Raw genomic sequence first — 43501 nt, forward strand, 5'->3', positions numbered from 1 at the left:
TTCCGCTCGCTTGGCGAATTGCGCGGCCGGCGTATCGAAGAGGCGTTCAATGCGTCTCTCGAAGACATGATCGCGCGCAGCATGCGCGGCTCCTTCCATCCGATCACCGTGTATAGCGCGAATGCGAGCAACCGCTTTTTCCTCGTCGCGCAAACGCCCCAGAACAGTGCGGGATTGAGCACGCGCATCGCGGTATCCGCGCCCGCCGCGCGCAGCCGCACGCAGGAAAAGCAACCTGCGCCGCCGCGGCTCGACGAAATCGCGCACCTCGAATTCGGCGACCCGCTCATGGCCTCGCAAATCCAGCTGGCCGCGCGCGTGGTCCAGCGCAAGATCCCCATCGTGCTGCGTGGCCAGACCGGCACCGGCAAGGAGGTCTTCGCGCAGGCGCTGCACAGCATCAGCCCGCATGCTTCCGGACCGTTCGTGCCGGTGAATTGCGCCTCGCTGCCGGAGAACCTGATCGAGAGCGAACTGTTCGGCTATCGCGCGGGCGCGTTCACGGGCGCGCAGCGCGAAGGGCGGCGCGGCAAGATCGTGCAGGCCAATGGCGGCACGCTCTTTCTCGACGAGATCGGCGATATGCCGCTCGCGTTGCAGGCGCGCCTGCTGCGCGTGATCGAGGAGCACGAGGTCACGCCGCTCGGCGCGGAAACGACCGTCAAGGTCGACTTCCAGCTCGTAAGCGCGAGCCATCGCAATCTGCTCGAACTCGTGCATGGCGGGCAATTCCGCGAGGATCTGTATTACCGGCTCAAGGGCGTCGAGCTGACCCTGCCGCCGCTGCGCGAGCGCGTGGACAAACTCGCGCTGATTCACCATCTGCTCGCGAGCGAAACCGACAACGACGCGCCGGAACTGACACCCGAAGCGCAGCACGCGTTGCTCACGTACCCGTGGCCCGGCAATATCCGCCAGTTGCGCCATGTCTTGCAGATGGCGATCGCGCTATGCGACGGGCAACTGATTCGCAGCGAAGACCTGCCCGCCGAAATCGTGCAACGTGGGCCCGAAACCGATGTGCCGGCCGCCTCGCGCGCCGCGGCGCCTGCGCCGCTGCAACCCGCCGACGCCACCGGCCTCCCGGCGCTCAACGCGCTCCAGATCAAGGAGCGCGAGACGGTGCTCGCGCTGCTCGACGAGCACCGCTGGAACGTGAGCAATGTCGCCAAGGCGCTGGCCATGAGCCGCAACACGCTGTATCGCAAGATGCGCCGGCTGCATATCCGGCTCTCGCACGAGGGTGCGGCGCTCGACGAAAGCGCGTGAATCGAGCCATGACCCGCGCATGACCCAGGCGCCCGCCCGCCGTCTCGAGCACTTCAAGGACGACGCACGCTTTGCGTGGTGCGTGACCGGCTCCGGCCATCTGCTCGAAGAATCGCTCGCGCTTGCGCTCACGCTGCCGGGCGTCGATCTCTTTCTATCCGCGGCCGCCGAGGAAGTGCTGCCGCTCTACGGCTGGACGCTGCCCGGACTGCGCAATCACTTTCGCGTGCTGCGCGACAACAGCGCGAGCGGCGTGCCGGTGGGCATGCTCTATCACGGCACGTATCACACCGTGGTAATCGCGCCGGCCACGAGCAACACCGTGGCCAAATGCGCGTTCGGCATCTCCGACACGCTCCCTACCAACATGTATGCGCAGGCCGGCAAGCAATGCATTCCCGGCATTGTTTTTGCGTGCGATACGGAGCCGACCGTGCTCACGCACAGCCCCGACGAGTGGGTCGAGCTGCGCCCGCGGCGGATCGAACTCGACAACGTCGAGCGCCTGTCGCGCTTCGAATACACCACCCTCGTCCGCTCGCTCGATGAACTGAAGGCGGCGCTCGAAGCACGCATGTCGACACTCGGTCTCGCATGGATCACATCGTCTTCCTGACCGGCCGGCTCGCCGAAAAGAGCCTCCTGCGCGTGCTGGAAGGCATGGCGCCCACGCCGTTCACGTGGGAGATTCGCGAAATCGGCCTGCAGGTGGCCGCGCTGATGACCGCCGACATGATCCGCCGTCGCGTGAGCGCGCCGCTCGCCGCGCAGCGCGTGATCGTGCCGGGGCGCTGCCGGGGCGAGCTCGCCGCGCTGAGCGCGCACTACGGCGTGCCGTTCGAGCGCGGCCCCGAGGAAGTGAAAGACCTGCCGCAGTATTTCGGCCATGCGGCGAAACCCTTCGATCTGACCCGCTACGAGACCGGGATATTCGCGGAGATCGTCGACGCGCCGCATCTCGATCTCGACGCCATTGCCGCGCGCGCCCGCGCTTACGCGGCACAAGGCGCCGACGTGATCGACCTGGGCTGCCTGCCCGATACGCCGTTCGCGCACCTCGAAGACGCGGTGCGCCGGCTCAAGGCCGAAGGCCATCGCGTGAGCGTCGACTCGATGCGCACCGACGAGTTGCTGCGCGGTGGCCGCGCGGGCGCGGACTACCTCATGAGCCTGAACCTCGACACGCTGTGGATTGCCGACGAGGTGAGCGCCACGCCGATACTCGTGGCGCGTCATCCAGGCGACCCCGCCTCGCTCGACGCAGCCATCGAACACTGCGCCGCGCGCGGACGCCCTTTTCTCGCCGATCCGATTCTCGATCCGATCCCGTTCGGCCTCGCCGCTTCGATTGCGCGCTACGTGCAGTTGCGTGCGCGCTACCCGGAAGTGGCGATCATGATGGGCATCGGCAACGTGACCGAACTGACCGAAGCGGACACCAGTGGCATCAACGCCGTGCTGCTCGGCATGGCGGCGGAGTTGCGCGTAAGCGCGGTGCTCACCACTTCGGTCAGCCAGCATGCGCGGCGCGCGGTGCGCGAAGCCGACGTGGCGCGCCGAGTGATGCATGCCGCGCGCGAGGCGCAGGTGCTGCCCAAGGGCATCGACGGCGACCTCGCGACCGTGCACGCCAGGCGTCCGTTTCCCTATAGCGCCGCCGAGATCGACGAAGTGGCGCGCGAGGTGCGCGACCCGAATTTCCGCGTGCAGGTCAGCGCCGAAGGCCTTCATGTCTACAACCGCGACGGCCATCGTCGCGGCAGTGATCCGTTCGCGCTCTACCCGCAACTGCACCTCGAAGCCGACGGCGGCCACGCCTTCTATATGGGCGTGCAGCTCGCGCGCGCGGAGATTGCGTGGCGGCTCGGCAAACGGTTCGATCAGGACCAGCCGCTCGACTGGGGCTGCGCGATCGAGCGCGACGAACAGGATCTCTCGGCATGGTGCGCTCCCGGCGAGACGATGAAAAAACGTTGAGCGTGCAACGGTATCCGGCTGGACATGCTCAACGCGCCATGACCGCGCCCTCGCGCTCCTGCTGCCCCAGCGCGCCGCGCAACGCGCCAATGGCTTGCGCGTAGTCGCTCGCGCCGAACACGGCGGAACCGGCCACGAACACGTCCGCCCCGGCCTCGGCGATCTGCGCGATATTCGACGCCTTCACGCCGCCGTCCACCTCGACCAGCAAGCGTCGGCCCGTGCGCTGCATCGCGGCGTCCACGCGCTCGCGCACCAACCGCAACTTCGCGAGCGTGGCGGGAATGAACGCCTGGCCGCCGAAGCCGGGATTCACCGACATCACGAGCACCACGTCGAGCTGATCGATCACATGATCGAGCACCGTGAGCGGCGTGGCCGGGTTGAGCGCAAGCCCCGCGCGCGCCCCGCTTGCCTGGATGAGTTCGAGCGTGCGGTGCACATGCAGCGACGCCTCAGGATGAAAGCTGATGAGGCTCGCACCCGCCTGCGCGAAGGGCACCACGAGCGCATCCACAGGCGTGGTCATGAGATGCACGTCGAGCGGCACGTTCGCGTGCGGCCGGATCGCCGCGCACACGCATGGGCCGACCGTGAGGTTGGGCACGTAGTGGTTGTCCATCGCGTCGAGATGAAGCCAGTCCGCGCCGGCCGCCGTGACGTCGCGCACCTCGTCGGCGAGATGCGCAAAGTCCGCCGAGAGCAGCGACGGGGCAATCAGGAAATCGCGCATGGCCGTCTCCTTCACGCGGTGTTCAGTGGTAGCGGTGCGCCATCGCCTGGAGCGGCTGCGGCTTGATGCGCGGCGCCTGGCCCGCGCAGCCGAACGCCTCGAAGCGCTCCGCGCACAGGGCGCTCGCCGCCGCCGTGGCCGCCTTCAACGCGGCGCGCGGATCGAATTCGGCGCGCGCGTGTGCCATCGAGCGACGCATCGCGCCGCTCATTGCGAGCCGGATATCGGTGTCGATATTGACCTTGCGCACGCCGTGGGCGATGCCACGCCGGATTTCCTCGACCGGCACGCCATAGGTGGTGGGAATCTCGCCGCCGTATTCGCGAATGATCGCCAGCCACTCCTGCGGCACCGAAGACGCCCCATGCATCACGAGATGCGTATCCGGAATGCGCGCGTGAATATCGGCGATACGGTCGATCGCCAGAATGTCGCCCGTCGGCTCGCGCGTGAATTTGTAGGCGCCGTGCGAGGTGCCGATCGCGATCGCCAGCGCGTCGACGCCGGTGGCGTCCACGAAACGCTGCGCCTCGTGCGGGTCGGTGAGCAGGTCCTCGCGCGCGAGCCGGCCCTCTGCCCCCACGCCGTCTTCCTCGCCCGCCGCGCCGGTTTCGAGCGAGCCGAGGCAACCCAGTTCGCCCTCCACCGAAACGCCCACCGCGTGCGCGGCCTCCACGACGCGGCGGCTCACCTCGACGTTGTATTCATACGTGGCGGGCGTTTTCTGGTCCGGCATGAGCGAACCGTCCATCATGACCGACGTGAAGCCCGAGCGGATGGCCTGCTGGCACACGGCCGGGCTCGCGCCATGGTCCTGATGCAGCACGAGCGGAATGTCCGGATGCGCTTCCAGCGCGGCCAGCACGAGATGCCGCAGATACGGCTCGCCCGCGTATTTGCGCGCGCCCGCCGACGCCTGCAGGATCACGGGGCTCGCGGTGGCTTGCGCGGCCTGCATGATCGCGTGGATTTGCTCCATGTTGTTGACATTGAACGCGGGCACGCCGTAGCCGTGCTCGGCGGCGTGGTCGAGTAACTGCCTCAGTGCGATAAATGGCATTGCGGGCTCCTTGCAGTTGATGCAAACAATCTCGTCATACTGATGATTGAATTCGTGGTTCAAAGCGCGCCTTGCCTCACGCGCCGCGCCTCGTTGGCCACCGCGCTCGCGCTCAGATCGAAATGGGCGAACAGCGCAGCGGCGGGCGCCGATTCGCCAAACGTGTCGATGCCCACCACCCCTCCGTCGAGGCCCACGTATTGCCGCCAGAACGCGCGCACGCCCGCTTCGACCGCCACGCGCGGCACGCCCGGCGGCAGCACCGCGTCGCGCCACGCGCGCGGCTGGCGATCGAACGCGCTGGTGCACGGCATCGACACGACCCGCGCGCCTATGCCCTCCTGCGCGAGCTGCGCGGCGGCGTCGAGCGCCAGCGCGACTTCCGAACCCGTGGCGATCAGCACCACGCGCGCGAATGCCGGAGCGTCGTGCTTGCGCGGCCAGTCGCGCAGCACGTAACCCCCTCGCTCGATGGCGTCGATCTGCGCGTCGTCGCGCGCGACGAACGGCAGCGTCTGCCGGCTCAGCAGCAGGCAGGTCGGCCCTTCGCGTTCCACGGCGCTCGCCCAGGCGCGCGCGGTCTCGACTGTGTCGCAGGGGCGCCAGACGTCGAGGCCCGGAATCAGCCGCAGACTCGCCGCGTGCTCCACCGGCTGGTGCGTCGGGCCGTCCTCGCCCAGGCCGATCGAATCGTGCGTGAACACGAACACCGTTCGGGTTCGCATCAGCGCGGCCATGCGCAGGGCGTTGCGCGCATAGTCGGAAAACGTGAGAAAGGTCCCGCCGAACGGCAGATACCCGCGATGCAGCGCGACCCCGTTCATCACCGCGCTCATGCCGAATTCGCGCACGCCGTAGTGCAGATAATTGCCGCCCTGCAGGCCGCCTTCGTCGGCATGAACGGCGCGCGCGGCCGGCCAGTCGGTCAGGTTCGAGCCCGTGAGGTCGGCCGAGCCGCCCAGCAGCTCCGGCAACGCGCGCGCCAGCACGGCGATGGCCTGCTGCGACGCCTTGCGCGTGGCGAGCGACTGCGCGGCGCCGTTGGTGTCGCGCACCATGGCGCGCACCGCGTCGTGCCATTGCGCGGGAAGGGCGCCCGCCATCCTGCGCGCAAACTCGGCGGCTTCGTGGGGATACTGCTCGCGATACGCGCCGAAACGCCGCGTCCAGTCGGCCTCGGCGGCCTCGCCACGCGCCCGGGCGTCCCAGCTCGCGCGAATGTCCGCGGGAATGCCGAAGGGCGCATGCGGCCAGTCGAGCGCCTGCCGCGTGGCGGCCACTTCCTGCGCGCCCAGCGGCGCGCCGTGCACGTCGTGCGTGCCCGCTTTCGAGGGCGCACCCTTGCCGATGACCGTGCGGCAGCAGATCAGCGTCGGCCGCCCCACGCCGCGCGCGCCGCGCAAGGCGCGGTCGATCGCCTCGACGTCGTGCCCGTCCACGTCGCGCACCACATGCCAGCCGTAGGCCGCGAAGCGCGCGGGCGTGTCGTCCGCGAACCACTGCGCCACATGGCCGTCGATCGAAATGCCGTTGTCGTCGTACAGCACCGTGAGCTTGTCGAGCCTGAGCGTGCCCGCGAGTGAGGCCGCCTCGTGCGAAATGCCTTCCATGAGGCATCCGTCGCCGGCAAAGACATAGGTGCGATGATCGACGATCGTGTGCGCGGGCCGGTTGAACTCGCGTGCGAGCAGCGCTTCGGCCAGCGCCATGCCCACGGCGTTCGCGAGGCCCTGGCCGAGCGGCCCCGTCGTGGTTTCCACGCCGGGCGTCACGCCCGCCTCGGGATGCCCCGGCGTCTTGCTGTGCAACTGGCGAAAGCGCTCGAGTTCGTTGATCGGCAGGTCGTAGCCCGTGAGATACAGCAGCGCATAGAGCAGCATCGAGCCGTGCCCGTTCGAGAGCACGAAGCGGTCGCGGTCGGGCCAGGCCGGATTGCGCGGGTTGTGTTTCAGGTGCCGGTCCCACAGCGCCACGGCAATCTCGGCCATGCCGAGCGGCATGCCCGGATGACCCGACTTCGCGGCCTCCACCGCATCGACGGCGAGCATGCGCAGGGCGTTGGCCATCGGACGGGTTTCGCGCGTGGCGGCGGACGGTGCGGCGGCAGTTTCAGCGACGGTGCTCATGGTTGATCTCCTGTAAAACGATAAGCGGTGTTTCGCTGAGCGGGGCATACCTCAGGCGCGCGCGCGCCGGTCGATCAGTTGCAGGATCATGGGCGTGAAGATCAACTGCATGGCGAGCCCCATCTTTCCGCCCGGCACGACGATCACGTTGGGTCGCGACATGAACGAGTCGTGCAGCATGGTCAGCAAATACGGGAAGTCGATGCCCTTGGGCCGCGCGAAGCGGATCACGACGAAGCTTTCGTCGGGCTGCGGAATCTCGCGGGCCGTGAACGGATTGGACGTGTCCACGGTCGGCACACGCTGGAAATTCACATGGGTGCGCGAGAACTGCGGGCAGATGTAGTTCACGTAGTCGGGCATGCGGCGCAGGATGGTGTCGACCACGGCTTCATGCGAATAGCCGCGCATGGTCTGGTCGCGATGCAGCTTCTGGATCCACTCGAGGTTGATGATCGGCACGACGCCGATCAGCAGATCGGCATGGCGCGCGATGTCAACGCCCTCGCTCACCGCGGCGCCATGCAGCCCTTCGTAGAACAGCAGGTCGGTGTCCGGGCGCACGTCCTGCCATGGCGTGAACGTGCCCGCGTCCTGCTTGTAGAGCCGCGTTTCCGACGCGTCGTGAACGTAGTGGCGCAAGCGCCCCGAGCCGCTCTCGCCGTAATGCGCGAACAGCGCTTCGAGTTCTTCGAGCAGGTTCGCCTCCGGGCCGAAATGGCTGAAATTCGGCATGCCGTCGCGCTCGTGCTGCTGCATCGCCTCGCGCATGCCGAGACGGTCGTAGCGATGGAACGCGTCGCCCTCCACGATCTGCGCGTCGATCTTTTCGCGGCGGAAAATATGGGTGAAGCTCTTCATCACGGTCGTGGTGCCGGCGCCGCTCGAACCGGTCACCGCGATGATCGGGTGCTTGATGGACATGCGCTTGTCTCCTGGGATAGGTGTTCTCTTTTTCCGCGCGGCGCGCGATCAGGCCGTGAAGCCCGGCAGGAACAGCGAGCGCCGGCCGAAAAGCGGCGACGTGAACGGCTGATCCGTGCCGCGGTCGTATTCTTCGTGGTAGCGGCCGATGCGCTCCACCTCGCTGCGCGAGCCGAGTATCACGGGCACGCGGCCATGCAGCGTGCGCGGCACCACATCGAGAATGCGCTCGCGTCCCGTGATCGCGAGTCCGCCCGCCTGCTCGACCAGAAAGCTCATCGGGTTGGCCTCGTAGAGCAGGCGCAGGCGCCCCTCCATGGCCGGCGTTTTCGAATCTCGCGGGTACATGAACACGCCGCCGCGCATGAGGATGCGATGCACCTCCGCCACCATCGAAGCGATCCAGCGCATGTTGAAGTCGCTCGTGCGGCAGCCGCTGCGCCCGTCCTTGCACTCCTGCACGTAGCGGCGCACGGGCGGCTCCCAGAAGCGCTCGTTGGACGCGTTGATCGCGAATTCGCAGGTTTCGTCAGGAATACGAATGTTCGAATGCGTGAGCACGAAATTGCCGATGTCGCGCTCCAGCGTGAAACCGTGCGTGCCGTTGCCGACCGAGAGCACGAGCATCGTCGACGGCCCGTAGACGGCGTAACCCGCCGCGACCTGCTCGCTGCCCGGTCTGAAAAACGCGGCTTCGTCCACGGCCGCGCCGTCATGGCGCAGCACCGAGAAGATCGAGCCCACCACGCCGTTGATGTCGATGTTGGATGAGCCGTCGAGCGGGTCGAAGGCGAGCAGATAGTCGCCGCGCGGATAACCCGGCGGTATGGGGTAGATGCGCTCCATTTCCTCGGACGCCATGGCGGCGAGCAGCCCGTCCCACTCGCATTGCTGCACGAAGGTCTCGTTGGTGGTGAGATCGAGCTTTTTCTGCTCTTCCCCGTGCGTATTGAGGCTCAGCGCGGAGCCGTAGTTGCCGCCCAGCGCGCCCTTGGTAAGCATGGACGAGATCGACTTGATCGCGGCGGCAACGTCGATCAGGAGCGCGGCGAGCCCGGCATTGCGCGCCTCGCCCGTGCCGCCCGGCTGACGATCGAGCGTGTCGATCAGGAACTTGGAAAGGGTCGTGCGGCCGTCTTGCATGGCGATCTCCAGAGTCAGGTGTTCGGTCAGCCCGGCGGCGCGCTGCGTGGCCCAGCCTGTGTCTGAGCCTCGGTATGCGCCGCGGAAAAAACGCGGCTCGCGCGCACGTCGGCGGCGCCGATCAGCGTGAGCGCCGCGGCGTCGAGCGGCGCGTCGTTTTGCATCGTCGTGGCGAAAAGGCGATTGGCCTGGCGCAGGCGCGCGCGGTCGAGCGCGTTGCGCACGGAACGCGCGTTGGCGAAATTCGGCTGCCGAATGCGCAGCGCGAGATAGTCGGCGAAGGCGCGGCGCGAGTCGGCGTCGAAACGGTAATGCATCGTCGCGAGCATGCGCTCCGCGATGTCGAGCAACTCCGTTTCGCCGTAGTCGGGAAACGTGAGGTGATGCGCAATGCGCGAACGAAAGCCCGGATTGCTCTCGAAGAACACCGCCATGCGCTCGGCGTAGCCGGCCAGAATCACCACCAGGTCGTCGCGCCGGTTCTCCATGGTCTGCAGCAGGATCTCGATCGCCTCCTGGCCGTAGTCGCGTTCGTTCTCGGGGCGATAGAGGTAATACGCTTCGTCGATGAAGAGCACGCCGCCCATCGCGCGCTTGAGCACGTCGCGCGTTTTCGGCGCGGTATGGCCGATGTACTGGCCCACCAGATCGTCACGCGTGACGGAAACCAGATGATTGCGGCGAATGTAGCCGAGCCGGTGCAGCACTTCGGCCATGCGAAGCGCCACCGTGGTTTTGCCGGTGCCGGGATTGCCGCTGAAGCACATGTGCAGCGTAGGCGCGCCCGCCGCGAGGCCGAGCGCGCTACGTGCGCGCTCCACCAGCAGGTGCGCGGCGACTTCGCGGATGCGCGTCTTCACCGGCGCGAGCCCGACCAGATCGCGGTCGAGTTCGGCAAGCACGTCGCCGATGCCGGAGTCGCGATACAACGCGGCGAGATCGATCTGCTGCGGCTGCGGTTGCGACTCCACGGCCTGCTCGCCGTCCTGGGCGAGCGTGTGCGCATCGGCTTCCATGGTGGTGACTTCGTTCATGGCCCCTCCCTGGGCGAATGGCGCGGTTCACGCGCGCCGGGCGGCACGGCGCGCGTTCAACCCGCGCTTGCGTAACGCTCGCCGGCAGGCCGCTCGCTCGCATAGCCCGAAATGCCGTAGCGCTGCACGCGCCCTTGTGCGTCCGTGCGGTCGAGACGAAAACCCGGTTCTTCGTCGGGGCGGTTGACGATGAACGACAGGCGCATCGTCTCGAAGCCCCGCACCGAATCGAAGGCATTGACCTTGATGTAGTGCTCAGGACGCGCGGCGCGGCAGGCCCGCACTTCCTGGAGCACGCCCGCCGCGTCGTGCCGATCGAACATGGGCAGGCCCCACATTTCCCAGTAGGTGTTGCGCGGATGCGGGTCGTCGGTGAACTCGACCGAACAGGCCCAGCCCTGGCGCAACGCATAGTCGATCTGCAAGCGGATTTCCTCGTCGGTCAGATCGGGCAGGAAGGAAAACGTACCTTGGGTAAGACGCATGACGCACCTCGTCGATGAATGCGGCGTTCGTAATGGCGAAACCGGTAAGCAACAAAGGGACCCGCGGCGTCCCTCGCCATTTTGCGAGAGCGTGCCTGACGCTGCGGCTCGTCCTGCGCTGGCGCCTCAGGCCGGAGTGGGCGTGACGGCGAAATCGGGCGTGTCGGTCGACGCGTAGTTGAACGTCACGTCGCGCCACGTATCGAGCGCCTGCTTGAGCGGCGTGCAGCTGCGCGCCGCGGCTTCGAGAATGTCGGGGCCTTCGTGCACGATGTCGCGGCCTTCGTTGCGCGCCTTCACCATCGCTTCGAGCGCCACGCGGTTGGCCTGCGCCCCCGCCTGAATGCCGCCCGGGTGACCGATCGTGCCGCCGCCGAACTGCAGGATCGCGTCGTCGCCGAACAGGTTGAGCAACTGGTGCATCTGCCCCGCGTGAATGCCGCCCGAGGCCACCGGCATCACCTTGCGCAAGCCGGCCCACGGCTGGTCGAAGAAGATGCCGCGCGCGAGATCGACTTCGTTGTGCGCCTCGCGGCACACGTTGTAGTAGCCCTGGACGGCGAGCGGGTCGCCTTCGAGCTTGCCGACCGCCGTGCCCGCGTGCGCATGATCGACGCCGGCCATGCGCAGCCACTTGGCGATCACGCGAAACGAAATGCCGTGATTGCGCTGACGCGTGTACGTGCTGTGCCCCGCGCGATGCAGGTGCAGGATCATGTCGTTCCTGCGCGCCCAGCGTGCCATGGACTGGATCGCGGTCCAGCCGATCACGAGGTCGATCATGACGATGCACGAGCCCAGTTCCTTCGCGAATTCGGCGCGCTCGTACATGTCTTCCATCGTGCCTGCCGTCACGTTCAGATAGTGACCCTTGACCTCGCCCGTTTCGGCCTGCGCGCGGTTCACCGCTTCCATCGAGAACAGATAGCGGTCGCGCCAGTGCATGAACGCCTGCGAGTTGATGTTCTCGTCGTCCTTCAGAAAGTCGAGGCCGCCGCGCAGTCCTTCGTACACCACGCGCCCATAGTTCTTGCCCGACAAGCCGAGCTTGGGCTTGACCGTCGCGCCGAGCAGCGGCCGGCCGTATTTGTCGAGGCGTTCGCGCTCCACGACGATGCCGGTCGGCGGCCCCTGAAAGGTCTTGAGGTAGGCCACCGGAATGCGCATGTCTTCCAGACGCAGCGCCTTGAGCGGCTTGAAGCCGAACACGTTGCCGATGATCGACGCCGTGAGGTTCGCCACCGACCCCTCTTCGAACAGGTCCAGCTCGTAGGCGATATACGCGAAATACTGCGGCTCGCCCGCGCTCGAGGCCGGCACCGGGTCGACGCGGTACGCCTTCGCGCGGTACATGTCGCACGCGGTGAGGCGGTCGGTCCACACCACGGTCCACGTGGCCGTGGACGATTCGCCCGCCACCGCCGCGGCCGCTTCCTCCGGCTCCACGCCGGGTTGCGGCGTGATGCGAAAAAGCGCGATGACGTCGGTGTCCTTGGGCGTGTAGTCGGGTTGCCAGTAGCCCATCTCGCGGTATTTCATGACGCCCGCGGCATAACGCTCGCGCGGGTTGGCCGCATTGCGCTGCGGAGCAAGGGAGTCGATCACCGGCTGGCTGAAGTCGTTCATGACGTTTCCTCGAAGGTGGACTGGCGCGCTACCGGAAGAACGAAGCGCCTGAGTGCACTCTAGGCAAGGACGTCACCCTTGAAAATTCACGATTTTATTCGGGAGACTTAACTGATCCGTTATCGATTGCGCCGGCGTGACACGTCAGCCCGCCGCACGCGGGGCGCATGGAACACTTTGCTGCGTTCCAGGTACAGTGCGCAGCGGCGCGCCTGGATCACGGCGGACAGGCGCGCGATCGAAGCGCAGCGGCCACGGCCTTCGCCTCGTGCGGCGCCTCGCCCGGCATGGAGCTTGCGTGGCAACCCGGGCCCTGTCGCCTGGCGAAGCGCCGGACCGGGGCACCAGGCCGTATCACCTCACGACGTCTTACCATGGAGGATGCATCTATGCAGTGGACAACGCCGAGCTACACCGATATGCGTTTTGGTTTTGAAATCACGATGTATATCGCTACGCGGTAGGCACCGCGTGGGCCGCGCATGCGGCCCTTACCTGGATGCTGGATGGTGCGTCACCCGCGGAACCCGCGCACTCACTCATGATTCACGAAACGATCGTCACCACGGCAGCGCCCGGCGGCCATCCGCATATCGCGCCAATGGGCGCCCGCTACGAGGGCGATTTCGTCATTCTGTCGCCGTTTCGTCCCTCGGTCACGCTCGATAACATCGTGGCGTCGCGCGCGGCCGTGCTCAATTTCACCACGGACGTGCGCGTGTTCGCGGGCTGCGTCACGCATTGCGCGGCCGACTGGCCCACGCGCGTGGCGAGCCGCGTGGCGAGCGTGAGGCTCGCCGAATCGCTCGCGCACGCCGAACTCGAACTGGAGGAGCTGCGCGACGATCCACAACGTCCCGTGCTGCGCATGAAGTGCGTGCACCGTGAAACCCACGCGCCGTTCACCGGCTTCAACCGCGCCCAGGCCGCCGTGGTGGAAGGCGCGATTCTCGTGAGCAGGCTTTTCATGCTGCCGCCCGACAAGGTCGATCGCGAAATGGCGTATCTGCAGATCGCCATCGACAAGACCGCGGGCGAAGCCGAGCGCACCGCCTGGGGCTGGCTCACCGCCGCCATCGTGCGTTATCGCGCGGACGCCGGATCGCCGCCATCGTCCGGTGCGTCCGGCTCGCCCTGATCGCGGGGCCGGTCCGCCAGCCGCTCCCGCCAGATGCCTTTCCCCGTGCATCCACGTGCATGCACCTGCATTCTTCGGAGAACATCGATGACCGCATTGCTCGCGAGCGTCCGCTCGCACGACGAAGCGCTCGACGCCGTCGCGGCCGGCGCCGAACTCATAGACCTGAAGGAGCCCGAAGCGGGCGCGCTGGGTGGTCTCGCGACCGGCGACGTCGCGCGGATCGTAGAGACGCTGCGCGCCCGGTATCCGGTCAAGCCGATCAGCGCGACGATCGGCGACGTGCCGTCGCACGCGCTCGACGAGATCGCGGCGCGCGTGATCGAGGTCGGCGCAACGGGGGTCGATTATGTGAAGGTCGGTGTCGCGCCCGGCCCCGCGGCCCTGCGCTGTCTCGACTTGCTGGCCAGCCTGCCGGCCGCGGTGATACCGGTTTGGTTGTGCGACGCCGAGCCCGGCGGTGAAACAGGCGCGGCGGCGACCGCAGACCTGGTCGCCCATGCGCTCGAACTCGGCTTCGTGGGCATGATGTTCGACACGGCGGGCAAAGATGGCCGCACCCTGTTCGATCACGTGGATGCGGACTCGCTCGCGCACTGGCTACGGACCGCGCGCGAACACGGCACGCTGTGCGGCATCGCCGGGTCGCTCGGCTGGGACCAGCTGGAGCAGATCCGCGCGCTCGCGCCCGACGTGGCGGGTTTTCGCACGGCGCTGTGCGTGGATGGCCGCCGCTCGCGGCTCGATCCGCAACGCGTCGCGCAGTGGGCCGGCGCGCTGCACCGCAGCAGCGGCGACTACGTGCCAGGCCGGTCCGCGCAGGCGCCGGAGGCCGCGCGCGTGCCGCGGTTCTGAGCAACGTGTCGCGGGGTTCCGGCGCATCGCGCGCCATTGCGCGTCACGTCACCGGCGTGTTCAGCAAACGGTCGCGCATCAACTCCACGTGGTCCTTGTTGAACAGCTCGACCACGTAATTAGCCTCGCTCACATAGTCGACGAAACGCCGGTCGACCACGCCCGCGGCGGCGAGCGTCTCCAGCGGCGTGTCGCCGTCGAGCGGGCACGACTTCACCACGATCAGGCGCTCGGCGTTGAGCATCGTCGAGAGCCAGGCGGCCAGGCTGTCCGAGGTGGTGTCCCAGTTGCTCATCGCGTCCGGCGTGTCGCGCATGAGCGCGGTCGGCACCCACACGGCGACATGGCCGTCGCGCAGCGCGCGGCGGATCTTCGCCTCGCTCGTGGCGAGCACGAGTTCGGGCAGCACGCCTTGCATGAGCAGCGCGTATTGCGCCATGGCGAGCAGACACATGTTGTGCGCGGCCAGGTCGTCGAAGCACCACTCGCTCTGGTATTGCCGGACCTTGTCCGCGAAATCGCCCCCGCCCGGCACGACGACGACGCGCCCGCCCCCCACTTCGCACAGTTCGGTGAGCCACAGGCGTAGCATCGGCTCGTGACTCAGGCTGCCCCCGATCTTGACCACCCACATGATCGTTGTCCTCGTTTCCGGTTGACCGCGGAAGGCCCGCGTTTGCCTGCCTGTGCTGCACTGCCTGTCCTGATCCCTCAGGCGTCCTCCGGCGCCGCTCGTGCGGCCCGCGAAGGCGCGCCGCCGCTATCGAGAAGGCCTTGCGCCGAGCGCGCTGCGGCGAGCAGCGCCACCGCCACGCTCGGCGCGCACGTCGCTGCCCAATCCTCGCGTTCCGCAAATTCCGCACCATGGGCCCACCGCGCCGCCCCTGCGGCGAGCGCGCCAAAGTCGACATACCCGCGCGCCGTCTCGCGCGCCAGTTCGGCCACGAGAAAGCGTCCGCATCCGGCGCCCACCAGCGGCGCGCCAGCCAGCGCGGGATGCGCCGCCACCACGCGCGCGAGGTTCGCGCCGATCTCGCGCCGCTGCGCTTCGCGCCAGCGCTGCGCGAACGCGCGCCAGTCGGCGTCGCTCGCCTCGCCGGCGTCCCGGCCGATCATGCGCGCGATGCGCGCGCGGCTCGCGGCCGGCGTCTTCGGCCCGTTGTCGGCGCCCGGATGCTGGTCGTAGTGCGGCGCCAGCTCGCCCGTGAGCCGGTAGACGTCGGCCGTGGTCGCGAACCATTCGTTCATCACGTTCACCTGCACGCCGCCGAACGCCACGCGCTGCGCGAGCGCGCACAACGGCGTACGCACGACGCCCTGGTACACCAGTTCGCCCGTGGCGAGCCGCTCCGCGTCGGTCGCGGCGCGGGTGGCGACACGGCCGCCTGCGATGGGAATGATGTCGGTGGTGGTGCTGCCGATGTCGACCAGCAGCGCGTGGGATACGCGCGCGGCGACCCAGTGCGCCGTCGCGAGCCAGTTCGCCGATGCGACGCTGCGCCAGCCCGCTTCACACGCGGCCGGGCTGAACCAGCCGGCGTCGCCCGCGTAAAAGCCCAGGCCCGGCCCGAGCCGCGCTGCAAGCTCGGCCACGATCGCACGCACGCCTTGCGCGCGATTCTCGAAGCAATCCGCCATTTCGCCCGTCATTGTCACGGCGTGCTGCGCGGCGCTCGCCTGCGCGGCGGGCCAGCGCGCGAACACGCGGTCGATGGTGCGCGTGAGGTGATCGAGCCCCTGCCACAGTGGACACGCCCATTGCGCGATGTCGAGCAGACCGCCATCGGCGTCGGTCATGGCCACTTTCACGTGCGCGCCGCCCACGTCCCAGCCGAACGTCGCCGCCGCGCGCACGGCGCTTCGGCTCGCGGCATCGAGGCGTGCGCCATTCATGGCCGCACCCCGCACGCCGGCCCCGCGGCGCCGCACGCTTGCGGCTCATCACGGCGCTCGGGGCGCACGCCGTGCGCCGCCAGCAGGCCGGACGCGAGATTCGCCCCGAGCGCCGCCGAAAGACCCGCATAAGCGACCGTCAAGCGCGGATTGACTTCGATCACCACCGGTCCGCGCTGCGGATGCCACACCACGTCGATCCCGGCGAAACCGCGCAGGCCCGGCAGCGCCTGCGCCACGCGTTGCGCGAGCGCCGCGAGTTCGCGCCCCTTTTCGCTCGAAAGCGCGATCTGATTCACGCTCACGCCGTCGAATTCAAGGACGGAGGCCGCGTGCGCTTGCGCTTCGCCAGCGCCATCTGAGCGGTCCATCGCGCTCACGCCAATATGCTGCCGGTTGATGCTGACGAGTTCGGCGCGCCCGTCCTCGCAGATCAGCGAGAGGCTGAGCGGTTCGCCTTCCACCCACGCCTGCAGCACGGGATTGCGCGCGGCCGCAGCGCGCGCTTCGTATTCCGCGCAAGCCTGGGCGAAGCGATCGAAGACGAAAGTGTCGAGGCCGCCCGCGCCGTCGTCGGGCTTCACGACCCAGCGGCCGCCCTCGCTGCCCCCATGCGCCGCGTCCGCCAGGCACTGGCCGGGCTCGACGGCGGGCGTCGTCGCGATGCCGTGCGCCGCAAGGCATGCGCTCGTCGCGCTCTTGCTCGACGCCACGCGGATCGCTTCCTTCGCGCAGCCCAGCCAGCGCGCCGCGCCCACGGCGTCGTAGAGATGCAGCAGCAGGCCGTCGCATTCCGGCGCGATGATCCAGGCATAATCGTGCTGGCGCGCCACCCGGGCCACGAAGGCGGTCATCTGCTCGCCGGGCGCCGCCGTGCAATGCGCGAGCGGCGACGTCACGGTCTCGAAGCGCGAACTGGCGAAGCTCACGCTCACGCCGTCGAGCACGCGCAGGTCGTTCACCAGCGCGTCGCGCATCACCCGGCCCTCGACGATCAGCGCGCTCAGGTCGGCGAGGTTGCCCGCGCCCGCGTGCGCCGGGTCGATGCCGCCGCCGGTGAGATACTCGAACACAAAGATCTTGATCAAAGGATGCGCCCTCATGCAGGTGATACCGGTTCTCGATCTGCTCGACGGTCACGTCGTGCGCGCGGTGCGCGGCGAACGCACCCACTACCTGCCCATCCGCTCTGCGCTCGCGGCCACCAGCGAGCCGCTTCCCGTGGCCCGCGCGCTCCTTGCCGCAAGCGGCGCGCGCACGCTCTATATCGCCGACCTCGGCGCGATTCTCCAGCGCGGCGCCCATGTCGAAACGCTCGCCGCACTGCGCGCCGCGCTGCCCGGCACCGACATCTGGCTCGACGCGGGTTACGCCGATTACACGTCGATGCAGGCGCTGTTCGAGCGTATCGACCAGCACGGCAAGCACGGCCGGCACGGCCACACGCGAGCACGCGATCTCGCCGCGCTCGTGCCGGTGTTCGGCACCGAGTCGCTGCGCGACCCGCAGGCGCTGCGCCACGCCGAAGCCGCCCGTCTCGCCCCGGTCCTCTCGCTCGATCATCGCGCCGGCCAGCGCCTCGCCGCGGGCAGCGTCGAACTCGCGCCCGCGGCGTGGCCTGGCCGCGTCATCGCCATGACGCTCGACCAGGTCGGCAGCTACGACGGCCCCGACCTCGCCACGTTCGAACGCCTGCGTGCCGAAGCCCCCGCACAGACCACCGTGATCGGCGCCGGCGGCATTCGCCATGGCGACGACCTGGCGGCGGCAGCCCGCGCGGGCGCGGCGGCGTGGCTCGTGGCGTCGGCGTTGCATGACGGCCGCATCGATGCGCCGCTCGCCGGTTGTGCGTAGCAAAACTATACAAATTCCATGCCAATCGCCGGGCTCCATGCCGGTGTAAGCCTTTAGCAAGACGCTGTGACACTCTGCTCCAGAACGGCACACATGCTGTGTGGCGTGCAACACCCGGCGCCACGCACGGCCACGTAAAAGGCCGCGCTTGCCGATCCCGGGTAAGCGCGGCGATGGCCCACTGAGCATTCTCCAGGCGGCGCCGCTGGGCCCCAGGCGTGCCGCGAGTTCGCGCCGCACGAATCGCCGTTTGGCGTGCGATCGACATGAGCTGCGCCGCCAACCGCATACCACGCACGGCACGCCGGGGGCGTTGCGCTGACACCCAGTTTCGGCATGGAGCTTGCTTGAATGGGCCCATGCATTGCTCGCCCACCGCTCCCTCGCTCACCGGCTCATCTGATGCGGCCAGCCGCGCCTTCGCGCCCATTACGCGGGACTGGACCTGCCCGTTCTGTGCGCTGCTGTGCGACGACCTGATGGTCGAGTCGCTTGACGGCGCCACGCTTGCCGCGCCCGGCACCGACTGCCCGCGTCTCGCGCAAGCGCTCGCGGGCTACAGCGCCAGTGACGCGCACTGCCGCAGCAGCGTGGACGCGAGCGACGCCGATCTCGACGCCGCGCTCGCGCACGCGGCGCAGATTCTCGCCACGGCCCGGCGCCCGCTGTTCGGCGGGCTCGCTACCGACGTGGCGGGGGCACGCGCGCTCTACGCGCTCGCCGCGCAGTGCGGCGCGATCCTCGATCACCTGCACGGCGATGCGCTCGGCGCCGCCACGCTCGCGCTGCAGGATCGCGGGGCGTTCTTCACGACGCTCTCGGAAGTGCGCACCCGCGCGGACCTGGCGGTGTTTTTCGGTTGCCAGCCGTCACAGCGTTACCCGCGTTTCTACGCGCGCACGCTGGCCGGCGGGGAAATGGCGCGCGAGCTGGTGTTCGTCGGCTGCCCACCCGACCCGGCGGCGCAAGGGCTCGCGAATACGCGCGTCGAAGCGATCCTGCCCGGCGCCGATCCGTTCGATACGCTCGCGCTCTGGTCCGCGCTCAGCGAAGGGCGCGCGCCCGGCGCGTTGGGCGGCGCGGCCGGCAGTTCCGACAACCACGCCGCCTTGATGCTCGCCGCCTTGCAGGCGCGCATCGCCGCAGCCCGATACAGCGTGGTCGTGTACGAGCCGGCTGCGCTGCCCGCCCCTCATGCCGCGCTGCTCATCGAAGCCTTGCACCGTATCGTGAAAGCAGCCAATCGCACGGTCCGTGCGGGCTGTCTCGCGCTGGGCGGCGACGACGGCGCGCTCGCCGTGAGCCAGGCCGTGACGTGGCTCTCGGGCCTGCCGCTGCGCACGCACGTGGTCGCGCCCGGACGCATGGAAGGCACGCCGCCTCTGGATCACAACCCCTGGCGGTATCGCACCGAGCGTCTCCTTGCCGGCGGCGAGGTCGACGCGTTGCTGTGGATTGCGAGCTTCGCGCCGAAAGCGGCGCTGCCCGATGCGCCCCCGTCTATTCCCACGATCGTGCTGGGCCATCCGGCGCTCGCGCAAGCCGTCAGGTCGCACGGCGGCCCTGCCGTGTTCATTCCGGTCGCCACGCCCGGCATCGACAGCGGCGGGCATCTCTTTCGCACTGACGGTCCGGTCGTCACACCGCTCGTGGCCGCGCGCCGCGCGCCGCTGCCCACGGTTGCGGCCATCGCGGCGCAACTCGGCGAAAGGCTGCATGCGAAGCTACCCCCCCAGGAGCGGCCATGAGTCTCGTGCGGCTCAAGGGCGGCACGCTCTACGACCCCGCCAATGGCGTGAACGGCGAGCGCCGCGACCTCGCGTTTCGCGACGGCCGCATCGTCGACGTCCCCGCCACCATGCCCGCCGAGCGCGAATACGACGCCACCGGCATGATCGTGATGGCGGGCGGCATCGACATGCATTCGCATATCGGCGGCGGCAAGACCAATCTCTCGCGGCTGTTGCTGCCCGAGGATCATCGCGACGACCGCGTGCGCGAGCGAGCCGGCGACCCGGTACGCGACGCCAGCGGGCACTATCTGCGGCTGCCCTCGTGCGGCGTGTGCGCGCCGGGCACGCTCGCCACCGGCTACCGCTACGCGGAGATGGGCTACACGGCGGCGTTCGAGCCCGCCATGATGCCTTCCAACGCGCGCCACACGCACCTGGAAATGGGCGACACGCCGATCATCGATCACGGCGCCTACGTGATGCTCGGCAACGACGAACTGTTCCTGCGCCTGCTCGCCGCGCGCGACGACTACGCGCGCCTGCGCGACTACGTGGGCTGGACGATCCACGCGAGCAAGGCGCTCGGCGTGAAGGTGGTCAACCCAGGCGGCATTTCGGCTTTCAAGTTCAACCAGCGCTCGCTCGATGTGGACGAGCCGCATGTGCAATACGGCGTCACGCCGCGCGACGTGCTGTTCACGCTCTCCCGCGCGCTGACCGACCTGCGCGTGCCGCATCCGCTGCACGTGCATGCGAGCAATCTCGGCGTGCCGGGCAATATCGATTCGACGATCGCCACCATGGACGCCGCCGACGGTCTGCCGATCCACCTCACGCACATCCAGTTCCATAGCTACGGCACCGAGGGCCCGCAGCGGTTTTCCTCGGGCGCGCAGCGCATTGCCGAAGCCGTGAATGCGCGGCCGAACGTGTCGATCGACGTGGGGCAGATCATTTTCGGGCAAACCGTCACGGCCTCGGGTGACACCATGATGCAGTTCCGCAACACCCCGCTCGCCCGGCCGCACAAGTGGGTCGTGGGCGACATCGAGTGCGACGCGGGCTGCGGCGTGGTGCCGTTTCGCTATCGTGAGCAGAGCTACGTGAATGCGCTGCAATGGATCATCGGGCTGGAAATCTTCCTGCTGGTGGACGACCCGTGGCGCGTGGCCATGACGACCGATCATCCCAATGGCGGCCCGTTCACGAGCTATCCGCATCTCATCCGTCTGCTGATGGACAAGACCTTCCGCGACGAGCAGCTCGCGCGACTGAACCCCGACGCCCAGGTGGCGAGCGCGCTGCCGCAACTGCAACGCGAGTTCTCGCTCTACGAGATCGCGATCATCACGCGCGCGGGGCCGGCGCGCCTGCTCGGCCTGCATGATCGCGGGCATCTCGGCGCGGGCGCGGCGGCCGACATCGCCGTCTATCGCGACGAAGCGGACCGCGAGCGCATGTTCACCTCGCCCGCCTATGTGTTCAAGGACGGCGAGCTGGTCGTGCGCGACGGCGCGCTCGTTGCCACACCCACGGGCGGCATTCACTACGTCGCGCCCGAGTTCGACCGCGGCATCGAAAAGACGCTGCGTGCCTATAGCGAAGCCAACCTCGCGAGCAACTTCGCCCACGCCGCCATCAGCGACGACGAGGTGTGCAGTTGCTGCCGCGGCGGCCGGCTGCTGCCCGTCGCATGCCTGTCGCGCTCCCCACAGAGCTGAACCGACCACGATGAGCGACCCGGCCACCTTGCTGATCAACGGCACCCTGATCGACGCCACCTTCGCGGAAGCGTTTCCGATGAAGGCGACGCGGCTCGTCATCACCGCGCACACGCCGGCGTGGGTCATGCATGCGGCGCACTCGCTCACGGGCTTCGCGACCTCGGTGATCGGCTGCGGCTGCGAGGCCGGGGTGGAGTGCGCGCTCGCACCGGACCAGACACCGGACGGGCGGCCGGGGGTCTCGGTGCTGCTGTTCGCGGTGTCGTCGAAGGAACTGGCCAAACAGATCGGCCGGCGCGTCGGGCAATGCGTGCTCACCTGCCCCACGAGCGCCGTGTATGGCGGCATCGATCCCGAAACGAGCCAGGCGCCGCTCTCCGATCGCGCGCCGCTAGGTAGCGGCCTGCGCTTTTTCGGCGACGGCTGGCAGATCTCGAAGCTGCTCGGCGGCACGCGCTACTGGCGCGTGCCCGTGATGGACGGCGAGTTCGTGTGCGAAGAGGCGACGCAGACCGTGAAGGCCGTGGGCGGCGGCAACCTCATCCTGCTCGCGCGCGACGTCGACGCGGCGCTTGCCGCCGCCGAAGCCGCGGTGGCCGCCATGCGCATGCTGCCCAACGTCATCATGCCGTTCCCGGGCGGCGTGGTGCGCTCCGGTTCGAAAGTCGGCTCGAAATACAAAGGGGCCAGCGCTTCCACCAACGACGCGTTCTGCCCGACGCTCGTGGGCCTCTCCGCACGCAGCGAACTGAGCGCGGACGTGGGCTGCGTACTCGAAGTCGTGATCGACGGGCTCACCGACGCCGACGTGAGCGCCGCCATGCGCGCCGGCATCGGCGCGGCTGCGGGGCTCGGCGAGCCTGCGGGCGTGCTGCGCATTTCGGCAGGCAATTACGGCGGCAAGCTCGGGCCTTACCACTTCCATCTGCACAGCCTCGCGCAAGGGCTCGAAGGAGGCCGCGCATGAGCCACGTCACCACTTTGCGCGTAAAGACGGCGCCCGGCGTGCGCGTCGACGCCGGCGCCTTGCTGCCCGTGCCGCTCGCGACGCTTTCGGTGGCCGAAATCGAGCGTCTGGCGCTGCCCGCTGGCAACGCACGCTGCGTGGTGGGCGACATGTTCGCGGTGTCGCGCGCGGCGAGCGCCGGCGCAAACGACGACGACGCCACGCTCGTGATCGACGGCGACGCGCCCTGGCTCGACCACGTCGGCGCGCACATGACGCACGGGCATCTGATCGTGCACGGCACGACCGGCGAAGCGAGCGGCTTCCGGATGGCGGGCGGCACCTTGCAGATCGACGGCGACGCAGGCCACTTCACGGCATGCGAGATGCGCGGCGGACGGCTGACCGTGCGCGGCCACAGCGGCGACTTCGCGGCCGGGGCGCGCGCGGGCGAGATGGAAGGCATGACGGGCGGCACGCTGACGATATACGGCAACACCGGCGCGCGGCTCGCCGATCGCATGCGCCGCGGCCTCGTGCTGGTGGGCGGCGACGCGGGCGAGTTCGCGGCCTCGCGGCTCGTGGCCGGCACCGTGGCCGTGGCCGGACGGCTGGGCGCGCACTACGCGTACGGTATGCGGCGCGGCACATTGTTGCTTGCGCAACGACCGGAACGCCTGCCGCCGACGTTCAAAGAAGGCGGACGCGGTTTCGACGTCTTTTGGACGCTGCTGGTGCGCAGCCTCGCCAGTGAGGCGAGCGAGACTGCGCCATTTTCACAGTGGCGCGCGACACGCCCGCCCGCGCTGCCGATGCGCTACACGGGCGACCTCGCGGTTGACGGACGCGGAGAAATACTGCTCGTCGGCCACTAGATCCGGCTTTGCCAGAAACGCAGTACAACGAAGGAGACACGCATGACCCTCGCGCATTCCCGCCCGGCGCAACGCTCCGAAGCGAGCGCGCCGCGCTACGCCGGATCGATGATCGCGCTGCACTGGCTGATTGCGTTCGGCATCATCGGGCTGCTCGCGCTCGGTCTCTACATGGTCGGCCTACCCAAAGGGCTGCCGCTCAAGGCAACGCTCATCAATCTGCACAAGTCGATCGGACTGACGGTTTTCCTGCTCGTGCTTCTACGCATCATGGCGCGCGCGGCGCACAAGCCGCCGCCCATGCCGCCGATGCGTGCGTGGCAACGCGCCGCCGCGCGCACTACGCAGGGCCTTTTATATGTGGCCATGGTCGCGATGCCGCTCACCGGTTATCTCGGCTCATCGTTCAACCGCTATGGCACGCGGTTCTGGGGCATCGCGCTGCCGAAATGGGGCTGGGACGACGCCGCCTTGCGCGAGCGTTTTTTCGGGCTGCACGAAGCGATCGCGTGGGTGCTGATCGCGTTGATCGCGCTGCACGTGGCCGGCGCGCTCAAGCATCAGTGGGTCGATCGCGACAATCTCCTTGCAAGGATGCTGCCATGAAGATCAAGGTGCTCGGCTCGGCCGCGGGCGGCGGCTTTCCACAATGGAACTGCAACTGCCGCAACTGCGACGGCGTGCGGCGCGGCACGCTCAAAGCCACCCGCCGCACGCAGTCGTCGATTGCCGTGAGCGCGAACGGCGAGGACTGGCTGCTCGTCAACGCGTCACCCGATCTGCTCGCGCAAATCGCGGCGCACCCGGAGCTGCAACCGGCGCGCCGCGCGCGAGACAGCGGCATTGCGGCCGTACTCGTGATCGACGCACAGATCGATCACGTCACCGGCCTCCTGATGCTGCGCGAGCGCGACACGCCCTTGCCGCTGTATGCCACCGACGCTGTCTGGCAAGACCTCACGAGCGGCTTTCCCGTCGCGACCATGCTCTCGCATTATTGCGGCGTGGAGCACCGCCGCATTGCGCTCGATGGCGCGCCGCTCGCCATGGCGGGACTCGAAGGCGTGCAGATCGAGGCGCTGCCGCTGTCGAGCAAGGCGCCGCCCTATTCGCCGCATCGCCACGCGCCCGAGCGCGGCGACAACATCGGGCTTGTCATCACGAACCCGAAAACGGGCAAGCGCGCGTTCTACGCGCCGGGGTTAGGCGAGGTCGAAAACCACGTGCTCGCGGCCATGCGGGAGGCGGATCTGCTGCTCGTGGACGGCACGATGTGGACCGGCGACGAAATGATCCGCCTCGGGCTTTCGAAGAAAACCGCGGCGGAGATGGGACACCTGCCGCAAAGCGGCGAAGGCGGCATGATCGACGTGCTCGCTTCGCTTGGCGCACGCGACGCCCGCAAGGTGCTCATTCATATCAACAACACCAATCCGATACTTGTCGAAGACAGCCCGGAGCGCCGGGTGCTGGGCGAGCATGGGATCGAAGTTGCCAGTGACGGCATGAGTTTCGAACTTTGAGGCGCGCGCAAGACGAAGCAATATCGTTCGCCATGCGAAGTGTTTGATGAGACAACAAAGCGGAGACGACATGAACGCAGCAGACATCCTGCGCGAGGCAACACCGCGCGCAGCGCAGGCCGGCAACGATAGCGAGGCCTGGACGCGCGAAACCTTCGAAGCCCGCCTGCGCGCGAAAGGCACCGCGTATCACATTCACCACCCGTTCAACGTGAAGATGAACAGCGGCGGCTGTTCGCGCGAGCAGATTCGCGGCTGGGTGGCCAACCGCTTCTACTACCAGATCAACATTCCGCTCAAGGACGCCGCCGTGCTGTCCAATTGCCCCGATCGCGAGACGCGCCGCCGCTGGGTGCTGCGCATTCTCGACCACGACGGCTACGGCGAGGAAGAAGGCGGCATCGAAACGTGGGCGCGGCTCGCCGACGCGGTTGGCCTCTCGCGCGACGACCTCTGGTCGCTCAAGCTCGTCACGCCCGGCGTGCGTTTCGCCGTGGACGCCTACGTGAATTTCGCGCGCCGCGCGCCGTGGCAGGAAGCGGTTTGCTCGTCGCTCACGGAAATGTTCGCGCCTCAGGTGCATCGCGACCGGCTCGCCAGCTGGCCCGAACACTATCCGTGGATCGATCCCGCCGGACTCGCGTATTTCCGTTCGCGCATCACCCTCGCCCAACGCGACGTGCAGCACGGGCTCGAAGTCACCCTCGCGCATTTCGTGCGCCGCGAGCAGCAGGAACGCGCGCTCGAGATCCTGCAGTTCAAGCTCGACATTCTGTGGACCATGCTGGACTCGATCGAGAAGGCCTTTCCGCTATGAACGCCCAGTCAAGCCCCGAAGACGCATTGCCGGCACTGACGCGGCCCACGCTCAGCAAGCGCTTTCGCCTGCAATGGGAACCCGCGCAGAATGCGCACGTGCTGCTCTATCCGGAAGGCATGGTGCAACTTAACCCGAGCGCGGCGCAAATCCTCCTGCGTTGCGACGGCACGCGCGAGATGCACGCGCTGATCGCCGACCTGGAGCGCGCGTTCGACACAGCCGGCATCGGCCCGGAAGTGCGCGCGTTCGTGAGCCACGCGCAAGAGCGCGGCTGGCTGGAGTGAAGCGATGACGGATCTCTCGCATCCCGCCGCCGCAGCGGCGCCCCGGGCAGCCGCGCCGGTCACCCCGCCTCCGCTCTGGCTGCTTGCGGAACTGACTTACCGGTGCCCGCTCCACTGCGCGTTCTGCTACAACCCGCTCGACTACACGGCGCACAACCAGGAGCTGGACACGGAGCAATGGCTCGGCGTGCTGCGCGAAGCCCGCGCGCTGGGGGCGGCGCAACTCGGTTTTTCGGGCGGGGAGCCGCTGGTGCGCGACGACCTCGAAGTGCTCGCGGAGGAAGCCCACAAGCTCGGCTTCTACACGAACCTCATCACCTCCGGCGTGGGTCTCACCGACCAGCGGCTCGGCGCGCTCAAGGACGCGGGCCTCGACCATATCCAGCTTTCGTTTCAGGACTCCACCCAGGCGCTCAACGACTTCCTCAGCAGCACGCGCACCTTCGAACTCAAGCAGCGCGTGGCCGCCGCGATCAAGCGCCACGGCTTTCCGATGGTGCTCAACTGCGTGCTGCATCGCTACAACCTGCCCCACGTCGACAAGATCATCGACATGGCGCTCGCCATGGGCGCGGAGTATCTGGAGCTGGCGAACACGCAGTACTACGGCTGGGCCCACCACAACCAGGCGCAGCTAATGCCCACGCGCGAGCAGCTCGACGAGGCCGAAGCCGTGGTGGAACGCTATCGTCGCACGCACGGCGCGCGCTGCCGCATCTTCTTCGTCGTGCCCGACTACTTCGAACGCCGCCCGAAGCGTTGCATGAACGGCTGGGGCGCGGTGTTTCTCGGCGTGGCGCCCGACGGCGCGGCGCTGCCCTGCCACGCGGCGCGCAGCTTGCCGGGACTCGTGCTGCCGAACGTGCGGGACATGTCGCTGCGCGAGATCTGGTACGACAGCGACGCGTTTTCTCGCTTTCGCGGTCTCGACTGGATGAAGGAGCCGTGCCGCAGTTGCAGCGAAAAGGAGCACGACCTGGGCGGCTGCCGCTGCCAGGCGTATCTGCTCACGGGCGACGCGGCCAACGCCGATCCGGTTTGCGACAAGTCGCCTTCGCACGAGGCGGTGGTGAAGGTGGTGAATGCCGCACAGTTGCAGCACGCGGCCTCGCCAGCCGAACCGCACGAGCAACCCATCCTGTTTCGCAACGACGCCAATTCGCGCCGGCTGGCCGCCGCCCCCTCGGGCAACGAGCCGCAAGGGCGCTGCCATTTGGAAGGTTGACCATGACAGCCGGAGACATCAACGTTCTGCTCGTCGACGATCATGCGGTGGTGCGTGAAGGGTATCGCCGCCTGCTCGAACTGGCTACGGATGTGCGCGTATGCGGAGAAGCGGCCGACGCCGCCCAGGCCTATCAGCGCTTTTGCGCGCTGCGCCCGGACGTCGTCGTGATGGACGTGTCGTTGCCGGGCGCGAGCGGCATCGAAGCGATGCGGCGCATGCTCGCACGGGAGCCCGACGCGCGCGTGCTGATTTTCAGCGTGCACGAGGAAGCGATCTTCGTGCGCCGCGCGCTCGACGCCGGCGCGCTCGGCTACGTGACCAAGGCCAGCGCCCCAGACGTGCTGATGGAAGCCGTGCGCACCATCGCGCGGCGCGTGAGCTACCTGAGCCCCGACATTTCGCAGGCGCTCGCGCTGCGCAACGCGTTCAGCGAAGGGCCGCCCGGGCGGCAATTGTCGGCGCGCGAGTTCGAGGTGCTGCGCCTGCTCGTGCAGGGCTACACGCTCGTGAGCATCGCCGAAAAGCTCGGGCTCAGCCAGAAGACCGTGGCCAATCACCAGTCGGTGATCCGGCAGAAGTTCGGTGCGGACAACGGCGTGCAGCTCGCGCAGATGGCGAGCCGCCTGGGCCTTCAGTTCACGGGCTCGGCCAGCCCCGCCTGAGCGGGCACGCGCGCGCAGATCAGAAAACCGCCGGCCGGCTTGCTGGCCACGTGGAATTCGCCGCCTAGCGCTTCCACGCGCTCGCGCATGCCGATGAGGCCGAGCCCGCGGCGCGGCTTTTCCAGGTCGACGCCGGGCCCATCGTCGGCCAGCGTGACGACGATTTCGTCGATGCGCTCGGCGCGCGTTCCGTTTTTCCGTCCTTGCGCGGCGTTCTCCCGCATTTCGCGCGGCGCACGTACCATGAACACCTCCACGCGCGAGGCCGGTGCGAACTTCGAGACATTCGTGAGCCCTTCCTGCACCAGCCGGTAGAGCGTGATTGTGAGCGCGTCGCTCAGACCCGTGAAATCGCCTTCGATCGTGAGCTGGAACGAGGCGTCCGGCAAGCGCTCGCGCCAGCCGTCGATGCAATGTTCGAGCGCGCTCGGCAAGCCGAATTCATCGAGACCGATGGGACGCAGCCGCCGGATCATGCCGCCGATCTGCCGGTACACATGGCTCGCGCTCTGCATGAGCGCCACCGCGATACGCTGAATCTCCGGCTCGCGCCGCTCGGCAAGATCGCGAATGCGCGCCGCGTCGAGCGAGATCGCGTTCAGGTACTGGCCCAGTTCGTCGTGCAACTCCCGCGCCAGATGGCGGCGCTCCCGCTCCTGCGCCTGTAACGCCTGGTTGGCGAGCCGCCGGTTGTCGGCGAGCAGGCGCTCGGCCTCATCTTCCAGCGCACGCCGATGGCCAAGCTCGCGGCGCGCTTCGCGATACCGCCGCCAGGCGAACCACGCGAGGCCCACGCAAAGCACGCATAGCGTGGCCGGCAATTCGTCGATCTGAAAGCGCTCGAGGCCGCGCGTCCAGCGATAAAGGCGCTCGCTGAAATCGAACGTTTCGCCGAGCACCCCGGCGAGCACCGTGAACGCGAGCACCCACGCAAGGTCACGCCATACCGTCGAATGCGGCGGCACGGGTCGCGCGGCGGAGTGCGCCGTGGTTCGCACGCTGGTGGGCGTGGAAGGAGGGGGTTGGAGTTCGCTTGCCATCGCTTTGCATTCTACTCACGCCACACATGCAACAAGGATGCCGCGACGCGCTCAGGAAGCTTTCCCTGTCATTTCGGGAAAAGGTCCCGGGCCACGCGCCGCGCCGTATGCGAAGCTTTACACACACTGCAAGGAAGCGCCACGTGTATCACAACGCGGCAGCGCTCACGCCGATAGTGTCGCTCGCACCGATAAGACCGATAAAGCCGGAGATACGACCATGAGCATGCGATTGCGCGCGCGGCGCGTAAAACGCTTGACCTCCGTGCCGGGCGAGGCAAGCTGGAAACGCTTGCCGAACTGGCCGCGCCGCGCGGGCATCACGCTCGGCTTCGGCAGCGCGCTGGCGAGCCTGTCGGTCGCCGCCTGGGCGCAGACGACGCCCGCCGTGGCAGCCTCCGGGACCTCCGCAGCGCCCGTTGCCGAAGCGGTGCCTGCCGTTGGCGCCACGCGGCCCGTAACCAACCTCTCGCCCATTGTCGTGGTCGGCACTACGCCGCTGCTCGGCATCGGCACGCCGCTCACGCTCGTGCCCGCCAACGTGCAGACCGTGCACGCGCAGGATCTCGAGCGGCAGCATCGCAGCACGCTCACCGAATATTTCGAGCGCAATCTGCCGAGCGTCGACATCAACGACGCCCAGGGCAACCCGTATCAGGTCAACGTGAACTATCGCGGCTTCACGGCGTCGCCGGTGCTCGGCACGCCGCAGGGCATCTCCGTGTTTCTCGACGGCGTGCGCGTGAACGAGCCCTTCGGCGACGTGGTGAACTGGGATCTGGTGCCTCAGCAGGCCATCGACACGATCCAGCTCATTCCCGGTTCGAATCCGACCTACGGGCTCAACACACTAGGCGGCGCGCTCGTGATCACCACGAAAAACGGCAAGACGAGCCCCGGCGGCGAGGCCGAGGTAGGGCTGGGCTCATGGGGCCGCAAGACCGCGCAGATCGAACAGGGCGGCACCATCGGCCAGAATCTGGACTACTACGTAACGGGCACCGCGACCAACGACAACGGCTGGGCGCAGGAGAATGCGAGCCGCGTGCGCCAGGGCTTCGGCAAGCTTCGCTACACCGACGCCGACACCACGCTCTCGCTCTCGGCAGGCGGCGCGGACAACAGCCTGTACGGCACGCAGACCATTCCACGGTCCTTTCTCGACAATCGCAAGCAGCCCTATACGTATCCCGACCTGAACGAAAACAGCGCGGCGTTCGTCACGCTATCGGGCGACCACTACATTAGCGACAACGTGGAATTGAGCGGCAATGCGTATTACCGCCATTTTCGCAACCGCAACGTGAGCAGCAACACCAACCCCAACTACGGCGAAACGGGTGACGACGGCACCATCGACACCACGCAGGCCACCAATGAGGAATCCATCGTTTCAACGGACAGCTATGGCGCGAGCCTGCAGCTCACGCTGCTCGGCAAGCTCGCGGGCATGGAGAACCAGTTCGTCGCGGGCGTGTCCGCGGACATCGCGAACTCCAGCTACGCGCAGTCGTCGCAGGCCGCGTACTTCACGCCTTCGCGGGCAACCGTCGGCATCGGCGACTTCGAGCAGGAGACCGCGGCCAACACCCACAACTCCAGTTACGGTATTTACTTTCAGGACACCTTGTCGCTCACGAAGCAATGGTCGATCATGCTGGCCGGCCGCTACAACTGGGCGAGCGCCACCATTGGCGACGCGAGCGGCACGCAGCCGCAACTCGACGGGCACCACACGTTCTCGCGCTTCAATCCAGCGGTCGGCATCAACTGGAACCCGAGCCCGGCGCTCACGACCTATGCGACCTACAACGAAGGCATGCGCTCGCCAACGGCCATCGAGCTCGCGTGCGCCGACCCTTCCGCGCCCTGCTCGCTGCCCAACGACTTCGTCTCGGACCCGGACCTGCAGCCGGTGATCTCGAAGACCTTCGAAGTGGGCGCGCGCGGACGCATCGGCGCTTCGACGACATGGAGCGCCGCCGTCTACAACACGACGCTCGACAACGACATCCAGTTCATCAGCAGCAATGGTGCCACGAGCAATCAGGGTTACTTCCAGAACGTGGGGCGCACGCGCCGCAAGGGCTTCGAATTATCGGGTCACTCGCAGTTCGGCCCGGTGGCCGTGACGGCGAGCTACAGCTATGTAAGCGCGACTTACCGGTCGAGCTGGACGGAAAACAGCCCGAGCAACTCCAGCGCGGACGCGCAGGGCAACATCACCGTCAAATCCGGCGACCGCATTCCCGGCATTCCCGCGAACACGGTCAAGCTGCGTCTCGACTACACGCCCATGCCGAACTGGAATATCGGCACCAACCTCACCTGGCGCGGCAGCATCTACGCGCAAGGCGACGAAAACAACCAGGACGTGAACGGCAAGATCTCCGGCTATTTCCTGATCGATCTCGACACCACCTGGCAGGTCACGAAGCAGCTTCAACTGTGGGCCAACATCACGAATCTGCTCGACAAGCGTTACGCCACGTTCGGTGCGCTCGGCGAAAACTTCTTCAATGGTCCTAACCATACGTTTGACGGCAGCAACCCGACCAACGAACAGTTCATCGGGCCGGGCGCGCCGCGCGGTTTCTGGGTGGGCCTGCGCTATGCGTGGAAATGAATGCGGCCGGCGGGGCCGGCGCGCATCGGTGCGATATGACGTGAGGCGCCGCAATCAGCGCGATTCGATCGAGCCGTCGCTATGCGGCCAGGTCACGATGCCCCACGCGAGCGGCAGGTCGCCGATCTGCTTGATCGGCTGGTAGCTCTGTGCGTCGAGCACGTAGACGGCGTCGGAGCGCCCGCAAGCCACCAGCAGCTTCGCGCCGTCGGGCGTGAAGCTGAAGTGCCAGCAGCGCTGGCCGACCGGCACGTCGGCGACATGCTCGTAGCTGCGGCCGTCGAAGACCTGGACCGTTTTGTCACGCGCCGCGGCGATGAAAAGACGTCGGCCTTCGGGGCCGAACGCCACGCCGTAGGGGCCGAGTTTGGTATCGACGGTCTTAAGGACCTCGAAGGTATGCGCGTCGAGCACGACGAACTTGCTGAGCGATTCGAGCGTGACCACGTAGGCCTTGCCGTCCGGCGAGAGGCGAATGCCGCGCGGGCGCCCGCCCGCCACGAGCTTCACCGTCCGGATCGGCGCACCCGTCTGCGCGTGATAGACCGACACCGTGTCATCGCCTTCGTTGGTGACGAGCATCGTCTTGCCGTCGCGCGAGAACTCGATGCCTTCGGTTTCGTGGCCGCTCGTGACCGAGCGCACCACGCGCCACGTTTTCATGTCCACGATGGCGATTTCCGCGGGCGGCTGGCTGGCGTCGTCATCGGCGCCGGGCTTGCCGCCCGGCTTCTTGTCCGCCTGCGGCGCGGCCCCGGCGGCCGGCGGCGGGCCGCCTTCCTCGCTGGGCTCGTAGGTCACATAGGCGAAGCCGTTGTGCACGCGCACATATTCGGGGTTCTTGCCGATCTTCACGCGCTGCACGACGTCCCCCGTGGCCGTATCGATCACCGAGAGATCGCCGGTGTTCTTGTTGGCCACGAGCAGGCGCGTGCCGTCCGCATTCAGGCTCAGGCCGCGCGGGCCCGCCGCGCCCACGGGGAATGTTTTGGTGAGCGTCATCTGCGTGAGGTCGATCACGCCGACGCCGGCCTTTTCGCTCGTCACGTACGCCGTCGGTGCGGAGGTCGCGGCGGCGGCTGTGAATGTCAGCGCGGCCGCCGTGGCGCATGCGCCAAACGCCACGGTGAGAAAACGCCGGGGCCGGCGCGCAAACGCGGGGGGGACGATACGTAACGGCGTCTCCTGCATGGTGGTCTGCTCCGTAATGAATTCCCTGCGCGGCAAACCCGCGCAGCATGCAAGCAAAGTAGCCCATCGCGGGATTGTTTGGCAACGGACTGCGGTCGGGAGATTTTCCCGAATTCACGCCAAAAGGCCCGCGGACGTTCTCAGCCGCCGCACCGAGAGGGACAATGCCTGCGGAGGTGGCCAACCCGTGGCTTCGACCCTGATGCGGCAGCTTGCTTCGACGACGACCGGATGGAGCGCGGGCGCGACGGACAGCACGCGCGCAACGCGCGACAAGACGCGCGCCCGCCGGATCGCCGCGACGCTGGGCGTCGTGATGGCCGCACACGCCGGCCTCCTCGCGTGGGTGTTGACGGCCCGCGAGCGCACCGTCGAGCGCGCAGTCGAAGCGCCATTGATCGTGGCGACATTGTTAACCGAGGCGCCCGATGCGGCCAAACCGGCGCCCGCGGCGCGTGCGCTGCCTCCCGCGCCTCCCGCGCCCGGCGCGCCGCGCAATCGACCCGCACCGCACGCCAGCGCGGCGCACAGCAACGCTCGACAACCTCTGCCACGCATGCCGATAACGCCTGCAGCTCCCGCCACGCCCCCGGCCGCTTTGCCGCCCCAGGCGCCGGCCACGTCTCCCGCGCCTGCGCCGATGTCCCCCGCATCCGCGTCGCCCACCCCGTCCGACGCGCCCGCGGCGACCGCGGCCGCCCACGCCACGCCCGCGTCGAGCGCGCCCAAAACCGTCTCGCACGTCGATTGCAATATCCCCGCCCCCGACTATCCCGAAGCATCGAAGCGGCGTGGCGAAAGCGGCACGTCGGTCGTTCGCTTCGTCGTCGGTCTGAGCGGGAAAATCGAATCCGTTCAACTGCAAAGGAGCAGCGGCTATACGCGGCTCGACGAAGCCGCGCTCGCCGCGATTGAGGGCGGCACGTGCCAGACGTATCGCGAGAACGGCGAGCCCGTGCGCGCGGCCTACGCGCAATCTTTCGTGTTCGGCTTGAGCAACTAGGGCCGATCCCGTCACCGGAGCAAAGGAAAGCGATCATGCAACACTACGGCCTCGCGAATGTCTGGGAAAACGGCGACTTCGTCACGCGCGGCATTCTCGGCGCGCTCTTGCTGATGTCGATCCTTTCCTGGACCGTCATGCTTTTCAAGCTGTGGGCCTTCATGCGCATCCGCCACGTGAGCGCACGCACCGAAGCGCAGTTCTGGCGCGCGCCCACGTTCGCCGAGGCGCTATCGAATCTGCAGGACCAGGCAGGCCACGCACCGGCCGCGGCCGCGCGTGACAACCCGCTCCTCGCACTTGCGCTGGCCGGCGCCGAGGCCGCGCAGCATCGCCGGACGCAAGCGCATCCGCATGACCGCGGCGAGCTATCGGAATGGATCACGCGCCGCCTGCAGCACGTCATGGACGAGACCTTGGCGCGCATGCAAAGCGGACTCGCGATGCTGGCGTCGATCGGCAGCACCGCGCCGTTCGTGGGACTCTTCGGCACCGTCTGGGGCATTTATCATGCGCTGATCCTGATCGGCGAAACGGGCCAGACCTCGATTGACCACGTAGCGGGACCCGTTGGCGAGTCGCTCATCATGACGGCCTTCGGCCTGTTCGTGGCGATTCCGGCAGTGCTCGGCTACAACGCGCTCACGCGCGCGAACAAGACGGTCGCCACGCGGCTCAAGGGCTTCGCGCATGGCCTGCACGCCTGCTTCGCGAGCGGCGCGCCCTGGCCGGCGAGCGCGAGCCCCGATGCGCGTGGCGCGGCCCGCGGCTCGAGCGGCCCGCTCGCCGCGAACGCCAGCGCAACCGCTCACGACGGAGCCCCAGGATGGCAATGACGCCCTTCTCCGACGATGAAACCGCGCCGATGAGCGAAATCAACATGACGCCGCTCGTCGACGTCATGTTGGTACTCCTGATCATCTTTCTCGTCACCATTCCGGCAATGCAGCACGCCGTGAAAATCGATCTGCCGCGTGCGAGCAGCCGGCCCGAGGTCGTGAAGCCCGCGCACCTGGACGTGTCCGTGCGGGCGGACGGTTCGCTGCTCTGGAACGACAAGTTTGTGACCGACGTCGAATTGCGCGCGAAGATCGCCGGCGCGGCTCGCGAGAAGCCGCAGCCCGAGCTGCGTTTGCGCGCCGACCGCACGGTGCCTTACGAGCGCGTGGCCGACGTGATGTCGGCTGCGCAAGCCGGCGGCCTTGCGAAAATCGCCTTCGTGACCGAACCCCGCGCGAGGCCATGACGCCCCGACCACTTGGCCCGGCGCGCTTAAAGCATGCTTTAGCGAGACTCAAAGAATCATTGAATTCAGCCCCTCCAGGGATTTCGTTATCGTGACGTCATGCGCCACTGCGAGGAGCGGACCATGGAGGCCCTGATATTCGACGTCGACGGCACGCTGGCCGATACCGAAAGCGCCCATCTGCAGGCATTCAATGCCGCCTTCGCCGAGGTCGGGCTCGACTGGTACTGGGACGAGGCGCTCTATACGCGGCTCCTGAAAGTCGCGGGCGGCAAGGAGCGCCTGCTGCACTACTGGCACGTGGCCGATCTCGAATGCGCGGACGGCGCGTGCATCCACGACGTGATCGACGCCGTGCACGCGGTGAAAACCCGCCACTACGCCGCGCGCGTGGGCGACGGCGGCTTGCCGTTGCGTCCGGGCATTGCGCGTCTCATAGCCGAAGCCGAGGCCGCCTGCATTCCCGTGGCGATCGCCACGACCACGACTCCGGCCAATCTCGACGCGCTGCTGCGCGCGCCGCTCGGCCGCGACTGGCGCATGCGCTTTGCCGCCATCGCCGACGCGGACACGACCCAGGTGAAAAAGCCCGCTCCCGACGTCTACCTCGACGTGCTCCGCCAGCTTGGCGTGCAAGCCGCGAACTGCATTGCCTTCGAAGACTCGGCAAACGGCCTGCACGCCGCGCGCGCGGCCGGCGTGCCCACTATCGTGACGCCGACCGCATACACGGCGCACGAGACCTTTGAAGGCGCGCTCGCGGTGCTCCCGCACCTGGGCGATCCGCACGCGCCGGTCCCCTCGCCGGTGGCGGGCGAAGCGCCGGGATGGGTGGATCTCGTCACCCTGCGCCGCTGGCATCGCCACACGCTGGCCGGGACCGCATGATGATGCGCCCGCCTTCGTTGCCGGACGGCGAACCGGTCCGCGCCGTGCTCCTCGATCTCGACGGCACGATGGTCGACACGGCGCCCGATATCGCGGAAGCGGTTGGCCGCATGCTCGCCGCTTTCGACACGCCTCGCTTGCCGCTCGCGACGATCCGCGATTTGATCGGCGGCGGCGTAGCTCCGCTCGTCCGTCGCGCGGTGGCGCTTGCTGGCCTGCGCACTGACATCGACGCCACGCGCGCGCTCACGCTGTTTGAACACCACTACGCGGCCACCAATGGCCGCTACGGCAAGGTCTATCCGCACGTGCTCGCCGGTCTCGATGCGTTGCGGCGACGCGGATGCCGGCTCGCCTGCGTGACGAACAAGCCCGCAGCGCTCGCGGCGCCCCTGCTCGAAATGACGGGGCTCGCCGGCTATCTCGACGGGCTGGTCGCGGGCGACACGCTCCCCAGCAAGAAACCCGCGCCCGAGCCGCTGTGGCACGCGTGCCGGGGGCTGCGCGCAACGTCGCGGCAGACGGTGCTGGTCGGCGATTCGGCCGTCGATGTCGCTGCGGCCCGGGCGGCCGGCGTGCCGGTATTCATCGTCGACTATGGCTATGCCGGACCAGGCGGCGCGGGGGCGCTGCAGGGCGACGCGCTGATCGGGTCGCTTGCCGAAGTCCCACGGTTGCTCGCCGCGCGTGTGGCGACGTGATCGTATGGACGGCCCGATGACATTCGGGCCCTTGCATTTGCCACGAGGATCGCATCGAGGCGCTATATTCACCCAGCGGCGGCGGTGAAGACCGCTTTCCATTCAGGCCGCCTTCCGATCCGCCGACGAGACCTCAGGAGTGGCGCATTCATGAGCAAACGCTTTGCCGGCCGGCCATCTTCGGGCGAACCGCCGCGCCAGCAACACCTGCGCAGAGACGGCCACTCGATCGCCTTCACTGTCGCCGGCGCGGGCGCGGCGACAGCAGTCGTCGTGCTGCATGGCGGCCCCGGCAGCGGCAGCCAGCCCGGCATGTTGGCCCTGTTCGATCTGACGACAACACGCGTCGTCATGGTCGATCAGCGCGGCGCCGGAAATTCGTCGCCTCGCGGCGGGCTGCGGACCAATCGCACGGATCGTCTAGTCGGCGACCTGGAAGCGATCCGTCGCGCGCTCGGCATCACGCGCTGGAGCGTCGTCGGCGGCTCGTGGGGGGCGGCACTGGCGCTCGCGTACGCGGGGCGGCATCCGGCAAGCGTGCGAGGGGTCGTTCTACGCGGGCTCTTTCTCACCTCGCACCACGAAATTCGGCGTCTCTTCGTCACCTCGCGCCGCCGCGCGCCTCGCGCCTGGCGGCGCCTGAGCGCGGCCGCCGGATGTGCCAGCCCGGGCGCTTTGCTGGCAGGCTGCGCGCGACGCCTGCAGCCGGGCGCGGCCTACGCACGACAACGCGAAGTCGCGCTCGCGTGGCGCGCGTATGAGGACGCCCTGCTCGCTTCGTTCCGGCCCGGGCGCGCCGGCAGATCGCGACCGCCTCGCGCAGATGCGCCGAAGGTGGTGCGCACGCTGATCGCGAAGTACAGGATTCAGGCGCATTACCTGATGCACGACTGCTGGCTGGGCGAGCGCCGCTTACTCGCACTGGCGCGTGCCGCCGAGCAAGCGGGCGTGCCGATCCATGCCGTTCACGGGCTGCGCGACCCGGTGTGCCCGGTCCGCAATGTCGAGCGGCTGGCACGGGCAGCGCCGTCCGCGCGCATCGCTCGCGTACCCGGCGGCCATGTCGCCAGTTGTCCGGCACTGAAGCGCGGATTATTGCGGGCGATCCAGGCCATGCTCGCCAGCGCCGCCCACGAGAACGGCGCTTCTCAGCCGGATTGAGCGACCGCCGCCGGGAGGCTGCCTGAACCGCCTGGCGTGGCTCCCGGGCGCACGCGTCGGGCTGCAGGCGGCCAACGCGCATCCCGCATCGCAGGGCCCGCACTGACGTTTGCGTCGGTGTCGGTGTCGGTGTCGGTGTCGGTGTCGGTGTCGGTGTCGGTGTCGGTGTCACTGTCGCAGACGCGCCCCGGACGACACTTCAAACGCGCCGCGTCACGCCACGCTCGCTAGCCGCGTGCGTCGAGTAAACCAGAGGATTTTTAGCGGAGCGGAAACGGCGCAATGAGGGGTTCAGGGCCACGGCGAACGAGCCGCTTCCGCTCCGCTAAAATTCCTTGAACTAAGCCGCTCCGCTGTCGGTGACTATGGGAATTGATTCGGTGCAGCGCTGGTTGTGACCGTCGAATGTGGGAAGGGAGTCGAGGGCAAGAGCGGCTGGATGCACGATGAAGCAGGCACGTCCTGGCATGACGGTCTTCACGCGGCCCAGGCCGCAGGAGGAAAGCGCATAGCAACCGCAGTGGACATGCGTGTTGCGCGGACCCGCAGCATTTGCCGGGTTCGGCGCCCACGAGGAGTTGCGTTCGCGCCTCATTGCTGGTGGGGCGGTGCCCGCGGCGGCGCGCCAGGTCGAAGGTATTCGCCGCAGACCATGTGGCCGCGTTTGCAGACCGGACAGTCGCGCAGTGAACGGGGCCACGCAATTCCGGGTGATATGGACGATCATCATGTGCAAGAATTCATTTTGATGATTCACCACCCGCAAGCAGTAGCTGATCCACCATTTCAAGCTTCAGTGGCTTGTTTGCGTCGAGTTTCTTTTTCTCGATAACATATTTCCACCCGTTGCCCGTACCCGGATTCCGGTAGAAAGCGACGATGGCAACGTACTTCGAGTCGGCCTTCATGGGTTGCGACAGGCTTGCGGAGGCGCCCGGGTTCAGTACGGTTGCCATGCTGTCCTGCAGGTCCTGTGCAAGCAGGGTGCGATCGTTTTTCAGAAGATCGTCATACGACGCCCCGTCGAAGAGCTTGCGATCCTTGAGCTGGTAGATACGCACCGCGACCGAGGTCGCGCGCCCGGCATCGTCCGGATTCAGTGCTTCCCGTGCGGACAGATCGACATTGAGCACCTTGACCTGCTTGAAGAAAACGGCGTGGTAGGCGCTCGACGTCGTGTCGGAAACAGACTGCCACGCGCCGCAGGCCGAGAGCAGCAAGGCGGAAGCAACGGTAGTAATGGCCAGACGGATAAACATCAACGGGTCCTCGGTTCCGCGTGTTGCGGGCTCAGGTATGGATTGGGCGGTGGTGCAGGAAAGGCTTCACGCACACCGAGTGGAATGGTGATCATGCGCTCCTCGTCGGCGGGCAGCACGGTCGTCCATCCGAGTCGCGGCGCGGGGCCCGCAGGAGCGATCCCGATCGTCGGGACCGGGGCAAGGCGCGACGAAACCTCCATGCGAAGATGAACGTCAGCCTTGACGCCGACGTACAGCTGGACGAACGCCATGAGTTCGCGATGCAGCCATGCACCGGGGAGCAGGTCGTGCGCATGCTGCGCATTGTCGGGGCGCAGCGTAGCCCGCACGGCCCGGCTGCGATAGGCGAGCCGTCTGCCGAGCACATAACCACTGCCAAGCCCCCGCCTCGGCCCTTCTCCCGGTTGCGTGGCTGTGGAGTGCGACGTCAGCGGCTGCGGTTTGCCGGTCCCAGTAAGGGCGGGAAAAAATTCGTCGGCACGCACGTCCACTCCTGGCACGGCCAGCGCGATTACACCCGCGAGACCTTCGGCCGTACGGGTCTTCAGGTTCAGCAGGCCCAGCAGCGCGAGCATCCGGGAATCCGGCACCCCGGCGCGCTCGGGCTTCCTGCCCCAGCCAAACCCCACCAGGCACAGCAGGTAGCGCGAATGCGCGTCGCTCCCTCCCGGCCGGAAGCTTTCCGGGTAGCGGTACTTTTTCCAGGCGCGGTACAGCAGCGTGACGATGCGGTGATTGAAGCGGTCGAGAAAAGCTTCGACCGCCTCGTGCCCTTCTTCGCGCAGGACGATATCGTCGATCATGTGCGGCGGCACCGCCGAATCGACGCCATACAGGCCCATGAATGTCGTACGCACTATTGGAGGCATTTGCGGCCTGTAGTCATCCGATGCGTCACCGAATTCGACTCTGGCGACTTCACCTGCGGGAAACCCGACGCGCGGCCACGAGCCAAAACGCACAGGCTCATGCTCTGGCGTGTCGCGCGAGCCGAATTCCGGACGTTCTGGCGCACGCACCTCGAGCAGGCGGCACAACTGCATGAAGCTCATCCGGGGGGCACGTGCGAGCAGGGACGCGACGAGCGGCTCGACGTTAGGGAGATCGTGCGGTTTCATAGCGGAGCGCGTTGTGCCTTGCTGCGCGGCCAGACCGTACGGGTCTGCGACGGCAAGCTCACGATCGAGAGCTTCGTGAACAGGTTGATTTCCGCGTATGCCGCAAAGAAGCGATGCAGCAGTTCGCCAAACAGCATCAGGTCGCCCTCACCGGCGAACGCCTGCGAATCGAGCGTCACCTCAATGAGCACCCCCCGCTCGACGGAACCACCCGACACCTCTTCGAGCAGTTCCTGCGACACCCAGAGAATGCCGGCCAGACGCCGCGCGTTAAGCTCATCATCAGTCCAGTCGTAGAGCGCGAGTGCGCCACGCAGCACCTCTGCATCCATCATCGAAAGGAAGTTCGGGGCAAGATGTGACAGCACGCGCCACTGGAACCGGTCGCCCGTGGGCGGATAAAGCGGTAACGTCGGTGCGACGAGATTGCGCACCCACGTCACGTTCGGCGTGCTCTCAGCGAGTTCGCTGAGGTTTGCCTCGCGCAGTCCCTTGCGCGGCAGCATCCCGTTGGTCCCCGTGACACGCAGCGACAGGCTTTCTTCCGGCAGCGTTTCCCTGGTCTCCCACGCGTGGCCGCCCAGGATCACCCAGGTCTCGTGAAGCCCCGCCATGCCGGGGCGCACGCGCGCATGGAAATACCGTTCCGGCGCTTCGTGGCGAAGCATGCCACCGCGATGCCGGAACGTGGCGAACGGCACATACTCGTAGCGCTCGGCAGTGTCGTGATCGAACGTCCCGATCGCGTCGACCGAATAGGTTTCGACGTGCTCGCCCTGATGGCCCGCCGGCACGACGCGATACTCCGTTTCGTGATGATTGATCTCGATGGGTTCGGCATCGAGTTCGAACAGGTTGATCACCGGCGAGCAGAACAGCCTCACATTGTCCTTGCTGAAATGCTGGTCCGACGGGTAAGCCGTTTTCAGGACAAGTTCAAGCTCGAATCGGGTCGTTCCCGCCGGAAGCTTCGCGACGTCGAGCCCGCACAGGTCAATGAAGAGGAATTTCTCGCGAAATGAAAAGTACTCCAGCAGAAGCTGGTAGCCCGAGAACGCTGCGTCCGCCTTGGGCCACAATCGCTCTTCGGTCGAAAATCCCGCGGGCTCGATCGTGATACCGGCCAGCGGCACAGCCTCGCCGTCGCGCACCTCCGGAATGCGCCACAGGACCGAATCGACCTGACGTGTGAGCGCAAGGTGCATGGCGAACGCGACCGGCAGATCGGCATTCAGGTGCAGGCGCAAGCGCGACAGATCGGTTTCCTCGCGCCGGGCCGAATGATGCAGCTCGAAGGCGAGACGAATCACCGAGCGGCCATCGTGGCGCACGGTCGGTCCTGCGTGCGTAATGGAAAGTGGCTGAAGCTGCACGGCCTGCGTGGTCCGGTACAGGCACTGTACGGTCTTCGGCGTCGTGCCTTCGGCGCCCGATGGCGGCGGAACGCTGATGGGCGCAGAACGGACGGGCACACCCGCAGGCACCACCTCGGTTCGCTGGAGCTTTTCCCGTAGCGGGATCAGTTCGACGACCGAAAGTGACGGAATCATGCGCAGATAGTGAGGCCACAGCAGGCTCACGAGCCCTTCGGTGAGTTCCGGCAACTCGTCGTCGAGCTTCTGCTGAAGGCGCCCCGTCAGAAAGGCGAAGCCCTCGTGGAGTCGCTCGACATACGGATCGCGGTCACCCACGCGATCGAGGTTGAGCAGGCGTGCGCGGTCGGGATGCGCCTTGGCGAATTCCTTGCCGGATTCGCTGAGGTAGCGCATCTCGGCTTCGTAATAGCGCAGGATCGTGTCGTCTTTTTTCATTCGGTCTTTTATGGGAGAGTTAATGCACGTGCTGGATCGAGCACGGTCAGTTCCGCCTGCAACTCACCGATGCGGCGCGCGAGCGCCGCTTTGTCAGCATCCTTGCGATTGCTCATCGCCTTGAACGCCCGGGTTAGCTGCTGCTTGACTTCGAATACCAGTGCCGGCTCCCAGCGCGTGAGCGGCAGGGAGCGTGCGGCCGCATCGAGATCGCTAAGCAGTGCGAATGCCGTATCGGGACGGCCCGCATGGTCGGCCAGGCGCGCCATGACGAGTCGTTGCAGGTAGCGATGGCGATCTGTTTTCATGCCCGGCAGCGCTTCGAGCCAGGTAAAGGCCGCCTCGATACCATCGCGTCCGGCCAGGTCTCTCGCCTGCGCTTCAATCTCGGGCCAGTCGCCGGCGCTCCCGTCTTCGCTATCGGCTGAAACCGGCAGTGGCGCCACGCTCTCGCCTGCCTCCAGATCCCGCACGACCGCATGCCGGGCAATCCATTCGAGCGTTGAATCGTCGGCGAAGGGCGTGCCGTCGTTGAACGACAGGCGCTCGATGCCCGGCAGACGCTCGAGAAAGAGCGCAAAGTCGGCGCGCAGCAGTTCGCGCCATGCGCTGTACGGCGCGCCTACGTGGTCAAGCGCGACGTGCTGGAAGCACTGCAGGTCGAACCAGAGGTGATTGACACCCTCCATGAACGCGCCCTCGACACGTTCCAGCAATTCGTGCCACTGCTTCTGCAGTACCAGCCGTTTCATTTGCGCGCGCAGTTCCGCGCGCGGTGCCACAAGCCGTGTATGTGATCCGGCGTCAGATGGAGGCACCTCGTGCAACGTGTCCCAGCGCACGCTGCGCACGAGTCGCACCGATGAAAGATAGCCGTTCTCCTGATCACGCAGCCACATGGCCATCGTGCGAGCCTGCTCGAGCAGATCACGCGTCGAGGCAATCGACCCCGACGACGTACTCGCCGTGACTGGCAATGCCGCCTGGGCGGAATCCGCTGCGCCGCCACCAGCGATACGGTCCTTGCGCTCGAACCTTGAAACCAGCGGTTGCAGGTTCGGACGCGCGGCTTCGGTCCATCCGCCGGTCAGCGTGACTAGTACGTCGAGCGCGGCAAGCGCGCGTTCAAGGTCCGCCGGCGCGAACTCGCCGCGGCTCTCGAGCAGTTCCAGCACGCGCGTGGTTGCCAGCATCTCGAGCGCGCCTTTTTTCGCTTCTGGACGCGCTGGCAGCACGGCCTCTCCGAACCGGTCGACGAGTGCTGCGGATAGCTCCAATCCGTCGGCAAAGCCGGCTGGCCCATCCTGGCGCAGCCGCGCGAACGCATAGTAGCCAGCAAGACGCAGATCCTTGCCGGTCTCTTTCAGAAGCTGCTCGCAGGAACGGACGATCAGGCCGTCGTCGATACCCGAGAGCTTGCCTGCCTCGTCCTTGAGCGTGAAAAACGCATCCTCGTAACCGGGGTCGCGGCCAACGCCCCCTTCACCCGGGAGCGGCAGCAGCCACGATCCCCACGCATCGAGGCGTGCTCGTGTGAGTTCA

At 67.5% G+C, this 43501-nt stretch carries 41 protein-coding genes (1 of these 41 only partly in view); 24 read left to right on the plus strand and 17 right to left on the minus strand.

The annotated features are described in order from the left end of the window. The 3 genes in view from BHE01S_RS22715 to BHE01S_RS22725 are tightly spaced (at most 19 nt apart) and all read left to right on the plus strand, a layout consistent with a single transcriptional unit that may run on beyond the window. Positions 1–1269 carry the 3' portion of a sigma-54-dependent Fis family transcriptional regulator gene (locus tag BHE01S_RS22715; RefSeq protein ID WP_042267905.1) on the plus strand. The gene continues 762 nt to the left of window position 1, outside the view, so only the last 1269 of its 2031 coding nucleotides appear in the window; its start codon lies beyond the left edge, outside the window; its stop codon occupies positions 1267–1269. A gap of 19 nt (positions 1270–1288) precedes the next feature. Next, entirely contained in the window at positions 1289–1885 is a 597-nt protein-coding gene (locus BHE01S_RS22720) for a flavoprotein (protein WP_042267907.1), read from the plus strand. Continuing rightward, on the plus strand, positions 1864–3246 hold the full coding sequence (locus BHE01S_RS22725; protein WP_042267910.1) for a DUF6513 domain-containing protein: 1383 nt from the start codon (positions 1864–1866) through the stop codon (positions 3244–3246). The genes BHE01S_RS22720 and BHE01S_RS22725 overlap by 22 nt, the downstream gene beginning before the upstream one ends. A gap of 28 nt (positions 3247–3274) precedes the next feature. Here the strand turns inward: BHE01S_RS22725 and rpe are convergent, their stop codons facing one another. From rpe to BHE01S_RS22765, 8 genes are all read right to left on the minus strand, one after another. Further along, on the minus strand, positions 3275–3979 hold the full coding sequence (gene rpe / locus BHE01S_RS22730) for a ribulose-phosphate 3-epimerase (protein ID WP_042268013.1): 705 nt from the start codon (positions 3977–3979) through the stop codon (positions 3275–3277). A gap of 22 nt (positions 3980–4001) precedes the next feature. Further along, the gene (fba, locus tag BHE01S_RS22735) at positions 4002–5039 is read right to left on the minus strand and encodes a class II fructose-bisphosphate aldolase (RefSeq protein ID WP_042268015.1); all 1038 of its coding nucleotides are present in this window, start codon (positions 5037–5039) and stop codon (positions 4002–4004) included. Positions 5040–5098: 59 nt separating this feature from the next. Beyond that, positions 5099–7165 carry a transketolase gene (gene tkt / locus BHE01S_RS22740; protein WP_042267912.1) on the minus strand — a complete coding sequence of 689 codons (2067 nt, stop codon included), beginning with the start codon at positions 7163–7165 and terminating at the stop codon, positions 5099–5101. Positions 7166–7216: 51 nt separating this feature from the next. Beyond that, on the minus strand, positions 7217–8089 hold the full coding sequence (locus tag BHE01S_RS22745) for a phosphoribulokinase (RefSeq protein ID WP_042267914.1): 873 nt from the start codon (positions 8087–8089) through the stop codon (positions 7217–7219). Between the two features lie 48 nt (positions 8090–8137). Then, a complete protein-coding gene (locus BHE01S_RS22750) occupies positions 8138–9232 on the minus strand; it encodes a class 1 fructose-bisphosphatase (RefSeq protein WP_042267916.1) in 1095 nt (364 codons plus the stop codon). Between the two features lie 26 nt (positions 9233–9258). Next, positions 9259–10266, minus strand: coding sequence for a CbbX protein (cbbX, locus tag BHE01S_RS22755; RefSeq protein WP_245639833.1), 1008 nt, complete (start codon positions 10264–10266; stop codon positions 9259–9261). A gap of 56 nt (positions 10267–10322) precedes the next feature. Beyond that, on the minus strand, positions 10323–10751 hold the full coding sequence (locus BHE01S_RS22760) for a ribulose bisphosphate carboxylase small subunit (RefSeq protein ID WP_042267918.1): 429 nt from the start codon (positions 10749–10751) through the stop codon (positions 10323–10325). Between the two features lie 126 nt (positions 10752–10877). Then, a complete protein-coding gene (locus tag BHE01S_RS22765; protein WP_042267920.1) occupies positions 10878–12377 on the minus strand; it encodes a ribulose-bisphosphate carboxylase large subunit in 1500 nt (499 codons plus the stop codon). A 389-nt stretch (positions 12378–12766) separates the two neighbouring features. Here BHE01S_RS22765 and pqqA point away from each other — a divergent pair, with 389 nt between their 5' ends. The 3 genes from pqqA (at position 12767) to BHE01S_RS22775 (ending at position 14370) form a co-directional block, all read left to right on the plus strand. Next, on the plus strand, positions 12767–12841 hold the full coding sequence (gene pqqA / locus BHE01S_RS37060; RefSeq protein ID WP_013342881.1) for a pyrroloquinoline quinone precursor peptide PqqA: 75 nt from the start codon (positions 12767–12769) through the stop codon (positions 12839–12841). 77 nt (positions 12842–12918) lie between these two features. After that, positions 12919–13515: a DUF447 domain-containing protein gene (locus BHE01S_RS22770; RefSeq protein ID WP_042267922.1), complete on the plus strand. Its 597-nt coding sequence runs from the start codon at positions 12919–12921 to the stop codon at positions 13513–13515. 87 nt (positions 13516–13602) lie between these two features. After that, positions 13603–14370 (plus strand): (5-formylfuran-3-yl)methyl phosphate synthase, encoded by a 768-nt coding sequence (locus BHE01S_RS22775; protein ID WP_042267925.1) that lies wholly within the window; start codon positions 13603–13605, stop codon positions 14368–14370. A gap of 43 nt (positions 14371–14413) precedes the next feature. Here BHE01S_RS22775 and BHE01S_RS22780 read toward each other — a convergent pair whose 3' ends face one another. The 3 genes from BHE01S_RS22780 to BHE01S_RS22790 all read right to left on the minus strand — a co-directional run bounded on the left by BHE01S_RS22780 (position 14414) and on the right by BHE01S_RS22790 (position 17351). Further along, positions 14414–15004, minus strand: a complete 591-nt coding sequence (locus tag BHE01S_RS22780; protein ID WP_042267927.1) for an amino acid kinase family protein — start codon at positions 15002–15004, stop codon at positions 14414–14416. A gap of 77 nt (positions 15005–15081) precedes the next feature. Next, on the minus strand, positions 15082–16263 hold the full coding sequence (locus tag BHE01S_RS22785) for a hydantoinase/oxoprolinase family protein (RefSeq protein ID WP_042268021.1): 1182 nt from the start codon (positions 16261–16263) through the stop codon (positions 15082–15084). Then, on the minus strand, positions 16260–17351 hold the full coding sequence (locus BHE01S_RS22790) for an ATP-grasp domain-containing protein (RefSeq protein WP_042268022.1): 1092 nt from the start codon (positions 17349–17351) through the stop codon (positions 16260–16262). The genes BHE01S_RS22785 and BHE01S_RS22790 overlap by 4 nt, the downstream gene beginning before the upstream one ends. Positions 17352–17364: 13 nt before the next feature. Here BHE01S_RS22790 and BHE01S_RS22795 point away from each other — a divergent pair, with 13 nt between their 5' ends. From BHE01S_RS22795 to BHE01S_RS22845, 11 genes are all read left to right on the plus strand, one after another. Next, positions 17365–18117 (plus strand): HisA/HisF-related TIM barrel protein, encoded by a 753-nt coding sequence (locus BHE01S_RS22795; protein WP_042267929.1) that lies wholly within the window; start codon positions 17365–17367, stop codon positions 18115–18117. A 359-nt stretch (positions 18118–18476) separates the two neighbouring features. After that, positions 18477–19865 (plus strand): molybdopterin-binding domain-containing protein, encoded by a 1389-nt coding sequence (locus BHE01S_RS22800; RefSeq protein ID WP_042267930.1) that lies wholly within the window; start codon positions 18477–18479, stop codon positions 19863–19865. Beyond that, positions 19862–21571, plus strand: a complete 1710-nt coding sequence (locus tag BHE01S_RS22805) for a formylmethanofuran dehydrogenase subunit A (RefSeq protein ID WP_042267932.1) — start codon at positions 19862–19864, stop codon at positions 21569–21571. Before BHE01S_RS22800 ends, BHE01S_RS22805 begins: the two co-directional genes overlap by 4 nt. 10 nt (positions 21572–21581) lie before the next feature. After that, complete coding sequence (gene fhcD, locus BHE01S_RS22810; RefSeq protein ID WP_042267933.1) at positions 21582–22541, plus strand: formylmethanofuran--tetrahydromethanopterin N-formyltransferase; 960 nt, start codon at positions 21582–21584, stop codon at positions 22539–22541. Continuing rightward, positions 22538–23395: a formylmethanofuran dehydrogenase subunit C gene (locus BHE01S_RS22815; RefSeq protein WP_042267936.1), complete on the plus strand. Its 858-nt coding sequence runs from the start codon at positions 22538–22540 to the stop codon at positions 23393–23395. Before fhcD ends, BHE01S_RS22815 begins: the two co-directional genes overlap by 4 nt. Positions 23396–23437: 42 nt before the next feature. Continuing rightward, the gene (locus BHE01S_RS22820; RefSeq protein ID WP_042267939.1) at positions 23438–24001 is read left to right on the plus strand and encodes a cytochrome b; all 564 of its coding nucleotides are present in this window, start codon (positions 23438–23440) and stop codon (positions 23999–24001) included. Next, positions 23998–24918, plus strand: a complete 921-nt coding sequence (gene pqqB / locus BHE01S_RS22825; RefSeq protein WP_042267940.1) for a pyrroloquinoline quinone biosynthesis protein PqqB — start codon at positions 23998–24000, stop codon at positions 24916–24918. The genes BHE01S_RS22820 and pqqB overlap by 4 nt, the downstream gene beginning before the upstream one ends. Before the next feature lie 70 nt (positions 24919–24988). Further along, positions 24989–25735, plus strand: coding sequence for a pyrroloquinoline-quinone synthase PqqC (pqqC, locus tag BHE01S_RS22830; RefSeq protein WP_042267943.1), 747 nt, complete (start codon positions 24989–24991; stop codon positions 25733–25735). Then, positions 25732–26022, plus strand: coding sequence for a pyrroloquinoline quinone biosynthesis peptide chaperone PqqD (gene pqqD / locus BHE01S_RS22835; RefSeq protein ID WP_042267945.1), 291 nt, complete (start codon positions 25732–25734; stop codon positions 26020–26022). Before pqqC ends, pqqD begins: the two co-directional genes overlap by 4 nt. A gap of 4 nt (positions 26023–26026) precedes the next feature. Next, positions 26027–27247 carry a pyrroloquinoline quinone biosynthesis protein PqqE gene (gene pqqE, locus BHE01S_RS22840; protein ID WP_042267948.1) on the plus strand — a complete coding sequence of 407 codons (1221 nt, stop codon included), beginning with the start codon at positions 26027–26029 and terminating at the stop codon, positions 27245–27247. 2 nt (positions 27248–27249) lie between these two features. Next, the gene (locus BHE01S_RS22845; RefSeq protein ID WP_042267950.1) at positions 27250–27912 is read left to right on the plus strand and encodes a response regulator; all 663 of its coding nucleotides are present in this window, start codon (positions 27250–27252) and stop codon (positions 27910–27912) included. Here the strand turns inward: BHE01S_RS22845 and BHE01S_RS22850 are convergent. After that, positions 27882–28952 carry a histidine kinase gene (locus tag BHE01S_RS22850; protein WP_042267952.1) on the minus strand — a complete coding sequence of 357 codons (1071 nt, stop codon included), beginning with the start codon at positions 28950–28952 and terminating at the stop codon, positions 27882–27884. The two genes, BHE01S_RS22845 and BHE01S_RS22850, sit on opposite strands and share 31 nt — an antisense overlap. Positions 28953–29172: 220 nt before the next feature. Between BHE01S_RS22850 and BHE01S_RS22855 the strand changes: the two genes are divergently transcribed. Next, on the plus strand, positions 29173–31578 hold the full coding sequence (locus BHE01S_RS22855; RefSeq protein WP_042267954.1) for a TonB-dependent receptor: 2406 nt from the start codon (positions 29173–29175) through the stop codon (positions 31576–31578). 54 nt (positions 31579–31632) lie between these two features. Here the strand turns inward: BHE01S_RS22855 and BHE01S_RS22860 are convergent, their stop codons facing one another. Beyond that, the gene (locus BHE01S_RS22860; RefSeq protein WP_084069122.1) at positions 31633–32769 is read right to left on the minus strand and encodes a YVTN family beta-propeller repeat protein; all 1137 of its coding nucleotides are present in this window, start codon (positions 32767–32769) and stop codon (positions 31633–31635) included. Positions 32770–32956: 187 nt separating this feature from the next. Here BHE01S_RS22860 and BHE01S_RS22865 point away from each other — a divergent pair, with 187 nt between their 5' ends. The 6 genes from BHE01S_RS22865 to BHE01S_RS22890 all read left to right on the plus strand — a co-directional run bounded on the left by BHE01S_RS22865 (position 32957) and on the right by BHE01S_RS22890 (position 37768). Then, entirely contained in the window at positions 32957–33772 is an 816-nt protein-coding gene (locus BHE01S_RS22865; RefSeq protein WP_245639834.1) for an energy transducer TonB, read from the plus strand. A gap of 35 nt (positions 33773–33807) precedes the next feature. Continuing rightward, complete coding sequence (locus BHE01S_RS22870) at positions 33808–34608, plus strand: MotA/TolQ/ExbB proton channel family protein (protein ID WP_042267959.1); 801 nt, start codon at positions 33808–33810, stop codon at positions 34606–34608. Then, a complete protein-coding gene (locus tag BHE01S_RS22875; protein ID WP_042267961.1) occupies positions 34599–35018 on the plus strand; it encodes an ExbD/TolR family protein in 420 nt (139 codons plus the stop codon). The genes BHE01S_RS22870 and BHE01S_RS22875 overlap by 10 nt, the downstream gene beginning before the upstream one ends. Before the next feature lie 123 nt (positions 35019–35141). Next, entirely contained in the window at positions 35142–35906 is a 765-nt protein-coding gene (locus BHE01S_RS22880; protein WP_042267963.1) for an HAD family hydrolase, read from the plus strand. Next, positions 35903–36607: a phosphoglycolate phosphatase gene (gph, locus tag BHE01S_RS22885; RefSeq protein ID WP_245639835.1), complete on the plus strand. Its 705-nt coding sequence runs from the start codon at positions 35903–35905 to the stop codon at positions 36605–36607. Before BHE01S_RS22880 ends, gph begins: the two co-directional genes overlap by 4 nt. A gap of 150 nt (positions 36608–36757) precedes the next feature. Then, the gene (locus tag BHE01S_RS22890) at positions 36758–37768 is read left to right on the plus strand and encodes an alpha/beta fold hydrolase (protein ID WP_084069124.1); all 1011 of its coding nucleotides are present in this window, start codon (positions 36758–36760) and stop codon (positions 37766–37768) included. Between the two features lie 740 nt (positions 37769–38508). Here BHE01S_RS22890 and tssJ read toward each other — a convergent pair. From tssJ to tssA, 4 genes are all read right to left on the minus strand, one after another. Then, positions 38509–39027: a type VI secretion system lipoprotein TssJ gene (gene tssJ / locus BHE01S_RS22895; RefSeq protein WP_157025573.1), complete on the minus strand. Its 519-nt coding sequence runs from the start codon at positions 39025–39027 to the stop codon at positions 38509–38511. Further along, on the minus strand, positions 39027–40148 hold the full coding sequence (gene tssG, locus BHE01S_RS22900) for a type VI secretion system baseplate subunit TssG (RefSeq protein WP_042267966.1): 1122 nt from the start codon (positions 40146–40148) through the stop codon (positions 39027–39029). The genes tssJ and tssG overlap by 1 nt, the downstream gene beginning before the upstream one ends. Next, a complete protein-coding gene (gene tssF, locus BHE01S_RS22905) occupies positions 40145–41959 on the minus strand; it encodes a type VI secretion system baseplate subunit TssF (RefSeq protein WP_042267968.1) in 1815 nt (604 codons plus the stop codon). The genes tssG and tssF overlap by 4 nt, the downstream gene beginning before the upstream one ends. An 8-nt stretch (positions 41960–41967) precedes the next feature. Further along, positions 41968–43501, minus strand: a 1534-nt coding sequence (gene tssA, locus BHE01S_RS22910) for a type VI secretion system protein TssA (RefSeq protein ID WP_042267969.1), incomplete at its 5' end; no start/stop codon positions are given.

The sequence above is a fragment of the Paraburkholderia heleia NBRC 101817 genome, assembly GCF_000739775.1.
In the GTDB taxonomy this organism is placed as follows: domain Bacteria; phylum Pseudomonadota; class Gammaproteobacteria; order Burkholderiales; family Burkholderiaceae; genus Paraburkholderia; species Paraburkholderia heleia.

What these genes read in the sequence shown, in the direction of transcription:
- gph (WP_245639835.1), top strand. Translation starts at nt 35,903, where the DNA reads ATGATGATGCGCCCGCCTTCGTTGCCGGACGGCGAACCGGTCCGCGCC.
- BHE01S_RS22795 (WP_042267929.1), top strand. Translation starts at nt 17,365, where the DNA reads ATGCAGGTGATACCGGTTCTCGATCTGCTCGACGGTCACGTCGTGCGC.
- rpe (WP_042268013.1), bottom strand. Translation starts at nt 3,979, where the DNA reads ATGCGCGATTTCCTGATTGCCCCGTCGCTGCTCTCGGCGGACTTTGCG.
- BHE01S_RS22870 (WP_042267959.1), top strand. Translation starts at nt 33,808, where the DNA reads ATGCAACACTACGGCCTCGCGAATGTCTGGGAAAACGGCGACTTCGTC.
- BHE01S_RS22770 (WP_042267922.1), top strand. Translation starts at nt 12,919, where the DNA reads ATGATTCACGAAACGATCGTCACCACGGCAGCGCCCGGCGGCCATCCG.
- BHE01S_RS22775 (WP_042267925.1), top strand. Translation starts at nt 13,603, where the DNA reads ATGACCGCATTGCTCGCGAGCGTCCGCTCGCACGACGAAGCGCTCGAC.
- BHE01S_RS22855 (WP_042267954.1), top strand. Translation starts at nt 29,173, where the DNA reads ATGAGCATGCGATTGCGCGCGCGGCGCGTAAAACGCTTGACCTCCGTG.
- tkt (WP_042267912.1), bottom strand. Translation starts at nt 7,165, where the DNA reads ATGAGCACCGTCGCTGAAACTGCCGCCGCACCGTCCGCCGCCACGCGC.
- BHE01S_RS22750 (WP_042267916.1), bottom strand. Translation starts at nt 9,232, where the DNA reads ATGCAAGACGGCCGCACGACCCTTTCCAAGTTCCTGATCGACACGCTC.
- fba (WP_042268015.1), bottom strand. Translation starts at nt 5,039, where the DNA reads ATGCCATTTATCGCACTGAGGCAGTTACTCGACCACGCCGCCGAGCAC.
- fhcD (WP_042267933.1), top strand. Translation starts at nt 21,582, where the DNA reads ATGAGCGACCCGGCCACCTTGCTGATCAACGGCACCCTGATCGACGCC.
- cbbX (WP_245639833.1), bottom strand. Translation starts at nt 10,266, where the DNA reads ATGAACGAAGTCACCACCATGGAAGCCGATGCGCACACGCTCGCCCAG.
- pqqB (WP_042267940.1), top strand. Translation starts at nt 23,998, where the DNA reads ATGAAGATCAAGGTGCTCGGCTCGGCCGCGGGCGGCGGCTTTCCACAA.
- BHE01S_RS22880 (WP_042267963.1), top strand. Translation starts at nt 35,142, where the DNA reads ATGGAGGCCCTGATATTCGACGTCGACGGCACGCTGGCCGATACCGAA.
- pqqE (WP_042267948.1), top strand. Translation starts at nt 26,027, where the DNA reads ATGACGGATCTCTCGCATCCCGCCGCCGCAGCGGCGCCCCGGGCAGCC.
- BHE01S_RS22780 (WP_042267927.1), bottom strand. Translation starts at nt 15,004, where the DNA reads ATGTGGGTGGTCAAGATCGGGGGCAGCCTGAGTCACGAGCCGATGCTA.
- tssF (WP_042267968.1), bottom strand. Translation starts at nt 41,959, where the DNA reads ATGAAAAAAGACGACACGATCCTGCGCTATTACGAAGCCGAGATGCGC.
- BHE01S_RS22760 (WP_042267918.1), bottom strand. Translation starts at nt 10,751, where the DNA reads ATGCGTCTTACCCAAGGTACGTTTTCCTTCCTGCCCGATCTGACCGAC.
- BHE01S_RS22765 (WP_042267920.1), bottom strand. Translation starts at nt 12,377, where the DNA reads ATGAACGACTTCAGCCAGCCGGTGATCGACTCCCTTGCTCCGCAGCGC.
- BHE01S_RS22890 (WP_084069124.1), top strand. Translation starts at nt 36,758, where the DNA reads ATGAGCAAACGCTTTGCCGGCCGGCCATCTTCGGGCGAACCGCCGCGC.
- BHE01S_RS22785 (WP_042268021.1), bottom strand. Translation starts at nt 16,263, where the DNA reads ATGAATGGCGCACGCCTCGATGCCGCGAGCCGAAGCGCCGTGCGCGCG.
- BHE01S_RS22720 (WP_042267907.1), top strand. Translation starts at nt 1,289, where the DNA reads ATGACCCAGGCGCCCGCCCGCCGTCTCGAGCACTTCAAGGACGACGCA.
- BHE01S_RS22860 (WP_084069122.1), bottom strand. Translation starts at nt 32,769, where the DNA reads ATGCAGGAGACGCCGTTACGTATCGTCCCCCCCGCGTTTGCGCGCCGG.
- BHE01S_RS22745 (WP_042267914.1), bottom strand. Translation starts at nt 8,089, where the DNA reads ATGTCCATCAAGCACCCGATCATCGCGGTGACCGGTTCGAGCGGCGCC.
- BHE01S_RS22725 (WP_042267910.1), top strand. Translation starts at nt 1,864, where the DNA reads ATGGATCACATCGTCTTCCTGACCGGCCGGCTCGCCGAAAAGAGCCTC.
- pqqD (WP_042267945.1), top strand. Translation starts at nt 25,732, where the DNA reads ATGAACGCCCAGTCAAGCCCCGAAGACGCATTGCCGGCACTGACGCGG.
- pqqC (WP_042267943.1), top strand. Translation starts at nt 24,989, where the DNA reads ATGAACGCAGCAGACATCCTGCGCGAGGCAACACCGCGCGCAGCGCAG.
- BHE01S_RS22815 (WP_042267936.1), top strand. Translation starts at nt 22,538, where the DNA reads ATGAGCCACGTCACCACTTTGCGCGTAAAGACGGCGCCCGGCGTGCGC.
- BHE01S_RS22850 (WP_042267952.1), bottom strand. Translation starts at nt 28,952, where the DNA reads ATGGCAAGCGAACTCCAACCCCCTCCTTCCACGCCCACCAGCGTGCGA.
- BHE01S_RS22800 (WP_042267930.1), top strand. Translation starts at nt 18,477, where the DNA reads ATGCATTGCTCGCCCACCGCTCCCTCGCTCACCGGCTCATCTGATGCG.
- BHE01S_RS22805 (WP_042267932.1), top strand. Translation starts at nt 19,862, where the DNA reads ATGAGTCTCGTGCGGCTCAAGGGCGGCACGCTCTACGACCCCGCCAAT.
- BHE01S_RS22845 (WP_042267950.1), top strand. Translation starts at nt 27,250, where the DNA reads ATGACAGCCGGAGACATCAACGTTCTGCTCGTCGACGATCATGCGGTG.
- tssG (WP_042267966.1), bottom strand. Translation starts at nt 40,148, where the DNA reads ATGAAACCGCACGATCTCCCTAACGTCGAGCCGCTCGTCGCGTCCCTG.
- BHE01S_RS22820 (WP_042267939.1), top strand. Translation starts at nt 23,438, where the DNA reads ATGACCCTCGCGCATTCCCGCCCGGCGCAACGCTCCGAAGCGAGCGCG.
- BHE01S_RS22875 (WP_042267961.1), top strand. Translation starts at nt 34,599, where the DNA reads ATGGCAATGACGCCCTTCTCCGACGATGAAACCGCGCCGATGAGCGAA.
- tssJ (WP_157025573.1), bottom strand. Translation starts at nt 39,027, where the DNA reads ATGTTTATCCGTCTGGCCATTACTACCGTTGCTTCCGCCTTGCTGCTC.